Below are 48,645 nucleotides of genomic sequence, written 5' to 3'. Positions count from 1 at the left end.
GTCTTACGGGGCGCGGCGGGCCGGTGCGGGGCGCGAGGGGGAACGGGCCGGTGCCGGATGCTGCCCGGCAGGCCGGGCCGCACTGGTGCGGATGTCGTGCACGGCCTGCCGGTAGGTGGCCTCGTCGAAGACGTCGGGCGTGCAGTTGACCTCGTAACCGGCCACGAGCAGCGCGGGGATGGCGCGGGTCACCAGGCGCTTCTGCTCGTCGGCATTGAGGTGTTCGGGCACGGTGTGCCAGATGTAGAGCGGCCCGCCCGGGGGGTATTCGTGGCGTTCCAGGCCGAGCTGTTCCAGCAGGTCGTGGAGCTGTGCGGGGGCGCCGGTCGGGGTGTCGGCGTGGATGGTCGTCGTCAGGGCCTTGCTGTAGATCTCGACGTCCGTGCCGTACTCGTCGGCCAAATTGGCCATGGGCCTCTCTTCGGGGTCAACGGTGTTGGGGGCCTTGGCGATGGTGTGACGTACTCCAGCACCCAGATGTCGGGCTCCGCTGCTTCATCGAGCCCTGGTGCCCGGCGTGCGGGTGCCGGCCGGGGTCGGCGGCATGGAAGCTGGGGTGGAGGTGGGTGCGGTCCGGCCTGCGGGGTGCTGGAGTGCGGTGCCGATGCCGAGCCGGTCGAGCTGCGGGCCGATCTCGCGCAGGGCGCGCGCTTGCGCCTTGGTGTCGTCGCCGTTGAGTCGGTAGATGCCGCTCTGCGGGTCCTGGATGAAGCCGTTGGCGACGAGGATGGCGCCGGCGCGGTCGTCGACGGGGGCGGTGGCGACGCTGCCGTCTGGCTGCCAGGTCAGGACGACCCGGTCCGGCTGGGAGGGCTGGATGCCGCCCAGGGCGTTGTGCCGGGCCTGGGCGAGGGCGCTGTCGTAGCGGGCGAGCAGGTCGCCGGCGACCTGCTCGGCGCTCAGGAACGGGTCGTCCGCCAGAGCGATGCCGTTGGGCTCGGGGACGGCGCGGTACGCCTCGTCGGGCAGGGCGCGGGGGGCGACGGCGGCGATGAGGAATCCGTCGCGCTCGTCATGCCGGTGAAGGACGACGAGCTGGGCGCCGTCCGGGCGGCTCAGGACGGCGGCCTGCTGGAGCGGGTGCTCGGCGAGGGAGGCGGCGACCAGGTCCAGATCCCAGATGCGGTCGGAGAGTTCGGCGAGATCGTCCTTGGCGTCGGCCGGCAGGTGGGAGCTGGACCAGCTGTCGGGGAGTTCGCCAGCGAGGACGTCGGCGTACGAGGCAAGGCGCTCGGAGGTGTCGTGGTCGTGCATGGTGTCCTTGGGCGAGGTGGGAGTCAGCGACGCAGTCCGGCGGCCACCGGGGGCGGCGGAGCCGGGAGCGTGCGCGGCGGGGGCGGGCAGGCGCACACGGCGGAGCGCTCGCGTTCGGTGGCGGGGACCTCCCCGCTGCAGGTGCTGCGGCTGGGGTGGGGTGCGTGCCGGTCGGCGAGCGTGTTGCGGGTGTCGGCGAGGTCGGTGCGGATGACGCGAAGGTGCTCGTCGGCGAGGTAGAGCAACCGCCGTGCGATGTAAGGGTCGGCCGCCTGGCCGAGCCCGTCGTGGAAGTCGGCGGTGGCGGTGAGCACTTCGTCCAGCGCGGCGAGGATGCCGTCGTGGGCGGCAGTCAGCTCGATCAGGGCGTCGGCCGCCTCATCCGTGGTGGTGGCCTCGCGGATCCGCTCGGCGATATGGGCGACGGAGGAGCCCAGCGGCAGGTAACTGGCCGGGCGGGAGCCAGTGTCGAAGTCCTCTTCGCAGTCGACGTGATACCCGGCGACCCGGAGGCGGGCGACTGCGTCGGTAGCGAGACGGGACTCGTCTTCCTCGGTGAGGCCGGTGGGGGCGCGGTGGTAGGTCTCGTGGACGCGGACGACAGCGATGAAACCCGCGCGCTGCAGACACCTCAGGCACTGAAGGTGTCAAGCTGCGGCCGCCAGGGCTGTGGGGAAGGCGGTGCCCTCTTCGAACAGCGTGTGGTGTTGGAGGCAGTGGTAGAGCTGTCCGAGCATGCGGTTGAAGAGGTTGCGCTGAGCGGAGGCGTGCCAGTCGCCGTGGTCGTCGCGGCGGCGCCGGTAGTGTGCTTTGGCGCCGGGTGATGCGGTAATTGCGGAGAAGGCCCAGAGATAGCCGGCATGGTTGAGCCGGTCGTTCTTCACCCAGCGTCGAGTGATGGACGACTTCTTGCCGGAGGCTCTGGTGATGGGCGAGGCGCCGGCGTATGCCTTGAGTCCGCGGGCGTCGACGAACCGTTGGCGGTCGTCTCCGATCTCGGCGAGCACCCGGGCGCCGAGTTGGACGCCGAGACCGGGGAAGCTGAGGATCACGTCAGCGTCCGGGTGCTGAGGGAACGCCTCTTCCACTGCCTTGGCCAGGTCGTCGGCGGCGGTGCAGGCGGCCTGAAGCTGAACGAGGAGAGCGAGCATCTGCTGGCCGAAGGCGTCTTCGACCAGCGGCGGCTGGTGGGCCCAGTCGGCGCGGAAGACCTCGCGGAAGCGGTCGGCTTCGGCTTCGATGCCGCGCTTGCGGCCGGCGCGTTTGAGCGCGGCCTGCAGCTGGCTTCGGGTCAGCCGGGCGGCGCGGGTTGGGGTTGGGGCCAGCTTGAGGATCGCGTGGGCCTCTGACCGGCACAGACCGTTCTTGAACGGTTCGAAGGCGGCCAGGGCGGCAGGGAAGTATTCGCGGAGCAGGGACCGGAGCTGGTTGGCGATGGTCTGCCGGTTCCACGTCGCGTCCTGCTGGGCTCGTGCGAGGACGGTGACGGCGCGGGCCAAGTCGCTGTCGTTCGGCAGTGGTCGGTGGGCGTGCATGTCCGTGCGCAGGATGTTCGCCAGTACGAGGGCATCGCCGGGGTCGGACTTCTTGCGCGAGACCGAGTGCCGGTCGCGGTAGCGGGCGGCGGCCATCGGGTTGATCGCGAATACCTGGCGTTTCCCGGTCCGCAGCACCGCCACCAGCAGGCCGCGGGAGGTCTCGATCGCGACCGGGATCGGGCTCTCCTCGCTGTCGCCGTACTCGGCAAGCATGTCCAGAAGGATGCGGTAGCCGGCGGCGTCGTCGGTGATGTGACGCTTGGCGAGTAGCTCGCCGCTGTCGTCGACCAGGGCGACGTCGTGTGTCCTTTCCGCCCAGTCGATGCCGCAGTAGATCAAGATTTCCTCCCCTGGTTGATACTCTTCTTGCTGGTCACGAGCTCGCGCGGAACCACGCAGCGACCTAATCCCGGGACTCGACTCGGTAGTCGGTCCGCCACCTCAGTAGCTGTTCGTGGCACCAGCTCACTGCACGGGCCTCGGTCTAGCCGGGAGCTGGGACGCTCGGGAATCTCAAGAGGTCACCGTGCGGCGGGCTCGCATCACCAACACCAACGAGTGATCAACGTGAGGGTGTTGACGCCCGCAGGCGCCGGACGGCGCCGGTCTGCAACGGGGCATCGCGGTGCCAGGACGCTGTTGGGCGTCCGCCCGACGCCCACGGGCGTCAACACTCACCGCTCTCCGCGCGGTGGGGCGGGCCGGTACTGAACGTCGTCGCTCTATCCTTGGGCGTCGGAGCCGGGGAACCAAAAGGCGTCCGTTCGGCACTCGCCCACCCACCACTCGAACGGCCCCTCGGCCCACTCGACCTGCCGAACCATCCGTAATCCCGGATTAGGACGCTGTGCGCCTCGGAGTCCCCGCCGCGGGCGAGGAGTTCCTCGGAGTGCGGATCGCGGCGGATGTCCAGGAAGCGGTCGGTACGGGGCAACGAGACGTTTCTCCTACGGCGATCGGTGGGCGGTGCGCCGGGCGGCGGGCGGTACAGCGGCGACCCGCGTCTGGACCAGGCGCGCGGCGGTGCTGTCCAGGTCCTCCTGGATGGCGTGGAGGCGGCGGGCAATCAGCTCCAGGCGGTGCGCCGCATCGGTGCTGGCGGCTCCCGGTTGACGGGCGATCCGGTGCGCGGTGTGCTCGACGAGTCCGCGGACCGTGGCCAGCGGACCGACCTGCTCGTCGGCCAGCTGCGTAAGGACGCTCGCGAGCTGGGCCGACGCCGTGGGCGCCGGGCGGATGGCGGGGCGCGCCGTGGGGCCGGTGCGTACGGGGATCAGGTGGAGGTCCTGCTCGATGTGGCGCGCTTCGTCCGCCAGGCGCCGCAGGATGTCCGCGGGCGGAGCGTGCCACGCGCCGTCGAGGTGGATCAGGTTGGCGATCAAATCGATGCGTCCGGACTGGGCCTGAACGGCAATCCACCGGCACCCGTGCTCCTTGCCGGGAATCTCGATACCGGCGGCCCGCGCGAGCCGGTGGGCGGCTTCGGCCCACTCAGGGCCGGTCAGATCCCGGTCGTCCGGGTGAAGCCGGACGTCGAGGTGGAGGATCGCCCGCCGGTCATCATCCGGGCTGGCGGCGAACGGATGCTCCAGATAGGGGTCTTCGAGGTGCTCGGCCCACTGGAGGGACGTCCAGATCTTCTGCCCGTCGTCCAGGGTGAAGTAATCCAGGCCCGGCCAGTGGGCGACAACCGTGTACTCCGTCAGGCCCTCGTTCGGCGAGACCGGCCGCCCCAGCGCCTCGGCGAGCGAGTCGTGCGCGGTGTGGGTCCGCTCATGGAGGCGGGGAATCACCGGCCGCCCCGGATGTCGGCGATGTGCACGAGCTGGTTGAGGGCGGTGGTGGTGTACCAACCGCAGTCGATCAGCTCGTTGCGACCGGCGTGCCGCGGCAGGAGTGCGTCCTCCATGGCGCGCAGGTAGATCAGGCAGTCCGGGCAGCGGCGCGAGAGGTGCACGAGGTAGCGGGGATGGCCGGTGACGTAGGACTGGGCTCCGCCGGTCGCATCCCGCAGCCGCCATCCGTCCTCGTCGGTCGGGGTGTGCCAGGACGGGGCGACGACGCGCATCGCGTCTCCCCACAGTTCACCGCCGGCCACCCCCTTGAGGACGACGACAGTGTCACCGGCCTGGAAGTGCTGGTGCGTGATGTCCCGGTCGGGGGTGAGCGGGTCGGGTGTCGGCGCGAAGGCCGAAGTGGGCGGGGGCTGGGACATGCGGTTCGGTTCCTTCCACGCAATCGGTGGCGGGGTGGGAGGAACAATGGTCCGGAGGAACGCCGGTTTGGCTAACCGGCGTTTCCCGGCTATGTTCCGCCGCGATCAGCGGAACGGGTTCTCCGTCCCGCGGTCCGCCTCGGTGGCTGCGTCGAGGAGTTCGAGCAGGTCAGTGCCCTCTGCGTCGCGCTGGTCGATCCACCACCCGGCGCGGGTGATGGCGCGGGCCTTCTCTTCCAGCTCCGCCCAGTCCGCCTCGTCCCAGGCCCCCTCCACGACCAGCGCGGTGTGCGCGGCCGTCACCAGCTGGTGGCGGGAGCGCTCGCCCCAGTCCAGGGCCTTGGCCGGGCCTTCCAACTGCGGCATGTCGAACTGCTTCGCCCACGCGACGGCCGCCTCCTGTTCGGCGGCGCGCTTGGCCGCGAGCCACTCCTCCTTGGACTCGGTATCGGCGTCGCGTGCCGCCTTCCAGCAGTCGGTGCAGTCCCGGCCTGCGAGCCATCGGGCGAATCCGGCCCGCTTGTCGGCAGGACGGTTGGACAGGTCATGAACCACCTGGTGGGAGCAGGCGTGCTCTACGGTCCACTGCGTACGGACGGCCATAAATGGATCTCCTCAAAAGGGTTGGAAAGTAGGGGGGCGCCCTGATCAGGGCGTCTTGTGCCGGCATCGGAGCGGGCGGCGATGCCGGCCGCGCTGCATGTGTCCGGTGGGGTCGAGACGTCGGCGCGCGGCGAGAAGGACGGTGAGAGCGAAGGCCGCGCCGGCGGCGGGGAGCGCAGCGCTGGCGAGAGGCTGCTCGGCGAGGCGTCCGGCGAGGGCGGTGCCGGCGGACTGCCCGGCGCCGATCGCGAGGATCAGCCACGCGTACGCCTCGCTGGTGCGGCCCGCCGGAGTGAGGGCGTCGGTGGTGACGTAGGCGCAGGCGACGACGATGGTTAGGAACGCACCGGGCACGGTGACCGCGGCGATGGCCGCATACGGGCCCGGAAGGGCAAGGAGCGGGAGCCACCCGGCCAGGAACGCGGCTGTGGCGATGATCAGGCGCCTGGTGGTGGTGCCCGACCAGGTGCGGCTTCCGTAGATGAGGCCGCCGAGGAAGCTGCCGGTGGAGAACGCGGCAGGGATGATGCCCGAGAGCATGTCCTGGTGGTGGTGCTCGGCCATGGCGATGGACCACACGTTCATGGCTCCGATCGCGAACCCGATGCCGGTGAGGGAGACGAACAGCAGCAACACGGCGGGAGAGGCCAACTGCTGTGAATGGGCAGCGTCCTGGCCCTCGAACCGTTCGGGCCGCCAGCGCCGCGATGGCGGCGCGAGGGCGACCGCGGCGGTGCCGGCCAGGCCGAGGGCGGCGGTGACGGCGAGCGCGACGGCGGGGTTGTACGCGCAGGCGAGCGCGGCCACGAGCAGGGGGCCGACGATGTACAGAAGGCCCTGCGTGCCGGTGTCGAGCGCGAGCGCGGCGTGCCGCAGCCGGGGGTCGGGCAGCACGCTCGGCCACAGCGCCCGCAGCCCGGCCTCCAGCGGAGGCGTGGTCAGACCGCCGGCGACGACGATGGCCGTGGCGAGGCCCGGTCCGCCGTACGGTCCGGACAGTGGCAGGGCCACCAGGAGGGCCGAGTTGAGTAGGGCGGCCGGAAGGTGCACCGCGCTCTGGCCGTGGCGGTCCATGAGGCGTCCCTTGACCGGCTGGGCCAGCGCGGACGACAGCCCGTACAGGGCGCTGAGCAGCCCGCCGAAGGCGATACTGCTGCCGCTCGCGGTGGCCCATAGCAGGATGGCGACGGGCGCCATGCCATTGGGGAGTCGGCCGGTGAGGGTGCCGCCGAGGAGGCGGGCGACGTACGGGCTGCCCAGCACCGCGCCGTAGGTGATGCGCGGTGCCGGGGCCGGGGGTGCGGTCAGGGACAACGGGTGCTTTCTCGGTGATTAGCGGTGGCGGGCGGGCGTGCTGGCGCGGGGCGGCGGTGTGGGTGGTGTGGTGTCCACGGCAGGGCGCTGGCGGACGCGCAGCACGGGGGTGCGGTGCGGCGGCAGGACGGCGACGGTCGCGCCAAGGTCCTCGGCCGCTTCTTCGACTTCGCGGGTGAGGAACTCGATCTGCCGGCCGAACGCCGAGAGGCGGGCGGCGATCTGGCGGCCCTGCACGGTCTCCAGCGCGCTGGCGAACTGGCTGCTCGTTTCCAGGAGTTCTTGGAGACGGACCATCGGCCCTGCGTCGTATCCGCGCTGGGTTGCACTGAGGAGCGCGTTGGACGCGTCACCGGCGTGCTGGGCCTCGACGACGTCGCGGGTGAGTTCCTGCAGCGAGATCTCGGGGGCGGGCTCGGGCCGGTTGAACCCTGAGACATCGGCGCGCAGCACGCCGGGCGGGACCGGGGCGGGTAGTGACTGCCCTGCCTCGTATTCGTGGGCGTAGTGCCCGATCACCTGCCAGCCCGGTGCGTCTGGGGCTCCTCGCAGCGCGACCAGCGTCGAGTCGTCGTCTTCGACCAGGTGGGCGAGCATGATCGGCTGCCCGTCGGCGGCGTACCACGACTCGGTCAGCTCCAGCTCGCCTCGCCTCTGCGCAGCCTGAGCTCGCTCAGTCCACATCCGCTGTTCCTCTTCGGTCAGCGGAGCCTTGTGGTGCTGGCCATCGCTCTGGTCGGCGAGGTTGCTGGCGATGAAGCTGTGATCCGCCCATGCGGTGAGGTGCGGCCACAGGGCCGAGTGCTGCGCGCGTTCGGCCTGGGAGCCGGGGGCGGCCGGCCGGTCGAGGGCCCGGCCCATCTCGGTGGCGGAGGCGGCCAGGCCGTCCAGCACGGCCCGCCACCCGGCCAGGTGCCGGGCAGGCGGCAGCTCGTCGAGCGCACGGCGGGCGGCGTCGAGCAGAGCGTCGGCGTGCGGGGCGAGGTGCGTGGTGTACGCCTCCACCGCAGCCTTGTCGCGCTGGGCTCGAGCCGTTGCCGCGGCGCTTGCGTGGACGATGCGGCCGTAGCGGTCGCGTGTCATGTCGAGCGCGGTCTCGGTCTCGCGGTCGATGACCGCCATCCGCAGCCGGAAATCGCGTGCAGCGTTGGGGAGTTCGGGTGCCACCGGCAGAGGGCCGTCGGGGTCCGGGTTGCTTGCGGGCGTCATCGGGACCGCCCGCCACCCGAGGCCGTCAGGTGGACGGTCGGTGCGTAGGCGGGCTTCGGTGGGATCGGCCGGGCCGACGGCAGGGAGGTGGTGGGCGGTGTGGCGCGACGCTGAGTCGTTCGGCCGGCGGCGGCCTCGGCGAGACGGCTGCGGCGCTCCCGGAGTCCGTTCGCCCGGACCGGGCGTGGTGGGCTGGCGGAAATGGCCGGGTCGAGGCGAATGTCGGCCTGCACAGTGAAGCCCTGGCGGCGAAGATCATGGACGGCCTGACGGGTCCGGCGGGGACCGTCCCGCTCGGGCTCGCTGAGCCGGTACAGCCCGGGTTGATCGGGGACGGGCTCGAACTGCTCGCGCTCCAGGTACCAGTGGGCGAGGTGCGCGGGCAGGGAGGAGGTGAAGGACGCGACGAAGCCGTGTTCCTCGTGGTCGCCGAAGGCGAAGTGGGTGCCGGGTTGCAAGGGGGCGAGGTTCTCCTCACGTTGTCGGGGTGGAGCGGTTAGTGGCTGCGGTGCATGGGACGGGCTGCGGTAAGGGGGCATGCTGGCGCGGAGATGGGGAGGGCGGGGCGGCGGTGGGGTGCGCTCACGCGGGCCTGGCGAAGGAAGATCTCGCCGTCGGTGAGCCAGGTCTCGATAGCCGGCCACGCGCGGGCGTTGCGTTCCTGCGACGGCATAGGACCGCCGTGGACCACCTCGTGGAGCAGGGTCTCGTTATCGGTGATGGCGTCGGCCAGGCGGGAGAGCGTCGCGGCGTCGTCGGGCCACGGGCTGCTGGCGGGACGGCACCGGTCGATCAGCGTCGGGGCGTGGTCGACGACGGTGAGGAAGCGGCGCCAGGAGTGGTCGAGGAATTCCTCGGTCGCGGCGCCGAGGGCGGCGGCGCTCAGCGGGGTGGCGTCGCTGTAGCGGCCGGAGGCGACCATGGCCTGCCAGGTGTCGTGTTCGGAGCGGATGCCCCCGAGTACGGCGGCGATGGCCGAGGTCCGGCGGGCGTGGACGGCCTGCTCGTAGGAGGGGAGGTACCGGTCGGCGACGGCCTGGGCCGCCCGTCCGGCGAACGGCGGCAGGACGATGCTGCGCGGTGCGTGCGGATCGCCGTAGCCCTCTTCGAGCCCTTCGGGGGCGAAGGCACCGACTAGATAGTCGAGTTGGCGGCCGGGGCGTTCGACGAACAGCAGCGTGGTGCCGTTCACCGTGTCGGTGAGCGTGGCGGCGTAGGGGATCCGCTCGCTCTGGAGGGCGCGGCCGAGTTCGCCGCTGTCCCAGATCCAGGGCACGAGGTCTTCCTGCCAGGCGGGGTGGGAATAGATCTCGACCGACGTGTTCCACTGGCCGGGCAGTTGGCGCGCGAGGTCGCGGGCGGCGTCGCCGATGAAGCGCCGGCTGCTTGTGTGCACGCTGGTGCGGTGCCGTTTCGCGCACTTGACCAGGTCGACCACGGTGGTCTGGTTGCCGTCCGCGGGCAGGTGGTAGACGCCGTCGTCGTCCCGCCGAAAGCCGCTCTCCGCGAGGGCGGTGTGCGCCCACGGGTACTGCTCGCCCGAGGCGATGGCGACGATGCCCGAATCCCGGGTGTGCGACAGGATGATCTGCGCCTCAGCCATGGACCAGGTCCCCGCCGCTGCGCAGGACGGCGCGCAGGCTGCGGCCGTACTGCCAGGCATGCTCCCGGGCCGCCGCCTCCAGCTGGTCGTATCCGACCTGGGCTGTCATCTGCCCGCCCCACTTGCGGTATCTGTACACGGGGACCGGCAGCAGGATTCCGGGCGCGAGAGTGGTCACGCCGAGGGCCGCGCAGTAGTCCTCGCCCTGGACGAGGCCGCCCATCGGTGCGGCGCGTACGAGGTCGGTGCGGGCGAGGATCGTGGTCGGCCCGATGGGGATGGTGTCCGCCGGGGACTTCCAGTAGGTCCACACGTCGCCGGCCTCGTGGCGGCCGGGCGGGGTGGGGCAGCGCCACAAGGTGGTCGAGCCGTCGGTTTTCCGGCCTGAGCTGCGCCCGTTCGCGATGTTCGCCGAGCCAGTGACCGCGAGCATCGCGTCTTCGTTTTCCGACTGCGGTCGTGATGTTCGCCATGTTGGTGGGCTGGTCGGTGCGGAGGAACTGCGGTGCAGATGCTGTCGGTTGGAGGACCGAGGGTCCAGCGGGTGCGGTACGGCGATGGCCGTGAGGCGTACACGATCTTCGACTCGGTTCGGGGCGTGCACACCCGCGCGGACAAGTACCTGGCTGACTACGCCTTCCAGGGCTCGGATCGGACGTACGCGTACCTTCTCGTCGATCACCTCAGGTGGCTGGAGCACGAAGGGCTGACGTCGGAGGACGTTGCGTTCGCCGATCTTGAGCGCTACATGGGCGCGATCGGGGCGAAGATCCAAAGACCGCATGGACGCCCGTGGCGCGTGGGCAAGCGTCCGTACGGCAACGATGCGCTGCGGAGTGCGGCGGCCTGCTTGAAGGGCTTCTACCTGAAGCAGGCGGAGTCCGAGGTGAATACGGAGCTGGCCGAGGCGCTGAAGCTCCAGCGGATGCCGACTCAGAGCGATCGGGACCGATCGCTCCTGGGGCACCTTCAGCGGAGCATGCAGGCGAACCCGCTTGCGCCGTCGCCGGTGCGTCGCCGGCACAAGAAGATGCTGCCGGACGGCGCTCGCGCGGTGGTGCTCGACGCGGTCAACTCGCTGAGGGACAAGGTGGTGGTCGAGTGGTTGAGCGATGGCGGCTTCCGAATCGGTGAGTTGTGTGGCCTGCATCTGTGTGACCTGCACCTTCGAGAGGAGGCTGCTTGTGGGGAGTGCCGCGGGCCCCACGCGCACGTGTGTCATCGAGAGGGGCTCGTCAACGGCGCTCGAGCCAAGACGAAGTGGGAGTGGGAGTTTCGTGATGGCGTGATCCGCGGAGGGCTGGTCAAGCGCGTCAGCCCGGCCATGATCCATGCGTACTTCGACTACCTGACGCAGGAGTATCCGCGCACCGCCGACCACGGGATGCTCCTCGTCCAACAGCACGGCCCTGGGCGCGGTCTGCCGTGGGCCCCGGAGGGCGTCCGTAAGATGCTCAAGCGGGCTGGCCGCCGAGCGGGACTCGGACTGATCAAGCCGCACATGTTCCGGCACACGTGGGCCAGCGCCGTCCTCGACGCTGCGGACGGCAACCTCGCCGTTGTCCGAGACGCTGGCGGATGGGCCTCGACGGAGGTCGTCGATGAGATCTACGCCCATGTCGACGTGAACGATCCGGTTTTTCACGCAGCGCTCCTGACCACGTGGGGTGAGCTGCAGTGAGCGAACCGACACGCACACCGCTGCAGGTCCTGACCAACACCTCGACCCGCGAGCGGAGTGACCGGCTGGACGTGCTGACGGCCCTGCTCCAGGCCCCGGGAATCGAGCCGCTCTACCGACAGGCCGTACTGCGCTGGCCCGGCGACCATCCGGTCTACGGCTGGTACTGCCGCGTCAACGCATGCCGCAACGTCCGTACCAACACAGTCGACTTGTGCTACTCCCACCGGGAGGAGTGGCGCCGGGTGAGACGGGAGCCAGGCGCCACCCGGCGGGAGTTCCTGCGAACGGCGAGCCCTCGTGAGCTCGATCCCCGCTTCGTGGATCCGCCGACCTGCCGGTTCTGTCCAGAGCGCCCGTCCCGGCACCTGGTGCTGCGGCTGTGCCTCACGCACTTTGGCCGATGGCAAAAGGTGATCAACAGGCGGAAGAACCTCACCTACGACCAGTGGGTGGCGCTGCAGACGGAAGCGCTGGCCGGGTACGGGGAGTGCCTGGTCGCCGCATGCGCAGGCTTGGCCGATGGCCCTCTCGGGATGTGCTATGTCCATCTCTTGCGCTACCGCAGCGAGGGACGGCCGGGTGGCGCTCGCCGAGCAGGGTCTCCCGGCCCCGGAGTTCCGGTGAACGAGGTGACGCACACCGACGTCGCTGCCTTCCGTCGCTGGTGTCGCGCCGCGCGCCCGCTGTCGCGCACCGGCACCGTCAACCTTCTTGGCCTGCCGCCGTTGGCCCGGGCGGAGTTCCAATGGGGACTGCTCACCCACGCGCAGAAAACGCATCGCACCCTTTGGCCGCTCTGGCACATCCAGGCCGTGGTGAACCTGGCCCGTGACCGCGGTGTCGTCTCGATCTTGGACCTGCTCTCGTCCGATTCGACGGAGCTCACCGACTACGCGCGGAGCATCCTGCGGGAGATCGCCGACGAACTGCGCATCGTCTACGTCACCCCGCAGGAGTCCAAGGAGGCCGGCTTCCTGGAGACCGAGCACTTCGGCGTCCGCTACAAGCGGCGGTCCAGCCATTTCGACCTCACCGACGTGCCGCAACGCTGGCTTCGGGACCTGTTCTGGGAGCGCTGTGCTCGCCGACTGCGCTCGCCCCAGGCGCCGCGCAGTCCACAGCACATCGACGCCGGGCGCCGGGCGTGTGTCGAGCTCGGCGTCTATCTCACCGTGATTGCCCCGGGCGGCGGCCATGACCCGGCCGTGCTGACCGAGGACCACATGCGACGCTTCGTCGCCGACCAGAACAAGCGAGCCCGGGAGGGGCTGCCGTCGCTGGCGGTCCGCCGCGACGGGCGCCCGATGAAGGTCACCGGGGGCACCCGACGGCAGGTATTTAGTCACGCCCGCGCTCTGCTGCGAGAAGCGCTGGAGACAGGGGAGGCGGAACGGATCGGTCTGCCCCGCGAGTTCATCGTCGAGCTGCCCGCCGCGTTGCGCACGGAGCGGACACGCAATCCGTTTCCGGACCCGGTGGCCAGGGCTCTGGCCGACGAGGCCAACCTGAAACTGCTCGCCGACCGGTTCGACGCCGGAGACATGGGGCACCGCGACATCTGGGAGACGCTCGTCTTCACCGGCCGCCGTGCGTCCGAGGTCACCGAACTGCGGTTGGAGTGCACCGCGATCCTCCGCGGCGCTGCCTTTCTCTGGCACGACCAGACAGTGCGACACGAAAGTCGCATGCGAATAGTGAGAATCGCTGAAGGAGGTCGATTTATGTCGACGGCGTAGTATCCGGTCCAGTGCGCAAGGACCGTCCCCGCCTCGGCGTGCGTCATGGGTAACCGTGGGGTGCGAAGCCCGAGGTAAAGCCCAAGGGGCCCCGTTCCATCCGGGGAAAACAGGCTGGGGAAGACCGGACGGGTTAACGCAAGTGAATCCTCGAAGACACCCCGTCACGTGCACTCTCGCCGATGGGTCGCAGAAGCGGGAGATAGGGGCCGCCGCTGAAAGGTGGCCGGTGCCGACCGGAGGAGTTTGACCGGTCGGGAGCGCACCACCGCCCCCGGGGTTTAGAGGAAGCCCTCCCCGGTCGCTGCTATCGCATGCGGAACGTGAAAACCCCGTCAGGGTCCGGCAGAAGCTCAACGCCGGTAGGCCAACCGTAAGGAAGGCGGAATACCCAGGCGGGTGCAGGAGGACCCGAGAAGCGAATGCCGGTGGCCGAAAGGAAACAGGAAAACGGGACCATGTGCTGGCTCCTCCGCCGGCGGCCCCGCATAACTGACCGGATAGGGGCAGATGCCCCGACTCGAAAGAGTGCAGACGCGGGTCTGGTGAGCCTGCGAGGACGATGTGGCGGAGACGCTCTAACCGAGGGACAAGTTGGACGCCATCAAGGTGAACGGACCTGAGGACGGCTCGTTTGACTGGGACTCAGTGAACTGGGGCCGAGCCGAACAGCACGTACAGCGATTGAGGCAACGAATCTTCGCGGCATCGCAGGCTGGGGACCACGCAAGGGTCCGCAACTTGCAGAAGTTGTTGCTCCGCTCCCGTAGTAACGCTCTGGTGAGCACGCGACGGGTGGCGGAAGTCAACGCTGGCCGAAAGACGGCCGGGGTCGACGGCAGGGTGGTGCTACTTCCCCAGGAAAAGGCGGTTCTAGCCGACTGGGTCCAAGGTGGCGCTGCCGCGTGGTCGCCCCGACCTGTCAGACGGGTATATGTGCCCAAAAGCAACGGGCGCCGCCGACCGCTAGGCATTCCTGTGATCGCCGACAGGGCGCTTCAAGCCCTGGCGCTGAATGCACTGGAGCCTGAGTGGGAAGCCCGGTTCGAGCCGAAGTCATACGGCTTTCGGCCCGGCCGAGGCTGCCATGACGCAATTGTCGCCATTCACACCACGTCATGCCGCAAGGCATCTAAACGGTTGTGGGTGCTCGACGCGGACTTGGAGGCGGCATTCGACCGGCTGAGTCACGATCTGATCCTTTCCGCGCTGGGGACATTTCCCGCTCGCGGGTTGGTCAGCCAGTGGCTTAAGGCGGGCGTGATGGAAGATGGTTGCCTTACCTCAACAGAGAAAGGAGCGCCCCAAGGAGGGGTGATCAGTCCGTTGCTAATGAATGTGGCATTGCACGGAATGGAGCAGGCTGCCGGGGTCTCATACAAGCGGGGTAGAAATTCCCCACTTGCGAATCCCGACGGTCCAATCCTGGTCAGATACGCTGACGATCTTCTTGCCCTGTGCCACTCGCGGGAACAGGCCGAGCAGGTCAAACAGCGACTCGCCGTGTGGCTGGAGCCCCGGGGATTGGCCTTCAACGAGGCCAAGACGCAGATCACGCACCTGGATCAGGGCGTGGACTTCCTGGGCTTCAACATCCGGCGTTTTCGCGGCAAGCTCCTGACCAAGCCGAGCAAAGATGCACTGCGGCGGATCCGGAAACGGCTCTCCGAGGAGGTCACAGCCCTGCGCGGGGCCAATGCCGACGCGGTGATCGGGAAACTCAACCCAATCATCAAAGGATGGGCCGCCTACTACCGGATCGGGGTGTCCTCGGAGGCATACTCCCAACTGGACGCCCATGTATGGAGACTGGTCTACAAATGGGCCAAATTCTCCCACCCGAACAAGTCGAAGAGCTGGATCACCAAACGGTACTTCGGCAAGTTCAACTCGTCCAGGAATGACATGTGGGTGTTCGGAAGCCGGGAAAGCGGCTACTACCTCCGCAAGTTCTCCTGGACGAAGATCGTCCGACACCGGATGGTGGCAGGCGCGGCATCTCCAGATGACCCCGCCCTGACCACCTACTGGGCCGAGCGGCGGCGCCGCTCCAGGTCCCCGCTGGATACGGCCGTACGGCACCTGCTTTATCGCCAACGCGGCCGATGCCCGCTATGCCTGGGGCTGTTGCTGCACGCCGACCGTGAGCCACAAAGCCCGCATGAGTGGGAACAATGGCTGACGGCCACGAGAACAGCGATCCGTAAGTACGCGATTGCCTCTCTCGCGGGGCCCGGAAGAGCGGACGAGCACGCCGCACACCATCTCGTACACACACACTGCCGTCGCCGACTCGGTAACGGCAAGAACCCGGCGCTTCTGCCCAGCCGCGAGCCTTGGGGGCTTGCTTGAGCCGGTTGCTCGGAAATCGGGCACGGCCGGTTCTTAGGGGGCCGGAGCACAGTAATGTGCTCCGGCTACCCGACAAGGTGGGAAACTTCGACGAAGCGATCCGGATCCCGCAGCACCTCTACGATCGTCTGGAACGGCGAAAGCAGCTCACCCTCGATCGATTCGAAGACCGCTACGGCCGTACTCCCCGGCCGAGAGAGCGCAAGACCCTCGCGCTCTTCCCCTCGCCGCAGAAGAACCCCGACGGCACCGTCGCGATCACCTACAGCATCTTCGGCGACGCCTTCCGCGACTGGCTGGAGGTCCTCGACATCGGCGCCTGGGTGCCTCACCAGGCCCGGCACACACTGGCCACCAACCTGCTCAAGAACGGTGCCGGCCTGCACCACATCAAGCAGTACCTCGGCCACGTCTCCATCCGCATGGCCGAGCACTACGCGAAGGTCGCATCCTCCGAGGTCGACGAAGCACTGGAGCGCGTTTGGGTCAGCGGACCCGGCGCCGACGCGCCCGGCACCCTGCTGACCTCCCCCAGCCAGCAGTTGACGCGAGAAGAAGCGCAGGCCATGGCCCTCGACCTCGCCCGCAGCAGCACACCAGCCGAGGGCGGCTTCTGCACCTACCAGCCCGTTGTCCGCGGGGACCGCTGCCCCTGGAACCTGGACTGCCACAACTGCGACAAGTTCGTCATGTCCGGAGCCGATCTCCTCTACTGGCGGCGCAAAGCCGAGCAGTGGGCCTCCCTGGCCGAGCGCGCTCCCGATGACCGAACGGCGGACTACCTGCACTCCGTCTTCGAACCCACAGCACGTGCCATCAAGGGGCTGGAGAAGGCTCTGGCCGGCCTCGGCCTGCTGGATGCGGCGCTCGCCATGGATCTCCGCCGGCCCCAGGACTACTACGACCGCCAGTGGACGCTCGCCTTCCGCGCCCGCGACCTTGCCGAACTCGACAGCAACGCCCCCGACTTCCACGAGGAATCCGTGTGACAACCTCATTGCCTCGCACCGCCCAGGCTTTTGAAGCCCGTCGGCAGAAGACTGCCGCCAGCCTGGTCCGGATCCGGACCACGGTTGACAAGCTCGCGGCCAGCGGGGGCACGATCACCGTGGCCGCCGTCGCCCGCCAGGCCGACGTCTCCCGAACCTTCCTCTACGAACACCCAGAAGCCCGCCAGCTGGTTACCGACGCTGCAGCACGTGCTCGCGGCCTTCGGGCCGGCGCCGACGAAGCCCAGCGCCAAGCAGTCGAGGCGTCCTGGCGCGAGCGCGCGCTGAACACCGAGGACGCCCTCAAAGCCGCGCATGCTGAGATCACCAACCAGCGCGAACGCATCGCCGAGCTCCTGGGCCAGGTCGCCGAGCTGCAGCAGGACTGGACGGACGCCGACGTCGTGCGCATCACCACCGCCAATGTCGCACTGCGCCGTGAAGTCACCGCGCTGGCGAACGACAACGAACGCCTCAACAAGCGCCTCACAGCCGCCCGAGACAACGCTCGCTTCGCCGACCGGCGCATCGCTGCACTGGAAGCCAGCATCGCCGAGCAGCTCACAGCGCCGCCCGCCGACAATCGACGACGGTGCGGAACTCCCCATGATGCGCCCAGCGTTGGTGGCCCGAGCGGGGTATGACAGGCACCTCACGCTGCCGTGACGCATGAGCATGCTCGCCTCCGCAACGGCTCCAGGTGTTGATCGTGGCACCAGGCGAACTGCCGTGCCTGGGGCTCCATGGCCGTGGCCCAGCACGCCGAACTGCGCCGGTTGCACAGGCAGCTCGAAGACGGCCCCGTACGGCGGCTTCCGGCCCCGGCTGACGCGCCGTTCGGATCCTGCAGCTGACCGGCCCGCCGCTACGGTGCCGGGGGCGCGTTGTCTAGCGGTCGGGCGGAGGTTCCAGCCGCTGGTGCCCTGGTCGTCGTGGCGGACCTTGTGTCGGGGGAGGTCTCCGAGGCGGGCCGAACGCCTACCTTCTCCATCCCGCTAGGGATCGCACGTTCGCCATGTCCCCGGCTGGAGTGAGGGCGAGGGAGCGCAGACGCTACTGGAGATCGCGGCGTGCTTGCCCAGGTTGCGCGTCGCCGCCGCACGCGGCGCCTGGTCAAGAACTATTTCGACACGGGCCACCCCTCCGCCAGTCCCTGAACCGCCCCGGCTGCTGCTGCCCGGACCTGCTTACTGCGGTCCTGGGTGAGGTTGAGGAGAGCGTCGCGGACGGCGTCCTGGCCGCCCCACCCGTGCGCCAGTCCCCGTGCGGCTGCTGCCCGGACGTGCTCGCTGTCGTCCTGGGTGAGGTTGAGGAGAGCGTCGCGGACGGCGTCCTGGCCGCCCCACCCTTCCGCCAGTCCCTGTGCGGCTGCTGCCCGGACGTGCTCGCTGCGGTCCTGGGTGAGGTTGAGGAGAGCGTCGCGGACGGCGTCCTGGCCGCCCCATCTCTCCGCCAGTCCCTGTGCGGCTGCTGCCCGGACCTGCTTACTGCGGTCCTGGGTGAGGTTGAGGAGAGCGTCGCGGACGGCGTCCCATCTCTCCGTCAGTCCCCGTGCGACTGCTGCCCGGTCCTGCGCGCTGTCGTCCTGTCTGAGACGGAGGAGAGCAGCACCGATGGCGTCCTGGCCGCCCCACGTCTCCGCGAGTGCTTGTGCGGCTGCTGCCCGGACGTGCTTGCTGCGGTCCAGGGTGAGGTTGAGGAGAGCATCGCGGATGTCGGCGCCGCCCCACCACACCAGGGCCAGTCCCCGTGCGGCTGCTGTCCGGACCTGCTCGCTGTGGTCCTGAGTGAAGCGGAGGAAGGCATGGGCAGTGTTGCCACGCCATTCCCATGTCAGTCCCTGTGCGGTTGCTGCCCGGACCTGCTCGCTGAGGGCGTGGACGAGGCGGGGGAGAGCATTGCGGACGGCATCGTCGCCGCCCCACCTCACCACCAGTCCCTGTGCGGCTGCTCCCTGGACGTGCTTACTGCGGTCCTGGGTGAGGTTGAGGAGAGCGTCGCGGACGGCGTCCTGGCCGCCCCACCCGTGCGCCAGTCCCCGTGCGGCTGCTGCCCGGACGTGCTCGCTGTCGTCCTGGCTGAGGTTGAGGAGAGCGTCGTGGACGGCGTCCTGGCCGCCCCACCCGTCCGCGAGTCCCTGTGCGGCTGCTGCCCGGATCTCCTCGTTGTCGTCGTGGGTGAGGTGGAAGAGAGCATCGTAAGTGTCGGGGTGGCGGGGCCAGCTGCGCAGGAGGGTGTTGAGGGCGGCGTGGCGGTTGGCAGCATCGGTGAGACGGATGGCCGCCAGCAGGATGGCGAGTTCATTGTCCGGCTGGAGAGGGCCAGGGGGCGCGAGCTTGCCCTGCAACTCGCGGGCTGTGTGCTCTTGTTGAGCATTGAGGGCATGGGCCTTTTGCAGGGCGGCCTCTACGTCGTCGAGGGCAGGCTGGGCGAGCAGGTCTTGTGGAAGTAGCGGCTTCGAGGGGAGCGCGAAGTCGTTGGGGCCGTGTGTGAGGTCGGCGGCGTCAAAGTGAGACAGGCGGTTCACATCAGCGCGGGCCTGCTCCCAGAGTGATTCGAGCGTGCGGATGCGGGCGACTGCGCGGTCAGCTTCATCCTGGGCAGTGCGTTTGTGGGCGAGTGCTCGGCCGGTTTCATCGCGGAGCCCGGCGAGGTCGCCCGCGTTAGCGTGATCATGGTGGGCGCGGGCCCGGAGGACGTCGCGGCTGGAGATGATCTCCCGCAGAGCACTGATGATGTGCCACAGGGTCGCCACGAGGAACTGCGTGTCTCGCAAGGCGTAGCGCAAGCGCGTTTCCGTGTGGCGGGCGCGTTCGAGTTCCACTTCTGTACGCAGGGCAGCCACGGTCTCTTCGCGTGGACCCTGGGGCGCGTTAGACGGGAGAACAGGTGTACGTACGGGCGCAACCTTGGCAGTGGCCTCGATGGCCTGGAGCAACTCGTGCGCTTCTCTACAGCGTCTCTGGAACTCCTCCTGAGTCAGGCCGGCGGCGCGGCTGGTGATCCTCAGGAACTGGAGCGTGAACGGCCAAGGAGGCTTGGGGGCTGCCTGGGCTTTGAACAGCCGGTCGATGTGCGACTTGGAGAATGACATTGAGCTGATGGGATGCTCCGGTCTGCCATTCGGGGTGTGTCCCGCAGCTTCCCTTTCCTCCTCCTTCCTCTTCTCGGCTGCCTGGGCGAATCGATCAGAGATCTTCCGGGCGTCCAGGCCAGCCTCCCTGGCTTGGCGCTGAAGAAACCTTGCGAACTCGAGCGGCGGATCGCCTCCAGAGCCGTCCCTGCTGTGCGTGATTCGCATCCCCCTCGGCCCTCCGTTCACGGGTCCGCGTCCCTGACTCGCTCATCCTGTCCCGGGGACGGCGCAAGTATCTCGGCCTGGACCCTCGGCGGGGCCTGTGAAGGGCGCTGCTGTGTGTCCCAGAGTCCCTCACGGTCCCTCGAAACTTGGGGACTGAGTTCTGACGACCCATTGTCCCCTCACCGCCCCGTGCTTCGAAGCGAAGCCAGGCGATTCGTGAAGGAGACCGTGTCCGTGCGCACCGTGCCCAACCACCCCGTAGCCACGCCCGCCGAGGTGCCGGCCCAACTCGGACTGTGGAAAGCAGCAGAAGACCTCCTGCTGGCTGCCGCACCCGAGTTCATCGGCGCACTGGCAGCTGCTCTCGTCATCGCCGCCACCACCCGCACCCTGCGGCGTCTGCGCCGCCGTCCCACACCCCCGGACTCCGGCTCCCACCAGTGAGGGGCAGCAGAGGAAGCGCTCGGGCCCCAGCGACCGTGCTGACGTTCGATGTCGCGAGTGACTCGCTCGATCATGGTGACGTGGTGGTCGCTGACCGACCGGGAGCCCCTCTCCGGTACCTCCACCGAGGCCCTGGCGAAGTGCTCGGTCGTCCTGGCCGAGTAGCGCGCTCCGGCCCGAACGCGGTTTGTGCGGCGATGACACGGATAGCCTGCTGTGGGGACGATCGGGGGATGCCGTGACATCATGGAAAAGGCGTGCGACTCAGGTTTCCTGCGTCGTGATTGTGCTGCTGGCCGTCGCACACGTGATTGCGCGTGCCGTGTCGGGCGACTTCCTCAAGGAGACGACCGATCTGCTGGCTCTCGGCGTCGGCGCCGCCAGCGTCCTGCTAGGAGTGCTCGCCTTCCGCACGGCAGAGCGGCAAGACGAACTGGCTGACCGGAACACTCCAGTGATCCTCGCCAACCTTGCCCAGCGCGTTGCCGAGCGGGAAAAACCGAGGCGGAGCCTTCTGACTACAGGCGGTGGTGCGGAACCACCAGTCATCGACTTGGCGTTTCGGCGCACGAGCCCCGATCCCGTCGCCGGAGATGCTGCGCGGCCGCCAGATGGGGGTACTCAACACCGTATCGCCGAGTTCTGGGATGTGGTCCCCTCACGAGTACTTGTGATCTCGGGCGAGGCAGGCATGGGCAAGACAACGCTGGCTCACTCCCTCGTGCAGTCCTTACTCAATCGGCACAGCGGCATCTCCTCTGTTCCCGTGGTGGTGTCCGCCGCCTCGTGGAACATGGAAGCGGACGGCGGCTTCGCGGGATGGCTCGTACGGCTCCTTGTCCGCCAGTACGGATTGCGCAGAGCGGAAGCGGAGCATGTCGTTGCCGGAGGCCACGTGATACCGGTCGTCGACGGCATGGACGAGATCGCCTCTGCTGACACGCCGGACGGCCGGCAGCGGCTGTTCCGGGCGGTCAGGGGTCTGAATGCCTACCGCAGGAGCCGCCTTGGCGGAGCTCCCTTGATCGTCACGTGCCGTTCGGGGCACCTGCGGATGCTGGACCAGGAACGCATCACACTCGCTGAGGCCGTGCAAATTGCCGTACAGCCAGTGGCGATGCCGCAGGTACGCGCCTATTTGGCCAAGGCTGACAACGACGCGACCCTTGCACGTTGGCAGCCCGTCCTGACTGCTGCGGAGGGTCGGCCAGAAGGCCCCGTTGCTCGCACGCTCGCCAATCCGTGGCGGCTGCACATGATCGCTACTGTCTACACGGAGCGTCACACTCGGGGGGGTTATTACCTGGAACGTGACCAGGGGTTGCGGGGCCGACTTGAATACCTGAGTGCGCTCGCCGAAGAGGTGGCTATCAGCAGCTACCTGACCCGGCATTACATCGATGCTCGGATCCGTGCCGCTCCTGGCGGTCTGGGCTGGGCTCACGACCTCGACCGTGTACGTCGTTGGCTGGCTGAGTTGGCAACCTGGACAGTGGTCGGCCGGGACGTGCTGGCCTTCTCCGGTCCCGTTCGGTCAGGCCCAGGCTGGAGATACCTGGGTGAACGTGTTCCCGGACGTCACGAGTGGCTCGTGCCCTATCTCGGCACCGACCTCGTCCTGCGCGACTTGTCGCAGCGCGCCCACATGCGGGTGCAGCACTGTGCGAAGCTGATGGCCGCCGTGGCTTACGGGCTTCCGCTGGTCCTCCTGGTCCATGTCTTGTACGAGCCGCTGCTCCGCCGTGCTGACTGGCCGGGCAACGTCTGGCCCTGGCTCGCCATCGCGGTCACTGCAGCGTGCATAGCCGCAGTTAGCACGTTCGAAGAGCCGCAGCGCGGCCGACTTGGGCTAGAACGCCGCCCGCTGCCCACTCCGGCGCACCGCCTCCTCAGTTGGGGTGCGACCGTGGCCGCAGGAGCGCTGGGCCTGGCCGTGGGCCTGCTCGTCGCACTGAACCAGCCGGGGAAGCTACCTGACGGGACGCCCGTCAAGCCGTTGAGCCCCGTCGATGCGGTCCTGATCGTAGTCTTGTTCGTGCTCCTCTTCGGGGCCTTCTCCCTGTGGGGGTGGGTTCGGTTCCGGACCGGGGACCAGATGCCTTGGATTCCGCCGTCCTGGATGCCCGGACGACGCCTGTTCGTGTCACCAGATGCCGCCTTCGCCGGGCGGAGGCCGTCGAAGGGCCCTCGCTATGAACTGCGCGCAGAACTCATTACTGGTCTTGTGTTGGGCCTCCTCTTCCCGGTTCTCGTTGCTTCGTGTTGGCTCGTGCTTGTCGTCGATCCAGGGCCGCCCCCGACGATCCCCCGCGACTTGGTGCCCCCCGCGTGGTACTGGTTGACCTGGTGGCTGGCAGGGTTCGTCGCCTGTTCGGGCGAGCTAACCCGATACGCGGCGTTCGTGATCTGCGCAGATGTGCCCCGGCGACTGCCCTGGCGCCTAGCTGCTTTCACACACTGGATCTACAAGGCCGGTCTGATGCGTGTTTCCGGAGACGCCTATCAGTTCCGCCACCGCGAACTTCAGGAGTGGCTCTACTGGCATTCTCTGGGAGACGTGTCCCCTTTGCTCACACCGCCCCATCGGCCCGGGTCGCGCTCACCACGGCAGGGCTCCAGTTCAGGCTGAGGGACAACAATCGTCGTTAGACATCCAACGCTGCACGGAGGCCCCTGCACAGCCGGAATCTGTCCCGCTGCCAACCAGGGGTGCGAGGAACAGTTCTCCGCGAATCCTGCGGCAACGGCTCGCAGACTTATGACCAGCCACATGTCTCATGAGACACGCTGAGCGCGAAGAAGCCTCCCAAGCGACGTCCTGCCCGCACAGGCTCGCGTGGAGTTCCAGAAGGTACGCCCGCCGATCCGCGCGCAACCGGGTCGGGGTGATGACCGCGACTTCAGCGGCGTTGGAACTGGGCACGGAGAACTTCACCTTCCAGGGGCAGCAGCTTGCTGGGCGCACCGACGACAGCACCCGATCGAGTGGAACGACACCGAAACGAGGGCGTCATCGCGAACATGTCCGCTACGTTGAGAGCCAGGTCAGTGGCCATAGAGTGGCACTCCCGGCCGGAAAATGTCCGGGTACTGGTCCTCGCTCCAGCCCGCACACCAGCCGACCCCGGTCGATTCCAGGGTGTTCAGCCGTACGGACATGGCGTCGTCGGTGAACTCGTCATCGTCGTCCGCCCAGTTCGTATACCGGGTTCGAACGTGGGCGAGGGCCAGATTCCTGGCGCAGGCGGCGCCGACCGGGCGGGGCAGAGCAAGGGTGCGGACGCGGGGGTCCTGCGCGAGCGGGGCAGGCAGACGATCAGGTGAAGCACCGTCGAGCGCGATTATGGCCTCCCAACCCACGGACTGCCGGGTGAGGCTGGCGTGCATGGCGGTCAGGTAGTCGAGCCGGTCTTCGCGCAGGCGGCTGGCGATGACGACGGTGATCAGGGGCGTGGTGTGCGGGGGCAGGGAAGGCTCCGGGAAGACGAGGGGAAACTAGCGGCGCGTGGCGGGGCGCGGGGCGCCGGCCTTCGCCGGGGATGCGGCGGGAGCGCTCGGGGGCAGCGTGCTGCGCGATGCCCGGATGGCCGGCGCGGGGTCGAGGGAGGACCACGCTGCCGGGTGGTCGTTGAAGGCGGTGCGCGGGTCGATGGCCCAGTCGACAAGCGGGCCGATGTCCTCATGCAGGAGGCTGATCACCTCGATGCCCTGCTGGTGCAGGACGTAGCCCCACTGGATGTCCTGCGCGTCGGCGGTCTCGTCGGTGACTGTCATACGTACCGGCGGGGAGCCGTCCGGGGTGATCAAGTGGTCGAGCCTGCGGCTGGGCCAGTGCTCGCCGCCGGTCAGCTCGGCCACGAGCGTGGGCGGTGCGCCGTCGAGGAGGTCGGTGCCCAGCTCGTCCCAGCCGACGGCGACGTCGTCGATGAGGTGACGGGACATGGTCTCCACGTCGCGCCCGAACTTGTGCTGGTAGGCGGCCAGGAGCAGGGGCAGGTGGTGGCTGGGCACGCCGTCGAGCTGGACGTGGATGCCGCTGTACCCCGTGCCGGTGGGGCGGGCGATGAAGGAACGTGTGGACAGGGACTTCTCCGCATCGGGTAAGGGGCTGGGGACGTTCGACGGCCATCAAGGTGGTGTGTGCCGCGTGGGAGGGGACGCGTCTAAGCGCGGTCCGACCAGGAGGCGACCGGGGGGCCGGAGGCGTCGGTGCGGGCGCAGGTGTAGCCGATCAGTCGGGACGGCTCGGCCTTCGCGGGGACGGTGGCGGCGTCGTTGCATACGAACGTGTACGTGATGGAGGTGCGGGGCACGTCGTGGAGCCACGCTCGGTCGTCCTTGCCGGGGTTGATCTGCAGGCCGGAGTGCGCGACGGCGTCGGTCTGGGTGTGCGTGTGGGAGAAGAGGATCAACGCGCCGCCGTCGGTGGTCTTGAGGGCGTAGGCGTCCTTGTAGCGGTTGGCGGCGCCGGCGAAGACGGTGGTGCCCTGGTTCCCGTAGCGGGTGCCGGTCTTGTCGTGGACCTCGATCTGCTGCTTGCTCGCCTTGGTCGGCGCGAAGACCTTCGTCCCGCTGTTCGCGCCTCCGGTGGCGAAGTTGTCGAGCACGCCTGTGCGCAGCAGGTCGGCGCCGGCTGCCAGCTGCTTGTTGCCGTCGGCGGCGACGGCCGTCGCGTACCCGTCCCGGTCGAGGGCGATGTCGGGCAGTTTCTGGCCGTCGAGGTCGACGACGGACACCAGCTCCCAGCGCTTGTGCTGGGGCTGTTCGGCGAACACGCCCAGACGCGAGGGGGCCTTGCCCTTCTGGTCCGAGAGCGCGGCGGCGAACCAGCGGTCCTGCCCGGCGACCAGGCGCGGGATGTACAGCTTGGCGTTCGCGGAGTCGTAGGACCACGGCTTGTACGGCTTGCGGTCCGCCGCGGGAAGCCCTTCGGTCTCGGTGTAGTCCGAGACGGACATCGCGTACAGCGGGCCGTCCTCGACCGTGTCGAGCAGGCGCCGGTTACGGTCGGCGTTGGCCTCGTTGTTGATCTTCGAGTAGTGGGTGATGACGTCGCGGGCCTGGGCGGCGCTGAGGGCGGCCGTCGGCTTCGGGGCGGTGCTGGCGCCGGGAGCCGGCTTGGCGTCGGAGGTGCCGTGGTCGGTGGTGCAGCCGGTGAGTGCCAGGGTGAGGCAGGCTGCGCTGGCGAACAGTGGCAGGGTGCGTCGGGCGATGCGGATGGAGGCTCCAAGGATCTGCAGGCGGGGAGTGGGTCAGCGCGTACGGCCGGCCGAGGGTGTGGCCTTCGGTGACGCTGGCGGAAGGGCGGCGCTGGTGGTGGGCGCCGAGTGGCGCAGGTTCACGCCGATGCCCTTGGCTGTGAGCTGTTGAACCACGCTGTGGACGCGCAGGGCGCGACCGCTGTCCCCGTAGGCGGTGGGCAGGAGGAACGCTGCTTGGTGCGGGTGGTACTGGAATCCGTGGGCGTACAGCGTCATGCGGGCATCGACCGGCACGCTCTCGTACGGCGAGCCGAGGGCTCCGTCGCTGTACAGGGTCAGGGTGAGGACCTGGTCGACCTGTGGCGGGCCGGGCCGGTGCGGGGGGTCGGGCTGGGCCGCCGCGTTGTCGAGGACCTCTTGCAGGGCCTGTTCGTAGTGGGGCAGCACCCGTCGGGTGACTTGTGCCGCCGCCCGCGCGGGGTCCTTGGGAACGGCGATGCCGTTGGGTTCCTCGACTGCGGCGAAGTGGTGGGGCTTGATGTGCGGGCCGTCGGGGGCGAGCGGGGCGACGACGAACTGGTGCGGGTAGCGGGGCCGGTCGGTGACGTACAGCCGCTGGTCGGCGGGCCCGTGGAGCACGGCGTCGTGGGTGAGGACGTACTGGCTGACGATGTAGTCGACGTGGCCGGTGTCCCAGAGTTTGTCGGTGCGGGGGAACTGGTCCGCGTACTGCGCGTGGCGCTGGTACTCGCTGGTCCAGGTGCCGGGCAGACGGGCGGCCAGACCGGTAGCGAAGGCGGACAGGTCGGTGCGGGGTGAGGTCATGTGTTCCTGGAAGGAGGCGGTGGTCCGGCGTCAGCGCGTGTGCCGCGGCTGTGCCGCCGGGAGGGCTCGCGGGGGAAGGGACGGCGGACGCCCGGGGGTGGACGTGAGCCGCGGGGCTGGCATGAGCGGGGTCAGTGCCCGCATCCGGTCCTCTGCCACGTGCAGCACCTCGCCGAGGTTGCGGATCTCGGCGGCGGCGTCGGCGAGGTCGTAGGACAAGTCGAAGCCGTCGTCCTCCTCGGCTTCCTTGGCCTTCTCCCCGGCCGCTTCGAAGAACTCCCCGAGCTGTGCCAGCAGGCCGTCGCTGGGCTCCAGGATCTGGTGCAGGAAGGCGGCGGCCTCCGCATGCGACTCGGCTCCGTTGAGCCGGTCAGTCAGAGCGCGGAGCGCGTCGCCGTAGACGTAGACGGAGGCGCGGCCGGCGGAGTCGGGGACGTCCGGGACTTCGGGCGCGTGGAGCGTCGGCGTAGCTGGGAGCGCGCTCCGGTCTCCGGCCGATGCGACGGGGTTCGGCAGCAGCCCGAGCTGGGCAAGGCGATGGCCGATCGTCTCGATCAGGGTTTGGACGTTGCCGCCGTGGCGAGCCTCGGGCCGTTGGGGGGCGCCAGGGTCGGCGGACGGAGCCGAGTCGTAGACGACCTCGAACAGCGCTTGGTCGTCTGGGTGTTCACGGGTCGCGATCCAGCCGTCCGGATGTCCCAGTGGGCGGTCGGAGGGGGGCTCCTGCGGCGGACTGATGATCAAGTAGCTGTCGTCGGGGAGCGATACGCGCACGATGTACGCGCTGAGGCCGAACTCGATGTCGCACTCCAGCCCACGCTGCCGCAGTGGCGTGGTGATGTGCGCGTGGCGGCGCCACAGCTCCTGCCACCACGGGGTGGCCACATTGCGATGGTCGGGAAGCGGCGCGAGCGGGCCCGTGCGGTCGCCGGCACGGGTGTTTTCGTCGTCAGCGCCCACGGCTCCTCCTGCGGGAGACGGGCGTGCGGTGCGGAGGTGGTGTCCGGTGGGCGGGGCTGGGCTCCGGGGCCGGGCTGAAGTCGAATTCGTACTCGTCGTAGGAGGCGATCAGGTCGTGTTCCATCTGGGCTTCGCGTTCGGCGACCTGCGCCATGAGGCCATCGTGCTCGGCCTGGCACTGCTGGTACTCGGCCCAGTCGGCGTCGCTGAAATGAGCGGGGCGGTTCAGGGGACTCCTTGAGGTGGTGATGCCGGTTCTTCGCGGCGGGCTAGCGGTGGCGACCGCTCGGCCTGGGAGGTGGAAGCGCAGGGCTTTCCCGAGGGGTGAGCGTCGAGAGGAATCGGTGGAAGCCGAGGTGGTCGTCGAGTTCCTTGGTCGCGTCGCGGAGAGATTCCGACGTGCGCCGCAGGAACGCTCGCGCCGAGGCGTGATCGATGACCATGCGGTTCTTGAGGTAGTGCCGGTCGGTCGGGTTGGAGGACCGTGGCAGGGACAGGGCGCCCTCCGCGGTCTCGGTGAAGTGCGGTGCTGCGTGACTCGACATGGTGGCCGCCGTGGCGAGATGGGCGAGGACGGCACTGCCGGCGAGGGTCGTGCTGTGCGGGCTCCGGGCGAAGTCAGCAGTCAGCCGGAGGACGTCGCGGGAGAGGTCCTGCGCGTCGGCGGCATGCTGGAGCAGCTCGGTGTAGGAGGGGGCGGCCGGGACGTGCCCGCTCTCGTCCAGCAGCTCCCACTGCTGGGCGGCATCGAGTAGTTTGTCCTTCGTCGCGTTGAGCGCGCCGATGAGGTGGACAGTGTCGTCGCGCGGTATCAGTTCGCGTTGGATGTCGGGTTTCACGGGCCTCTTGCTTTTTCAGTGCATGCGGGCGTCGGTGTCGAAGAGCGCCAGTTCGTGGCTGTGCAGGAGGTGCTGCACGATGAAAGATCGTCCGGCGACTTTCCACAGGCCACGCCCTCGGTTGAGGTGCGCGATGGCGTCCATCTCCACGGAGGTCAGGCCGAGCAGGGAGGCCGCGGCTTGGAGTTGGTCGGTCTCCTGGCGATAGATGATTCGGGTGCTGCAGTCGGCGAGGAGGCCCTCGGCCAGAGCGCGGCCCTGTGATCCGGCGTCGCCGGCGGTGAGCAAGTCGCTGAGCCGGTGGATCACCATCAGGTTGGCGATGCCGAGACCGCGGGAGAGCTTCCACTGGGCTTGCATGCGCTGCAGTAGGCCGACGTGCCGCATCAACCGCCACGCCTCGTCGTACACGATCCAGCGCCGGCCGCCGGACGGATCGGAGAGGGCGGATTCCATCCAGGCGGAGGCGCAGGTCATCGTCAGGACGAGGGCGGTGTCGTCGCCGGAGCCGCCGAGCCGGGAGAGGTCGATGGTGAGCATCGGCGCGGTCGGGTCGAAGGCGACGGTGGAGGGGGCGTCGAACATGCCGGCCAGGTCACCGTGGACGAGGCGGCGCATCGCGTGGGCCAGGTCGCGTGCGGCGTCGCCGAGCTGGCCCGACATCATCCCGGCGGCCTCGTCGAGCGCACTCGGGCTGTTGAGGGTGGCAGCGACCTCGCCGAGCAGCGGGGTGCGGCCGGTGTCGACGGCGCGGGTGACGACGGCGTCCAGGGCGACGTCCAGGGCGGTGTGCTCCATGGGCATCAGGTCCCGGCCCAGGACTGTCCGGGCCAGGGAGCCGAGCAGGAGCAGGCGCCGTTTGCGGATCTCGCCGACCCAGTCGGCCTCGGAGACGCCCTCCGGGCGCGGGGCCGCGTCCAGGGGGTTCAGCCGTCCGGGCAGTCCGGGGCCGAGAGCGACGGAACGCCCGCCGAGGGCTTCCGCCACCGGCGTCCACTCGCCCTTCGGGTCACACGGCACGTAGACGCGGTATCCGAAGGCCACCGAACGCAGCGCGAAGCTCTTGGCGAGCGCGCTCTTGCCCTGGCCGATCACCCCGGCGAGCAAGAGGTTCGGGTTGGTGAATCCCTCGACCTTGCCGTACAGGGCGAACGGATCGAAGACGAAGGACGCTTCCGCGTGGACGTCGCGCCCGATGTAGATGCCCTCGGCGCCGAGTCCGCCTTCGGCCAGGAAGGGGTATGCGCCGGCGGCGACGGCCGTCGTCATGCGGTGGGCGGGCAGCTTCAGCCGGTTGTTACGCGCGGAGGCGGGTCCGGGACGTCCGCTCGGTGGGTAGAGCGCGGTGGGCATCTCGTGCTCGGCGGATGTGCTCTCGGGCTGGTGGGCGCTGGCTTCCGCGCGGGCTTTTGCGGTGGCCTCGGCGAGCTGGCGACGGGCGGCCTTGCGGCTGGCGCGGTCGGTGCCGTGGGGGGTGAAGAGCGGGCTGGCGGACGCGCGGCGTGCGCGACGGGCGGGCCGGTGGCTCATCGGTGGCCCTCGTTTCTGCGGGTGGTGCTCATCGCACGCAGGCCGTGGTGTGCGGGCGGAGGTCGGTGGGGGTGGTCTTGCGGCGGATGACGTGTCCGGCGGCGAGGTGGCGCTGACAGATCGTGAGCACGGGCGGTCCCTCGGGCAACCGCTCTGGATGGCATGCGCTCGACTCGGCTTCTGCTGCTGTGTTGTTGGGTAGCAGGTGGAAGGCGGAGTGGACCTCGCTGGTGGCCTGCCAGAGGCGGGTGTGCGCGGTGGCGAGGTGGCGGCCGGCGGCGGGGTGCGGAGGCCGAGTGCTTTCGGCGAGCCAGTCCAAGAGCTGGTGCAGGGCGGTGAGGTGGGTGTGCAGCACGTCAAGGTGCAGCCGGTCCGCCGGCCGGGGCGGGTTCGCGGCCGACGGCGATTGGGCCCGGGTGTGGTGGCGGACTCCGGCGCTCGCGGCGCGGAGGTAGGGGTGCCCGTCGTCCGGACGCGTGGGAGAGGTCAAAGGTGGTGGTCCTTCCTGCCGGGAGGCAGGGGTGGTGACGGATGGTCGAAGAGCAGCGGGCGCCACGGTGCTGACCGGCGGGGACGGGCCCGGCTCACAGGGCGGTCCGGGCGAGCGGGAGCGCGGTGAGGGCGAAGGCGTCTGGCTGCTGGTAGTTGAGCCGTCGGAGATCGACGCCGGAAGTGACGGCGTGGGTCTCGATCTGTGCGCAGGCGGCATCCAGGAGGGCGTCGGTTTCGGCGGTGACGGTGACCAGGCCGGTGAGGGCCACGTCCGCGTGCCCGGCGATGAGCTGGCGCTCACGCTGCTTGACGTCGGCGTACTCGACGGAGTCTTCCTCGCTGTCGACCTGCCCCCGGCGCGCCCGTTCATTGGCGTCGGCGATGATCGCCGCTTTCTTCCTCTGGACGTCCCGCAGCGCGGACTCGAGCCCCTGCGGCACGTATATAAGGGAGAGGCTGCGCCGCACTCCGGCCGTGAACATGATCCCGTGCAGGAACCCGGCTCCCATTTCGGTGCGCGGCCAGTTCTCCACCCAGTACGTCGCGTGCCGTGCGCTGTCGGTGGCGAGGCGGTCGTACTCCTCGAACTGGACGACGGGCCCGGCGGCTGCGGGGTCGGCCTCGGCGCGGCCGGTCACGGACCACTGCTGGAGGGCCGCGAGGGCCTTGGGGTCGTAGGCGGTGCGGATGACAGCGGCGATCTCCCGCGAGGTCAGCCACCCGGTGACCTGGAGTCCGGTGTTGCGGGCGGCCTGGGCGATGGAGGCGGTGGTCTGCTCCATGACGGTGAACGCCCCGGTCAAGCCTCCGCCGGCCTGGCTGATCAGGCGCCGGGCGGCTTTGAGGTCGAGGGAGATGGCGAGGTAGGTCTCGTGCGGGGCTGCGGCGGGGCCGGCCGAGGAGACCAGTTCGGAGTAGATCTGTCCGGCGACGGGGGTCTGGGGCTGCCCGTTCTGGGTCCAGTGGCGGGTGAGGGTGTCGCCGCTGTCGGGGACGGTGCGCTCCAGCACCTGCACGGTGGCGATATGACCGGTACGGGCGATGCCTGCGAGCGCGCGTCCCCAACTGCTCACGTTGTGGTTCTGGGTGGCGGGGTCGAGGAGGGCGAAGGCGCGGCTGCTGACGCGGGCGATGGCGGTCAGGGTCTGCTGGTGCGGGTCGTGGACGGCCGCAGCCTCGTTGGCGGAGTCGCCGGGGGTGACCACCTTGAGGGAGGCGGTGGTGCCGGGCAGGTGGAGGACGCCGTCCTGCCGGGGCCGGGTGACGGGCCGGGCGAGCCAGAGGGTCTGGCCTGTACGGCGGCGGTGTGCGTAGCGGGTGACGATCGGTGCCCAGTCGATGAGGGAGCGGCCGTGCCGGCGGATCGCGACGAGGGCACCGGAAGCTGCCCACAGCGGGGCCAGGGCGACGGCGCCGAGCAGTCCGGTGGAGACCACCGTCATCAGCAGCACCGCCAACGTGCAAGAAACAAGAATGAGTTGGGGCAGGGAGAGGCCGAGGAGGATGCCGCGGCGGGACCGGTGCGGGAACTTCACCGTGACCGGGGCGACGGAGAGATCAGTCAAGGGGCGGGTCCTGGAGGCGCGGGTGGAACCCGGGGGCGGGAGGTGGCGTGCACGTCCCGCCCCCGGTAGGCGGGCAGGGGATCAGAGGCCGGTCGGAGGCGGCGGCGGTGAGGCCGACCCGCTCGACGTGGCGTTCTGTGAGCCGGAGGACGGGGGTGCGCCCTGCGGCGGCGGAGTCGTGGTCGGCGGAGCGGACTGCCATCCGCCGCCCTGGCCGGACGCGGCATTCGCGCCGGATCCTCCCGGCCCCGGGCTGCCGCCCACCTGGCTGCTGGTGTCGTCGGACACGCTCGTCGGCGCGGGCTGGACGGCCTTCTCCAGACCGGACTTGACGGCATCGCCACCGGGCGAGACGCCCGTTCCGCCGCTTTGTGAACCTTCATTGCCCTCTCCGCCGCCGCCGGTCGGGTTGGCGGCAACGTCGCCGGGGAAGCCGCCCCCGCTGGCGTCGGGGCCCTGCGGTGCGGCGCCTGCTCCGGCGGCAGCGCCACCGGTTCCGGCGGTGGCTGCAGCTGCGGCGGCCTTGCGGGCGGCCTTCTCGGCATGCGCCTTGGCGATCTGCGCTCCGGCGCCGCCGGCGCGGTGGATGGACTCGCCATCGGTGCCGTCGGCTGCCCAGTGGACGAACTTGAAGACGGCGTACGGGCAAAGCAATACCAAGACCATGATCACGATGCCGGACATGACGTCGGCCAGAGCGGCGATGCCGTCCTTGGCCTCGGTTTTGCCCATGGCGGCGATACCGAGCACGAAGATCACGGTCATCAGCAGCTTGGAGACCACGAGGGTGGCGGTGGCTTCGATCCAGCCCTTGCGCCAGCGCCGGGCGACCTCCCAGCCGCCGCCGGCGGATGCGAAGACGGCGAGCGTGACCATGACGAGGATGCCGACCTTGCGGACCATCATCACGCACCAGTAGAGGAAGGCGCCGATGGCTGCGCCGAGGCCGGCGACGACTGGCACGAGCCAGCCCAAGCCGGACAGGCCGCCGATCTGGTTGACCTTCACGATGCGGCGCACGGCCGACTCGATGTTCAGGTGTGCGGTCTTGAACAGGCCGTCGCTGACGGCGTCGACCACTTCGACGGCGACCGTGGTGAAGGCGATGGCACAGAAGGCGAACAGGACGCCGCTCATGGTGCCGGTGAACGCCTGTGTCAGCGCTTGTCCGTCGCGCCGGATGGCTGCCCGGACCAACTGGGCGCAGAACGTCGCGACCAGCAGGACCAGGCCCAGTGGCAGCAACATCTGGTAGTTGTCGACGAACCATCCGGCGTTCAGGTCCACCTTCGTGGTGGTGTTGACGGCCTCGGCGGCCAAATCGGCTGCCGCGGCTGCCAGTTCACCGGCGGACTTCGCCATCCAGTCACCGATGGCCTTGCCGGGGTCCGAGGCGAAATCCACCGCGTCGCCGACGGCGCACAGCTTGTCTGCCAAGGGGAAATCACAGAAACCCACGAGGAGTTACTCCTCCCTTTCTTGTCTCAGGCGCGGGTCACTGCGTGACGCTCGGTGCGATGGCGGCCAGGGTGCAGTCGTGGTTCGGGCGGCACTGCACGGCGAGAGTTACGGCCCGTTCCTCGGCTCCGCCGCCGCCGTTCTTCCAGCTGAGCGTCTGCTTGCCGTTGACGGTGACGACGTAGATGTACGCCTCGGTGATCGCGGACGGGTCGTCGGCCAGGGCCGCCTTGAACGCGGAGGGGTAGTGGCCCTCGGTGACGCTGGCGGTGGCGTGCTGGTCCTGGTCGGCCATCCGTGACCACAGCAGCGGATCGGGGACCTGGCCGGAGACCGAGGCCCAGTCGGCGTACTTGGTCTCGGTGGTCATCCAGGCACGCATGCCGGCCAGTTGCTGGTCGCGGTTGGTGTCGCGGGTGTCGTAGGACCACAGCATCTGGGCCGCCGCCTTGGCGTAGGCGACCGGTTCGGCGATCTGCGGAGGCTTGGACACCGACCCGGATCCGGAGGAAGGCTTCGGGGCGGCCTCGGAGGAGGACGGGCTGCCAGTCGGGGCGGGCGCGGCGGTGTCCGGGGCCTGGTGGCCGTTGCCGCCGCCGGTCAGCAGAGCGACGATCCCGGCGATGGCGAGCAGGACGGCGACGGCGGAGGCGACGATCGCGATGCGCCGGTTGGCTGACCAGCCCGTTCCGTACGAGGACAGCGAAAAGGAGGGGAATCGGTTCCGCATCAATGGACCTGAGACCCCAGGCCGGAGAAGAACGCGACGATACCGTTCGCGGCACCCAGACCGAGGGCGGCGCCGGCGGCTACGACCGCGCCCTTCTTTCCGTTGGCCTCGGCCTGGTGGCCACCGGTGTGGTGGCCCCAGGCCCATACGCCGAGCGAGACGGCGAGGGCGCCGACGACGGCGATGATCCCGAACATGTTGATGCTGTTGACGACGTTCTTCAGCACGCTCAGGCCGGGCAGGCCACCGCCCTTGGGCGAGATTCCTGGGTCGTAGGCGAGCTGGATGACGCGGTCTGCGAGAGGGACAGACATAGGTGTGGCGGGGCTCCTTGCATACGCGGGCCAGGCGAGGGCCGGCGGGAAAGGGGAAGCGGAGGGGGAGGTGCACTCGGGGCGCGGAAGGGGCCGCGGCGGCGGCCCGCCTGGAGCGGTGCCGGGCTGTAGGTTCCGATCTGGTTTGTCAGCCGACGCTGCGGTGACCTGCGACCTTGCGTGGTTGTCTCGATGATCTGGCGGTGGGTTTGTCCAGCCGGGCTGTCGGTTTCTTCGGGCTGGATGCGGGGCTCGGGCGGATCTGCCCGAGGACGCAGGACTCGTGGGGTGGCTTCGACAACGTGAGGTGACCCAGTTCGGCGGCGGGATCCGGACCCACTTGGCGATCTTTCGGGCATGATCTGCAATGGCGTTCGCCCTGATCTAATTCGCGCGGCATGCTGATCCGACGCGCCGGGCTCGATGTGCGGGCCTGGCAACCGGGGCGGGGAGGATCGCGTTGATCGTCTGGGTGAACGGTGCGTTCGGCAGCGGGAAGAGCACGCTGGTAGACGAGCTGCGTCCGCGATGGCCTGAGGCCCTGGTCTATGACCCGGAGATGGTCGGCTATGTGCTGCGGGAGATCGTGGAGGTGCCGACCGGCGACTTCCAGGACCTTCGGCTGTGGCGGCGGCAGGTCGCCAACCTGGCCGTAGGGCTGGTTGAGGAGTACCGCCGTCCGGTTCTGGTCCCCATGACCTTGGTCAACCCCGGCTATGTCGGTGAGATCTTCGGCGCGTTGACGGATGCGGGCATCGACGTCCACCACTTCTTCCTCAAGGTTTCCCGAGAGGTTCTGGAGCGGAGGATCGACGGCCGGAGCTTCACCCCGGACAACCCTGAGCAGGACGAGAAGGTTCGACGCTGGTGCAAGGACAAGATCGCGCCGTGCATGGCCGCGACTGACACCCTGCCCAGCGACACCGTGTTTCTGGACGGCGAGCTGACCCCGCAGGAGTTGGCCGACGTGGTGCTGGCTCGTGTCGGCGCGGCTGCGAACCGGTAGGACTGGTTCGTGGGTGAACTTGTTGAGCGGGTTGACGAGCGTGACGAGGTGCTGGCTGTGGTGGAGAGGGGGGAGGCGATTCGTCAGCGGTGGCTGCATCGCATATCGACGATCGTGTGCCGCGACCGTGCGGGGCGGTTCTTTGTCCACCGCCGTCCGGACGATGACACTCGTTTCCCGGGGCAGATCAACTGGATGCTCGGAGGCGCGGTGGACGTGGCCGAGTCGTATGAGGATGCTGCTGCACGGGAGTTGGCGGAAGAACTTGGTGTTCATGCCCGTCCTCGTTTCCTGTTCAAGTTCTTGTGTGAGGGCGTGATCAGCCCGTATTGGCTCGGTCTGCATGAGGTCGTCGTCACGGAACCGGTCCGGCCCGACTCTTCGGAGGTCGCTTGGCATGACTGGTTGACTGAGTCCGAACTGACGGACCTGGTCCGGCATCGGGAGTTCGTTCCGGATGCTCGTGAGGCGTTCGACCGATATCGCGCCCTGCCGGCGCGGCCGGGAGCGATGTGAGCTGTGGTGCGCGTTGCTGGAGTTCGTGCTCCGCGGCGCGGCGTCCCGCGGCGGTGAGCGTGTAGTAGGTGCGGCGTCGTCCCGCGCCGCGTCCTGGAGTTGCCCGGCTGAGCCAGCTGGCGTCGTCTTCGGGCCTGCTGCTGAGCCAGCCGGCTCTTTCGAGCTGGCGGAGGCGGTCCGAGACGCTGCCTTGGTTGAGACCAGTCCTTGCGCTGACCTGGGATCCGAAGAATTCTGCAGGCGCGCGGTCGACGAGATCGTGGAGGAGTGTGAGCGTCTCGGCTCGGATCCGGATGCGTGGGACCGGGATGTTGTCGTAGGGCTTGAGGGGGCCGGGAGGTCGGCGGGTGACGAGGCTCTCCATCGCCCGGGCGAGCGTGTCTTCGTCGGGCATGGCGACGAACTGGTCGCTGTTGAGGGCGTTGCGCACAAGTTCCTGTACCCGTTCGTGCGCGAGGTCGTGTAGCAGCGATTGGCCGCGTGGGCTGGGGCGCTGGGGCTTGTTGAATGCGGATCGGTGGAAGAGAGCGGTGCCGAGGTCGTGCTCGAGTCGCTGGAACTGGGTCACGAGGGCGCTGCGTTCGGCCTTGAGGTAGCTCGCCGCCGTTTCCAGGGACGGGAAGGCCATGGCGATCTGGAAGCGGTGCAGTCGCAGCCAGCCGTGCAGCGTGCCTTCGACGGCCGCGCGGACATCATGGGTGATGGAGGGGTCGAGCTTGGAGGTCATGACGGTCCGGCTGTGAACGCCTTGGGGACGTAGGGCAATGCCGTGGTGCTGGAGTCGGCGGCGGATCGTCTCGTCCTGGGTGCCGACCTCCCGGGCGATGTCGTAGGTGGAGCGCTTGCGGGTGAGGTATTGCTCGCGGAGCCAGTCCTCGTCGATGGGGTGGGGGCGCCGGGAGTAGTAGATCGTCAGCCCGACCGTGCGGGCCTGTTCGACGACGATGTGCCGGGGCAGGCCGGTCTCCTGCGCGATCTGGGTGAGCGTCTTTTCCTGCTGGGTGTATTCGCCCTCCAGGAACTCGGGTGTGAGGATCGTGCGGGCTTGCTCGCGCAGCCGCCAGGCAGCCAGCGGTGAGTGCCGGCTCGTCCATTCCTGCGGCTCGGCGCCGATGCGCTCAAGCGCGAAGCGGACGTGCGTGATGGTCATGCCCAGGTGCTGGGCGGCCTCCCCGGGGGTGCGCTGTTCGGCGAACACAAGGCGCTTGAGGGTGTCCAGATCGATGTCGGTGAGCGGTGGGCCGGGCAGTGACAGACCGGTAGCGCATTGGTCGGGCGGTTCCCAGGTGAGGGGTTCGGTGATGCCCAGCCCTTCGAGGAGGGAACGGGCGTGTTCGTGCAGAGCATGGCGTTGGTCGAGGGTGAGGGCGGGAAGGAAGGCGAGGTAGCGGCTGCGGTCGCGGGCCGACTGCCAGGCCAGGGGGTGCGCGGGGTCGGCCAGGTCCGATCCGGTCAGCAGCTGGTGCAGGTAGCGCTGGGCCTGGACGAACCGAGGGGTCTGAGCGGCCCGGTGGAGACAGTCGCCGGGCTGCGTGCCGGTGGCGAAGCACAGCTGCTTCCAGGTGTCGTAGCTGATGGGCTGATCGGGGACGAGATCCCGGCGGCGCTGGTAGTCGATGGCGCCGCCATGATCGTCCAGATGATTGGCGAGCCGGCAGAGCGCGATCAGCACGTCGGGATGGGCGCGGGTGATCCGCCGCAGCACCAAGCCCATGGTGTCCGACAGATATGGGTGGAGCCGGCCGGTGACCTCACCCGGGGTGCGCTGCGGTTCGCCGGGCAGCAGAACCAGTGCGCTGGCCATGGCCCGGAAGTAGTCCTCGTCCGTGCCGACGTGCGGCATGAGCCGGACTGTCCAGGTGGGCCAGAGCAGTTGGGGAACATGCCGGATGCGGCCGGTCGACACGGTGGAGTCGGCGGCGGGGTAACCGGCGCGGGGCGTGGCCGATCGCAGGCGCAGCCGGTCCAAGGCGCGCATGTCCGGGTCGGCGGCCTGCAGGAACCGCCGGTGAGCAACAGCGGACAGGCGTGGCCATTGATGGAAGTCCATCCCCTGCGGCAGGGGAGAGCCCGTGGGGTGCTCGCGCTGTCGCAGCCGGCGGATGACGTCGATGGCTTCGGCGTCCGTGCCCGCGAGGACGGGCTGCGCGGTGGCGGCGATGACGCCGCGGACCGCCGGGGACAGCGCCTGGAGCCGGGTCTGGCGGGTCGGGCGCGGCTGCCGGGCCCAGCCCTCGGTCACCACGGCGCCGAGATCGTCGAGATCCGTGGTGCGGATCGTGCGGTGCAGCCAGGTGGTGCAGGCGTTCAAGTCGGAGAACACCGTGTGGGCCTGGGCGGGATCGTCCCGGCTGAGCAGGTCGTCGATCCAGCCCTGGGCCTGGAGCAACGCATGCCCAGCCGGGAGGGACAGCAAGGATGTGGTGCTCAGGTCGGTGCCGCAGATCGATTCGCCGCGGGGCGTGCGCAGGCAACTGGCCGGCGGGTGGAGGTGGCTTCGGCGGGGCAGGCGGCGCCGCGGGGCGCTCTGGCAACGGGGGCAGACATCGTGCAGCAGCACCTGGTGCGTGGTGCAGACGAACACCCAGGGCAGCCACCAGCGCAGCAGCCAGCGGCCCTCGCGCTCGGCCAGGCACTGCGGGCAGTAGCGGCAGCGGGGCTGACGCTGCGGGCCCCAGGGCATGGCGGCGCTGAACACCATCGCATCAAGGCGACCGGCAGGCAGGCCGGTGACCTCCTCCAGGCGCCGCAGGACGTGCGGCTGAAGGCTGGTGACCAGCAGACGGGTGGTGAACACCCGCGGCAGCTGCAGGATGTCCAACATGGCTGGCAGCGGCAGGCCACTGCGGCGGCCCAGAGACTCCAGCCAGCTGTCCAGACCTTCCCCGGACAGCGGAGCGACGCGCAAGGGCAGCACACGTGTCTCGCTCATGCCGTGTCCCCCAGTGCGGAGGGCATGGTGCCGTGGGCCAGGGCGGCGGCCATCCGCTGGCGGGCCTGCTCGGATGCCTCATCCAGCCGGACGCCGTCGAGAACCGTGCGGTTGAGGGTCTCGGCGCCGGTGCGGATCGCGCGGTAGCAACCGCGCAGGACCAGGGTGAAGTACGACCCAACGTGCCCGCTGGTGCGTTCGAAAAGGTAGTCCGCCAGTCGCACCAGCATGCCCGGCCGATGATCGGCCAGGACCAGACGGGACTCGGTGGCCTTCAACAGGCTCCGCCAGTGCTTGCGGCCCTGGTCGGTCTCCAGGCGGAACGGGTCGACCCCGAGCCGGGTCCAGCGGCGGGCGGTCTGGGCCAGCACGGTGTTCTTCCCGGTCAGCCCGTCGGCGAAGAACCGCCGCTCTGCCAGCCCGACCCCGACATAGATGAAGGTCACCGGGAGCTCGTTGGCCAGCCACTTCAGATGGTTGGACACGGCCAGCCCGTCGCGGCGGTCCAGGTCGATGAAGTGGATGTCGTCAATGATCCCGAGCTGGGTCTCGCAGGACAGCACGCAGTCCAGAGCGTGGCTGGCCAGGGCTGCGGCGTTGGCCCGGTCGGTGGCCGGGTGCCCGTAGAATTCGCAGATCATCCGGTTCAGAGTGCGCAGGGTGGTGTTGGAGGTCAGGCCGACCCGGAAGACCGGGATGCGTTCGTGTCCGCCGTCGGTCACCGGGGACAGGCGGCGCATCTGCTGCCGGTCGAAGGTGCGGCCGTAGATGTTGGCGATGGTGGTCTTGCCGAGTCCGGGCAGGGCGTCGATGACGGCCGCGGACCGGATGCGGTCGCCGTCCTGCCGGTTGCTGGCCACGATCTGGTCCAACTCCTCATGAATCGTGGACAGTTGCGGGGTGTTGACGATGCCGAAGTTGGCGTGCCAGTCGTGGCGGGCGTCGTTGTAGTCCTCCGCCGCGGTCTCACTGAGGGCGGAGATCTGAGCGCGGGTGAGCCTGTCGGGCCGCTGCCGGGCGGGGGCGTCGGCGAAGCGACGCCAGCCTTCCTTGCGGGACAGGCTGAACAGGTTCGGCTGCTTCACTCGATCACCTCGAAGGCGTCGGCGTAGAAGTCGTTGCCGTCCGGGACGTCGAAGATCTCGTCTTCCTCGTCGCCGTCACCGACCAGCAATTCAGGCACCAGTTGCAGCCCGGGCGGGGTGAGAGGGCCGTTCTGCTCGGGCAGCACCGGCAGGACCAGGGCACTGCGTTCAGCCGACAGCCGCACCGCCATGCGGCGCTCGCGCCGGTCGGTGACCATGCCGGCATCCCAGCGAGCCAGCAGATCCGCAAGGGCCTGCGAGGCGTCGATGTGCCGTCCCTTGCGGGCGGCGAGCCGCCGGGCGTAGGCGGCGGCCTCTCCGCTGAACGGCATGTTCAGTGCGGGAGCGTGCTCCCACTGAAGCGGGTGCCAGGAGCCGTCGTCCGGGTCCTGGAAGTAGACGAAGCGGACATCGTCGGGATTGACGTGGATCGGCCACTGCTTGCCGAAGATGCCCCCGTAAGGGCTGGGCGCGTTGCGGTAGCCGTCCAGCACCGGCCCGTTGTAACGCAGCCCGTCGACCTCGACGCCGTAGTGCTGGATCGTGCGGGGCTTGACGGCCAGGAACTCAAAGGCCAGCCCCGGCGCCGCGGGCATGCGCAGTCGTCCCGCCCGCCCCAGGCCGATGCGCAGCATCTCCAGCGGCGACAGCGACAGCTTCGGCCACTGCGGGATGACCAGCCCGTCATGCTCGCGCCGGTGATAGACCTCGCTGATCCACTCGCGGATGATCTCCTCGACCTCGTGGATGTAGAAGAACGCGGCCTCCTCGACCGTCTCGCCGCGGCTGTGGACGTCGGGCCCCTTGTAGGCAGGCAGGTGCTGGATCAGCCCCTCCCGCAGGGTGCGGAAGAAGCGTTCGACGGTCGGCTTGTCCGTGGGCTTCTTCGGCTGGGCCGGCTGGATGGACATGCCCAGCCGGGTGCAGACGCCGATGACGTGGGCCGACATGAACGCCCGCCCGTGATCGATGACGAGGGTCTCGGGCGGACACAGTCCACCGCCTGGCCGCAGCCCCTCCTCGGTGAAGACCACCTCGTCCCAGAGGCCGTGGTAGGGCGCCAGCCCTGTCCGGGCCGCCTGCTCCAGCGGCGGGCAGGACGCCTCGAACAGCACCCCGGCGACGTCGACCGCCTTCGTCGAACAAGCCGTCACCCGCAGGCCGACGATGCAGCGGGAGAACAAGTCCTGGGCAACGGTGAGCTGGAGGGGAACCCAGCGACAGGTCACCGGTTCCATGGCGTAGATGTCCAGGTCCTGGGTGTCCAGGACCACGTACTCGCCCGGTCGGGTTGCCCGCAGCCGACCGTAGGTGCCCTGCGGCCGGGCGGCGATCGAACGGCGAGCCTTCGCGCTGCCTGACACCGCGTTCGTGCCCTTGGCCAGCGTGGCGAGCCGGCCGTAAGCCGTGCTCCGGGCCGGAACCGGGACTGTGCCCTCGCCGTACTCGGCGACAAGGCGTTCCGCCGCCCGCCGCAGCAGAGCCGAACGGGTCGGGGTCGAGGCGTCCACCGACTCCGCCATCACCCGCCGGACCGCTTCCTCCCACCGAGGGTCGACCCGTGAACCGTTGCCCTTCACCACCCGTGCGTCGATAAGACCGGCCTCACCGCTCTCGCGGTAGGCATTCATCCACCGCCACAACGTGCGCGGCGAAACACCCAGCTCGGCGGCCTTCGCCGAGGCACGGTCCTTCAGCGGCAGGTCGGGGTCGAACCCCGGCCGCGGCTCGGACGCCAGGGCGCTGTCCGCATGCCCGGCCCGAAAACCGCTCAGGACCTCTCGGACATGGTCAGCACGCTCCCGCAGCGCTGTGCGCTGGGCAGCCGAAAGGCTCGCCATCAGCACCCCGACACCGTCCGCGGCACTCGGCCGCGAGGTCTCGCCGGGGCGTGCTCCGGCCGCCAGTCGGCCGAGCGGGACCGCGCTGAACTCACCCGTGCGCTCGTTGCGTGCCGTCACCCGAAGCCCGTCGAGCTCCACGACCTCGATGACCTCGCCGTCGAAGAACAGACGTGCCCCCGCAAAGACCTCCACCGCTTGCCCGTTCATGCCGCCGCCCGGATGCTGGTCGCGCCGCCGAGCGGGGCCCGGAGCTCGGCGAGGAGATCACCGGACCACAGCAGATGCAGCACGACCGGCCGGACGGCCTCGGCCGGATACTGCGGGGCCAGAGCCGCCTCGATGCCGCCGATCGTCGACTGGCGGCGAGCCGTCTCCAGCACCTGGGGAACCAGGGAAGCCTCCAGCAGGCGGCGGCGCCGGTAGCAGGCGAGGAAGCGCACGTTCTCCACCACCGTCGGCTCCGCCCCCGACCAGGTCTCATAGACCCAGCCGCGGCTCGAACACAGCCGGCGTGTCCAGTCGAACTGCGCGATCACCTTGGAATCCTTCATGCGTGAGGGGGCTTTGACGTCCACGACGGTCACCAGGCCGTCGGCATGGACAAGGAACAGATCGGGGACGTGACGGCGAAGGCGGTCACCGTCCGGCCCGATCAGCTGGAACGGCTGAGCCGCGATGTTCACGACGTCCCGGTCGAAGTCGGCCAGCAGAATCCGGGCCAGCTCCAGCCGGCTCTCGTAGGCAACCAACCGGCCCGTCGTCGCCGCGTGGTACCAGCCCGAGTAGTGCTTGCGGCCCCGGTACCACCGGAACTCACGGACCGGCTGCCCGGCCGCCACTTCCTCCACGGACAACCGGTCCAAGCTCACCTCGACCAGCTGATCACCAGCCCGCCGGTACAGGGCCCGAACCGTCCGACCTTCTGTCGTGCCCGATTCGCCCAATTCCACCGCCATGGCCACCCCTTCGTGTCCGATGTCATCGACACCAAGACACTGGCCACCACCACGAGTAACGGGGATGAGAAGCCGGGAAAACCAACGGAAGACCGGACTCGCGCGGTAGAGCGCTGCAAACGCCCCTGGCCTGGCAGGGACCGAGCAGAGCGTGTCGACTGACAAGTTGACGACAAATCACTTGGACAGTGACATCTCTAATCGGAACCTACACGGGCGGGAGGCGGCGTCAGAGGACGCGGCGGGCGGCGAGAATCGTCCAGTCCTTGATCGGGGTGATCCGGACTGGCTTGGTGGTGCGCGGCGCCTCGATGACGAGGCCCTCGCCCATGTACATGCCGACGTGCTCAGGCCGTGCGGCGCTGCCGCGGCTGAAGATCAGGTCACCGGGCTGCAGTTGGGCGGGCGATACCGCCTTACCCTCGTTGACCTGCGTGTACGTGGTGCGGGTGAGCGTGACGCCGACATGCGCGTACGCCTGCTGCATCAGCGAGCTGCAGTCGCAGCGACCCATGGGGTCGGGGCCGTGCGAGTTCGTGCAGGAGCCGCCCCACTGGTAGAGCGTGCCGAGCTGGTGCATCGCCCACTCGATGGCCTTGCGCGCCTTCGGATCGGCGTCCTTGGGGATCGCGTAGCCCTTCGGGACGCTTCCCTCGGGGATGCGGCCGAAGCCGGAGCCGTCCTGGCCCGGCGCGCAGCCGGTCGTACTGGTCGACGGCTTCTTGTCCTGGTCCGCGTCCTTGCCGTCCGCGTCGTTGCCGCCGCCCGGGAAGGTCTTGGCGATGGCGTCCTGCAGTGCGGTGGCCAGGTTCTCCCACTGCGCGTACGCGTCCGGCAGGCCGGACTTCTGCACGGCTTGGGCGGCCTGGGTGACGGTCATCTGCTGCCAGCCGCTCACCTTGAGCAAGTGCTTGTAGAACTGCTCGGAGGCGTAGACCGGGTCGCGGATCTGCTGGGCGCTGCCCCAGCCCTGCGAGGGACGCTGCTGGAACAGGCCGAGGGAATCCCTGTCGCCGTAGTTGAGGTTGCGCAGCCGGCTCTCCTGCATCGCCGTGGCGAGCGCGACGATCTGTCCCTTCTTGGGGACGTCGAGCGAGAGGCCGGCGGCCACGATCGTCTGGGCGTTGGGGACCTGCTCGGCGGGCAGATCAAGGCCCTTGATGTGGACGTTCTTGCCGGACGCCCCGTCGAGGATCTTGGTGACCTGCTCGGCGACCTTGTCCGTGTCGATGTCGGTCAGGCAGCTGCTGAAGGAGCCGCTGCTCTGCACGGCGTCGGCGGAGGAGGCCATCATCATGCCGGTGCCGGCGATCAGGATCGGAGAAAGGAAGACGACGCCGATGCCGGCGGCGAGCGCCTTCAACCGGAGCGGATCGCTCGCCGGTCAGCGGTTTCGGGCATGGGTGGGTAGCGAGATGTCATGGGCGTGTCCTTCGGGGTGCGGTGTCCGGCGTGCCGCGTGCGCGAGGCGTGATGGAAGGGCGCGGCGGCCGGGGTGGGCGATCGGGACGGGCCGGCGCGGGCGAGTTGCCGCTCGCTCCGCGTGGCCGGGCCGTGAGCTAGGTGTGCCGGGGCAAGGGGGTACCTCCGTGAGATGTGGCGGAAAGGTAGCCAGCGGCGGTGTGCGCCGGGCGGTTCAAAAACAGTAGGCGCGGATCGGCGGTTGACCAAAAAATGGGCGTGAGGTACCGGAATCCGGCACCTCAGCAACGCACTTCTTGGTCGTCGGCGGATTCGCCTCTACAGTTTTTGGACTCCCTTCGCCCTCCTCGGTCTGCGGCCCTGGGCTTCTGCATGCCCACTTCCGGCCCGCGAGGACTCCTGTGCGAGACGGGTAGTTCCCTCCGCGACTCCGCACCCGATTAGGGGTTCCTCTTTGCCTTTCTCCCTGCACCAGGGCGACGCCCTCAGTGTTCTCGCCGGCCTTCCGGACGGCTGCGTCGACTCTGTCATTACCGATCCGCCGTACAACTCCGGCGGTCGGACCGCGAAGGAGCGCACGACCCGCTCCGCGAAGCAGAAGTACACCTCTGCCGATTCCAAGAACGACCTCGCCGACTTCACCGGCGAGAACATGGACCAGAGGTCCTACTCGTTCTGGCTGACGCAGATAATGACCGAAGCCCACCGCCTCACGAAGACCGGCGGGACCGCGCTGCTGTTCACTGACTGGCGCCAACTGCCCACCACGACGGACGCGATCCAGGCGGCCGGATGGCTTTGGCGCGGTGTGCTGGCCTGGCACAAGCCGCAGGCCAGGCCGCAGAAGGGCCGGTTCACCCAGAACTGTGAATTCATTGTCTGGGCCAGCAAGGGGGCGATCGACGGCTCCCGGAACCCGGTCTATCTGCCCGGCTTGTACTCGGCCTCGCAGCCCTCGGGGGCGAAGCGTCAGCACATCACGCAGAAGCCCGTCGAGGTGATGCGTGAGCTGGTCAAGATCAGCCCCGAGGGCGGCACGGTGCTCGACTTCTGTGCCGGCTCCGGCTCCACGGGGGTGGCAGCTCTGCTGGAAGGCAGGGATTTCATCGGCGTGGAGAAGACCGAGCACTACGCGTCGATCGCGGCCGACTGGCTCACCGAAACGATCCGCGCGACCCTCACGCAAGACGACGTGATTCTCACCGTCTGAGCCGCGAGCGTGCTTCCGGTCAAGGCGACCGGCGCCCCAGTCGGCAATCCGACGAAGCGGAGTTGTAACTCGCTGGCGCTCCGCGCATCGCCGATTTCGCCCTCTCTCATTCCGCGTCTCGTTGGAGGCCCAACTTTTTCATGCCCGAATCCATAAAACCGTCTGACGATGGGGAGTTGGAGCCGGTACGCATTCCCGATCCGCAGCTGGAGGGAATCGAGGCGAGCGTTCGACGGCTCATGGAGCAGTCGGCGCAACAGGCGCAGCAACTCGACCACCTCGCGTCCGCCCCGGAGCCGAACGGATCGCCGTTCGCCGCATTCGGCATGCCGGGGCTCGGCGGGCCGCCTGCCGCTGCTCCGCCGGAGCCCCGCCCGATCCTGGAACTCGACGGGGAGGAAAGGGAGGACGAACTCGACGCCTTGTCGGACTGGGTCGATGACTTCTTCCTCCCGGTGTACGGGTCGGAAGTCACCACCGCGGCGCCTTGGTGCCTGCAGTGGCAGGAGCACGACGATGTCGTGGCCTGGCTCCACGCCCTGTGGCTTGCGTACCAGCAGCACAAGGACCCCGAAGCCGGATTGAGCGGCCTGTTCGTGTGGCACCGGGACTTCCTCACCCACGCCGTTGCGGCGATCCGCGCACCGGGCGGGCCGCTGTCGGCCTGCATGACCTCTCCCGACCGGCCCGCGCACCGCCTTCTGCCCGGACCGCCGCCGTCCGTGCGCACGGAGACGGCGGCCACGGCGGAAGCCGCCGGGACACCCGAGCCGGACGAGCCGACGTCATGACCGCGGGACAGGGACAGCCCGCCTTCGGACTGAGCTTCGACCCCCGCGCGCTGACCGATCTCCTCCAAGCCCCCAGCGATATCCGCGACCTCACCCTCGCCTACCTGCAGGAAGTCGTGAACGCGCAGCGCTTCGGGCTACGCCTCGACGGTGACCTGGAGGGCTACCGCAAGCTGTTCGTGGACTCGCGCAAGGACTGGCGCGTCGTCTACGGCGTCCGCATGGCGCCCGCGGAGTCCGCGCACCAGAAGGAGATCCACGTCGTCGCGGTCCGGCCGCGTGCGGGCAACGACGTCTACGACGAGGTTGGCCGCCGCCTGGGGATGACCCGCCGGCCGCTGAGCGCCCGCACCCACGCGGCCCGCTCCCGTTCCCCGCAGCTGACCACCCGCACTCCCGCGCCCCGGCCCGGTCCACCGCCCACCGCGCTGCCGGGTCTGCCCCGTCCCGCACAGAACCCCGCGCACCATCACATCCGCTGAACGCACGGAGCGTCGCCTATGCCCCCTGAACCCGCGCCGACACCAGCTAGGCGTGCGGTCTCCCCGCTCGACCATCGCATCGAAGCCGTCACCGGCCACGACATCGACACCCTGTGGGCCTACCGCGACCGTGGTGTCCTCGACGAGCCACATGCCCACCTGGTCGACCGGCACCGCGAGTTGGCCAAGTCCCAGACCGGCGTCGCCTTCTACCTTCGCCTCCTCAATCGCCTTTCCAGCGGCGAGTTCGACGCCGATGACGCCCTGTTCACGCGTATCGACCGCACCGTGGACCAGCTGGAGGAGGCCACCGACGCGCGGGATGCCGCTGCCCGGAAGGTGTTCGCCGCCCTGGAACCCATCGAGGCCGCGGCGGCCTCCGCGCCCGACACAATGCCGCTCTCGACGGACGACCAGGCGGCGCTGCTCGCCATCGCCGGCGGCGCCAAGCTCTACGAGCACCTGCTGACTGGCCGGATGTCGGTCACAGCCGCCTCCGGCACCCGCATCCCTCACGCCAAGCTGCAGCGGCTGGAGGGCGCGGGCCTGGTCGTCCGGGATGCCGGCCACCCCGTGCACGCCGGCCAGCCGGTCTCCCTCACCGACGCCGGACGCGCCGCACTGTTTGCCGCCCGACGGACGCCCACGACCCAGGCGCCGAAGGTCCCGGCCCGCCCCGGCACATCGCCATCCACCCCGGCGCAGCGGCGCTGAACCCCACCGAAAGGCCCTTGTTGTCTCCCACCGAACCGGCGCCGGCTCGGAAGTCCATCCCCCAAGTCGACTTCGAGCTCGACGACTTCGATGCCGACGAGGAGAAGTACCTCGACTTCTACCGCCAGGTCGCCGTCCGCGAGGACATGCTCGTCCCCCTCGCCGAACACCACACCCCCAACGGCGCACACAGCTACTACGTCCTCTTCGACCGCACCGCCACCTACGGCCACCCGGGCATGCCGCAATACGTCGCCGTGCACCTGAAGCGGGACCGGGAGAAGGAAACGTTCGACTTCGAGCAGGCCCTGCTGCCGCTGCCCGCGATGGCGCAGTCCTGGCTCATCCACCGCGGCTGCCCGCACGACGCCATCGGCCTCGACCCCGAGCTGGGGCCACCGCCGGCGGACGAGGCGACTCGTGCACTGGAGCGACGCCTCGCGGGCGACGGCGACCACTACGCCATGGGCTACTCCTACACCGCCGACGACCCGGACGACATGGTCACCGTCGTGGCACTGCGCGCCCTGGACGAGCGAGCCCCCAGCCCGTTCCGCGTCGTGGTCGAGGAGGTCGACACCGACGCCTGGACGCACACCCTGCGCGAGGGCGGCTTCGACACGGTGGGCGAGGCCCTGCAGTGGTGCGATGACCGGCTTACCGGCGAGGCCGGCCCTCTCCCACCGGTCCGCCCGGCAGCCGCAGCAAGCCGCCCGACCGGTGTGGCGAAGGCCCCTGCTCCGCGCCCGCCCGGCCGCTCGCGCTGAGCGCCAAGGCCGATGCGGGCAGCGAAACATAGCCGACGATCGCCGGTTAGCCAAACCGGCGATTCTCCGGACTCTTAATACAGCCGCCGGGACAACTCCCGCGGCGCCATTCCACACAATCCCTATGCCTTCACGGAGGTTTCTTTCGCATGCGCTCCACCCGAATTGCCATATCCGCAGCGATGCTCGGCGCACTCACGCTGCCGGTACTGTCCGCCACCACCGCCAACGCGGCCCCCGCCGCCGTAACCGCGGCCCCCGCGAGCGGCTGCTACGACCTGCCGCCGCTGCCGTACGAGGTGCACGCCAAGGCCGTCACCATCCGGTCCAAGGCCAGCTCGAAGTCCACCGCGCTCGGCGTGCTTTACAAGAGCCACAAGTTCACCGTGCACAAGAAGAGCGGCAACTGGCTCTACATCACGGACAAGACGACCGGAGTCAAGGGCTGGGTGTCCGGCACGTACGTCTACCGCGACGTCCGCATGTGCCTGGACTGACAGGAATTCAGCACACACCCGTAAGCGGCTGAGCTGCCGGGTACGGCCGCCCCTCACATTCCCCCAGGCATCGGCCTTTCCAGAACAGGAGTCTCCCTTTTGTCCGACGGCATATCCGATGACGCTGAGGATGTCGTGGGCGTGCTCACCGAACGGATCGAAGCGCGCTTCGCCATGGACATGGACCAGTTGAAGGCCGCGGTCGGCGCCGCGCCGACCGCGAACCCTGACGCCACCGACGTCGTCAAGTGGCACGGCCTTCTCGTC

43 protein-coding genes and 3 pseudogenes are annotated in these 48,645 nt (G+C 69.2%); 15 read left to right on the top strand and 31 right to left on the bottom strand.

The annotated features are described in order from the left end of the window. Positions 1-3: 3 nt before the first annotated feature. The 12 genes and pseudogenes from ACWGI8_RS03495 to ACWGI8_RS03440 all read right to left on the bottom strand — a co-directional run. Positions 4-411, bottom strand: a complete 408-nt coding sequence (locus ACWGI8_RS03495) for a hypothetical protein (protein WP_453658270.1) — start codon at positions 409-411, stop codon at positions 4-6. Positions 412-495: 84 nt separating this feature from the next. Continuing rightward, a complete protein-coding gene (locus tag ACWGI8_RS03490; protein WP_453658268.1) occupies positions 496-1,254 on the bottom strand; it encodes a hypothetical protein in 759 nt (252 codons plus the stop codon). Between the two features lie 23 nt (positions 1,255-1,277). Further along, the gene (locus tag ACWGI8_RS03485) at positions 1,278-1,568 is read right to left on the bottom strand and encodes a hypothetical protein (RefSeq protein ID WP_453658266.1); all 291 of its coding nucleotides are present in this window, start codon (positions 1,566-1,568) and stop codon (positions 1,278-1,280) included. Positions 1,569-1,901: 333 nt separating this feature from the next. Further along, positions 1,902-3,131 (bottom strand): IS110 family transposase, encoded by a 1,230-nt coding sequence (locus ACWGI8_RS03480; protein ID WP_453658264.1) that lies wholly within the window; start codon positions 3,129-3,131, stop codon positions 1,902-1,904. A 608-nt stretch (positions 3,132-3,739) separates the two neighbouring features. Further along, entirely contained in the window at positions 3,740-4,585 is an 846-nt protein-coding gene (locus ACWGI8_RS03475; RefSeq protein ID WP_453658262.1) for a relaxase/mobilization nuclease, read from the bottom strand. Next, entirely contained in the window at positions 4,582-5,007 is a 426-nt protein-coding gene (locus ACWGI8_RS03470; RefSeq protein WP_453658260.1) for a hypothetical protein, read from the bottom strand. Before ACWGI8_RS03470 ends, ACWGI8_RS03475 begins: the two co-directional genes overlap by 4 nt. Before the next feature lie 105 nt (positions 5,008-5,112). Further along, the gene (locus tag ACWGI8_RS03465) at positions 5,113-5,610 is read right to left on the bottom strand and encodes a hypothetical protein (protein ID WP_453658258.1); all 498 of its coding nucleotides are present in this window, start codon (positions 5,608-5,610) and stop codon (positions 5,113-5,115) included. Positions 5,611-5,655: 45 nt separating this feature from the next. After that, complete coding sequence (locus ACWGI8_RS03460) at positions 5,656-6,924, bottom strand: MFS transporter (protein WP_453658256.1); 1,269 nt, start codon at positions 6,922-6,924, stop codon at positions 5,656-5,658. Between the two features lie 18 nt (positions 6,925-6,942). After that, positions 6,943-8,133 carry a hypothetical protein gene (locus tag ACWGI8_RS03455; RefSeq protein ID WP_453658254.1) on the bottom strand — a complete coding sequence of 397 codons (1,191 nt, stop codon included), beginning with the start codon at positions 8,131-8,133 and terminating at the stop codon, positions 6,943-6,945. Beyond that, complete coding sequence (locus tag ACWGI8_RS03450; RefSeq protein ID WP_399080260.1) at positions 8,130-8,591, bottom strand: hypothetical protein; 462 nt, start codon at positions 8,589-8,591, stop codon at positions 8,130-8,132. Before ACWGI8_RS03450 ends, ACWGI8_RS03455 begins: the two co-directional genes overlap by 4 nt. A gap of 38 nt (positions 8,592-8,629) precedes the next feature. Next, positions 8,630-9,736, bottom strand: a complete 1,107-nt coding sequence (locus ACWGI8_RS03445; protein ID WP_453658252.1) for a hypothetical protein — start codon at positions 9,734-9,736, stop codon at positions 8,630-8,632. After that, a pseudogene (locus ACWGI8_RS03440) lies at positions 9,729-10,112 on the bottom strand (glycosyltransferase); the annotation flags it as partial. The gene ACWGI8_RS03445 and the pseudogene ACWGI8_RS03440, both read right to left, overlap by 8 nt. Before the next feature lie 222 nt (positions 10,113-10,334). Here ACWGI8_RS03440 and ACWGI8_RS03435 point away from each other — a divergent pair. The 5 genes from ACWGI8_RS03435 (at position 10,335) to ACWGI8_RS03415 (ending at position 17,141) form a co-directional block, all read left to right on the top strand. Continuing rightward, on the top strand, positions 10,335-11,417 hold the full coding sequence (locus tag ACWGI8_RS03435) for a tyrosine-type recombinase/integrase (RefSeq protein ID WP_453658250.1): 1,083 nt from the start codon (positions 10,335-10,337) through the stop codon (positions 11,415-11,417). Further along, positions 11,414-13,156, top strand: coding sequence for a hypothetical protein (locus ACWGI8_RS03430; RefSeq protein ID WP_453658248.1), 1,743 nt, complete (start codon positions 11,414-11,416; stop codon positions 13,154-13,156). Before ACWGI8_RS03435 ends, ACWGI8_RS03430 begins: the two co-directional genes overlap by 4 nt. 609 nt (positions 13,157-13,765) lie before the next feature. Continuing rightward, positions 13,766-15,508, top strand: coding sequence for a group II intron reverse transcriptase/maturase (gene ltrA, locus ACWGI8_RS03425; protein ID WP_453658276.1), 1,743 nt, complete (start codon positions 13,766-13,768; stop codon positions 15,506-15,508). Positions 15,509-15,564: 56 nt separating this feature from the next. After that, positions 15,565-16,497: a tyrosine-type recombinase/integrase gene (locus ACWGI8_RS03420; RefSeq protein WP_453658246.1), complete on the top strand. Its 933-nt coding sequence runs from the start codon at positions 15,565-15,567 to the stop codon at positions 16,495-16,497. Further along, entirely contained in the window at positions 16,494-17,141 is a 648-nt protein-coding gene (locus ACWGI8_RS03415) for a DUF6262 family protein (RefSeq protein ID WP_453658244.1), read from the top strand. The genes ACWGI8_RS03420 and ACWGI8_RS03415 overlap by 4 nt, the downstream gene beginning before the upstream one ends. 476 nt (positions 17,142-17,617) lie before the next feature. Here the strand turns inward: ACWGI8_RS03415 and ACWGI8_RS03410 are convergent, their stop codons facing one another. Further along, positions 17,618-19,798 carry a HEAT repeat domain-containing protein gene (locus ACWGI8_RS03410; RefSeq protein WP_453658242.1) on the bottom strand — a complete coding sequence of 727 codons (2,181 nt, stop codon included), beginning with the start codon at positions 19,796-19,798 and terminating at the stop codon, positions 17,618-17,620. Between the two features lie 234 nt (positions 19,799-20,032). Between ACWGI8_RS03410 and ACWGI8_RS03405 the strand changes: the two genes are divergently transcribed. Both ACWGI8_RS03405 and ACWGI8_RS03400 read left to right on the top strand, forming a co-directional pair. Further along, complete coding sequence (locus ACWGI8_RS03405) at positions 20,033-20,242, top strand: hypothetical protein (protein WP_453658240.1); 210 nt, start codon at positions 20,033-20,035, stop codon at positions 20,240-20,242. A 280-nt stretch (positions 20,243-20,522) separates the two neighbouring features. Beyond that, on the top strand, positions 20,523-22,871 hold the full coding sequence (locus ACWGI8_RS03400; protein WP_453658238.1) for an NACHT domain-containing protein: 2,349 nt from the start codon (positions 20,523-20,525) through the stop codon (positions 22,869-22,871). Between the two features lie 452 nt (positions 22,872-23,323). On the opposite strand, the pseudogene ACWGI8_RS03395 reads toward ACWGI8_RS03400, so the two are convergent. From ACWGI8_RS03395 to ACWGI8_RS03335, 13 genes and pseudogenes are all read right to left on the bottom strand, one after another. Then, positions 23,324-23,689: pseudogene (locus ACWGI8_RS03395) on the bottom strand (glycosyltransferase family 2 protein); the annotation flags it as partial. 48 nt (positions 23,690-23,737) lie between these two features. Then, on the bottom strand, positions 23,738-24,253 hold the full coding sequence (locus ACWGI8_RS03390; protein ID WP_453658236.1) for a hypothetical protein: 516 nt from the start codon (positions 24,251-24,253) through the stop codon (positions 23,738-23,740). A 152-nt stretch (positions 24,254-24,405) separates the two neighbouring features. Then, on the bottom strand, positions 24,406-25,200 hold the full coding sequence (locus ACWGI8_RS03385; protein WP_327370600.1) for a hypothetical protein: 795 nt from the start codon (positions 25,198-25,200) through the stop codon (positions 24,406-24,408). 294 nt (positions 25,201-25,494) lie between these two features. Then, positions 25,495-26,268, bottom strand: coding sequence for a hypothetical protein (locus ACWGI8_RS03380; protein ID WP_453658234.1), 774 nt, complete (start codon positions 26,266-26,268; stop codon positions 25,495-25,497). A gap of 30 nt (positions 26,269-26,298) precedes the next feature. After that, positions 26,299-27,228, bottom strand: a complete 930-nt coding sequence (locus ACWGI8_RS03375) for a hypothetical protein (RefSeq protein ID WP_453658232.1) — start codon at positions 27,226-27,228, stop codon at positions 26,299-26,301. Then, on the bottom strand, positions 27,218-27,382 hold the full coding sequence (locus ACWGI8_RS03370) for a hypothetical protein (RefSeq protein WP_453658230.1): 165 nt from the start codon (positions 27,380-27,382) through the stop codon (positions 27,218-27,220). The genes ACWGI8_RS03375 and ACWGI8_RS03370 overlap by 11 nt, the downstream gene beginning before the upstream one ends. Positions 27,383-27,497: 115 nt before the next feature. Next, complete coding sequence (locus tag ACWGI8_RS03365; protein WP_453658228.1) at positions 27,498-28,067, bottom strand: hypothetical protein; 570 nt, start codon at positions 28,065-28,067, stop codon at positions 27,498-27,500. 15 nt (positions 28,068-28,082) lie between these two features. After that, positions 28,083-29,597: a VirB4 family type IV secretion system protein gene (locus ACWGI8_RS03360; protein WP_453658226.1), complete on the bottom strand. Its 1,515-nt coding sequence runs from the start codon at positions 29,595-29,597 to the stop codon at positions 28,083-28,085. 28 nt (positions 29,598-29,625) lie between these two features. Continuing rightward, on the bottom strand, positions 29,626-30,087 hold the full coding sequence (locus ACWGI8_RS03355) for a DUF6238 family protein (RefSeq protein WP_453658224.1): 462 nt from the start codon (positions 30,085-30,087) through the stop codon (positions 29,626-29,628). 94 nt (positions 30,088-30,181) lie between these two features. Then, complete coding sequence (locus ACWGI8_RS03350; RefSeq protein WP_453658222.1) at positions 30,182-31,654, bottom strand: SCO6880 family protein; 1,473 nt, start codon at positions 31,652-31,654, stop codon at positions 30,182-30,184. A gap of 81 nt (positions 31,655-31,735) precedes the next feature. After that, on the bottom strand, positions 31,736-33,112 hold the full coding sequence (locus ACWGI8_RS03345; RefSeq protein ID WP_453658220.1) for an SCO6881 family protein: 1,377 nt from the start codon (positions 33,110-33,112) through the stop codon (positions 31,736-31,738). Between the two features lie 37 nt (positions 33,113-33,149). After that, the gene (locus tag ACWGI8_RS03340) at positions 33,150-33,842 is read right to left on the bottom strand and encodes a hypothetical protein (RefSeq protein WP_453658218.1); all 693 of its coding nucleotides are present in this window, start codon (positions 33,840-33,842) and stop codon (positions 33,150-33,152) included. Continuing rightward, the gene (locus tag ACWGI8_RS03335; protein ID WP_011031268.1) at positions 33,842-34,156 is read right to left on the bottom strand and encodes a DUF6112 family protein; all 315 of its coding nucleotides are present in this window, start codon (positions 34,154-34,156) and stop codon (positions 33,842-33,844) included. The genes ACWGI8_RS03340 and ACWGI8_RS03335 overlap by 1 nt, the downstream gene beginning before the upstream one ends. 460 nt (positions 34,157-34,616) lie before the next feature. On the opposite strand from ACWGI8_RS03335, the gene ACWGI8_RS03330 reads away from it, so the two are divergent. Further along, positions 34,617-35,162, top strand: a complete 546-nt coding sequence (locus ACWGI8_RS03330; RefSeq protein WP_453658215.1) for an AAA family ATPase — start codon at positions 34,617-34,619, stop codon at positions 35,160-35,162. A 9-nt stretch (positions 35,163-35,171) separates the two neighbouring features. After that, a complete protein-coding gene (locus tag ACWGI8_RS03325; RefSeq protein WP_453658213.1) occupies positions 35,172-35,678 on the top strand; it encodes an NUDIX hydrolase in 507 nt (168 codons plus the stop codon). Between the two features lie 2,563 nt (positions 35,679-38,241). On the opposite strand, the pseudogene ACWGI8_RS03320 reads toward ACWGI8_RS03325, so the two are convergent. From ACWGI8_RS03320 to ACWGI8_RS03300, 5 genes and pseudogenes are all read right to left on the bottom strand, one after another. Continuing rightward, positions 38,242-38,610, bottom strand: a pseudogene (locus tag ACWGI8_RS03320) (TniQ family protein); the annotation flags it as partial. Next, positions 38,607-39,695 carry an AAA family ATPase gene (locus ACWGI8_RS03315; RefSeq protein ID WP_453658211.1) on the bottom strand — a complete coding sequence of 363 codons (1,089 nt, stop codon included), beginning with the start codon at positions 39,693-39,695 and terminating at the stop codon, positions 38,607-38,609. The gene ACWGI8_RS03315 and the pseudogene ACWGI8_RS03320, both read right to left, overlap by 4 nt. After that, a complete protein-coding gene (locus ACWGI8_RS03310; protein ID WP_453658209.1) occupies positions 39,692-41,746 on the bottom strand; it encodes a helix-turn-helix domain-containing protein in 2,055 nt (684 codons plus the stop codon). The genes ACWGI8_RS03315 and ACWGI8_RS03310 overlap by 4 nt, the downstream gene beginning before the upstream one ends. Further along, on the bottom strand, positions 41,743-42,495 hold the full coding sequence (locus ACWGI8_RS03305) for a TnsA-like heteromeric transposase endonuclease subunit (RefSeq protein ID WP_453658207.1): 753 nt from the start codon (positions 42,493-42,495) through the stop codon (positions 41,743-41,745). Before ACWGI8_RS03305 ends, ACWGI8_RS03310 begins: the two co-directional genes overlap by 4 nt. Positions 42,496-42,724: 229 nt before the next feature. Continuing rightward, on the bottom strand, positions 42,725-43,858 hold the full coding sequence (locus tag ACWGI8_RS03300) for a C40 family peptidase (RefSeq protein WP_453658205.1): 1,134 nt from the start codon (positions 43,856-43,858) through the stop codon (positions 42,725-42,727). A gap of 513 nt (positions 43,859-44,371) precedes the next feature. Here ACWGI8_RS03300 and ACWGI8_RS03295 point away from each other — a divergent pair. The 6 genes from ACWGI8_RS03295 (at position 44,372) to ACWGI8_RS03270 (ending at position 48,378) form a co-directional block, all read left to right on the top strand. Then, the gene (locus tag ACWGI8_RS03295) at positions 44,372-45,127 is read left to right on the top strand and encodes a DNA-methyltransferase (protein ID WP_453658203.1); all 756 of its coding nucleotides are present in this window, start codon (positions 44,372-44,374) and stop codon (positions 45,125-45,127) included. Between the two features lie 239 nt (positions 45,128-45,366). Next, the gene (locus tag ACWGI8_RS03290; RefSeq protein WP_453658274.1) at positions 45,367-45,918 is read left to right on the top strand and encodes a DUF4913 domain-containing protein; all 552 of its coding nucleotides are present in this window, start codon (positions 45,367-45,369) and stop codon (positions 45,916-45,918) included. After that, on the top strand, positions 45,915-46,400 hold the full coding sequence (locus tag ACWGI8_RS03285; RefSeq protein WP_453658201.1) for a hypothetical protein: 486 nt from the start codon (positions 45,915-45,917) through the stop codon (positions 46,398-46,400). Before ACWGI8_RS03290 ends, ACWGI8_RS03285 begins: the two co-directional genes overlap by 4 nt. Positions 46,401-46,418: 18 nt before the next feature. Next, positions 46,419-47,114: a hypothetical protein gene (locus ACWGI8_RS03280; RefSeq protein WP_453658199.1), complete on the top strand. Its 696-nt coding sequence runs from the start codon at positions 46,419-46,421 to the stop codon at positions 47,112-47,114. 17 nt (positions 47,115-47,131) lie between these two features. After that, positions 47,132-47,881: a hypothetical protein gene (locus ACWGI8_RS03275; RefSeq protein ID WP_453658197.1), complete on the top strand. Its 750-nt coding sequence runs from the start codon at positions 47,132-47,134 to the stop codon at positions 47,879-47,881. A 182-nt stretch (positions 47,882-48,063) separates the two neighbouring features. Continuing rightward, positions 48,064-48,378 carry an SH3 domain-containing protein gene (locus ACWGI8_RS03270; protein ID WP_453658272.1) on the top strand — a complete coding sequence of 105 codons (315 nt, stop codon included), beginning with the start codon at positions 48,064-48,066 and terminating at the stop codon, positions 48,376-48,378. Positions 48,379-48,645 lie beyond the last annotated feature (267 nt).

The sequence above is a fragment of the Streptomyces sp. NPDC054841 genome, assembly GCF_053611045.1.
This window is presented reverse-complemented; position numbering and strand designations above follow the sequence as displayed.

What these genes read in the sequence shown, in the direction of transcription:
- ACWGI8_RS03410 (WP_453658242.1), bottom strand. Translation starts at nt 19,798, where the DNA reads ATGCGAATCACGCACAGCAGGGACGGCTCTGGAGGCGATCCGCCGCTC.
- ACWGI8_RS03385 (WP_327370600.1), bottom strand. Translation starts at nt 25,200, where the DNA reads ATGTCCGTCTCGGACTACACCGAGACCGAAGGGCTTCCCGCGGCGGAC.
- ACWGI8_RS03270 (WP_453658272.1), top strand. Translation starts at nt 48,064, where the DNA reads ATGCTCGGCGCACTCACGCTGCCGGTACTGTCCGCCACCACCGCCAAC.
- ACWGI8_RS03285 (WP_453658201.1), top strand. Translation starts at nt 45,915, where the DNA reads ATGACCGCGGGACAGGGACAGCCCGCCTTCGGACTGAGCTTCGACCCC.
- ACWGI8_RS03465 (WP_453658258.1), bottom strand. Translation starts at nt 5,610, where the DNA reads ATGGCCGTCCGTACGCAGTGGACCGTAGAGCACGCCTGCTCCCACCAG.
- ACWGI8_RS03360 (WP_453658226.1), bottom strand. Translation starts at nt 29,597, where the DNA reads ATGAGCCACCGGCCCGCCCGTCGCGCACGCCGCGCGTCCGCCAGCCCG.
- ACWGI8_RS03370 (WP_453658230.1), bottom strand. Translation starts at nt 27,382, where the DNA reads ATGGCGCAGGTCGCCGAACGCGAAGCCCAGATGGAACACGACCTGATC.
- ACWGI8_RS03290 (WP_453658274.1), top strand. Translation starts at nt 45,367, where the DNA reads ATGGAGCAGTCGGCGCAACAGGCGCAGCAACTCGACCACCTCGCGTCC.
- ACWGI8_RS03455 (WP_453658254.1), bottom strand. Translation starts at nt 8,133, where the DNA reads ATGACGCCCGCAAGCAACCCGGACCCCGACGGCCCTCTGCCGGTGGCA.
- ACWGI8_RS03380 (WP_453658234.1), bottom strand. Translation starts at nt 26,268, where the DNA reads ATGACCTCACCCCGCACCGACCTGTCCGCCTTCGCTACCGGTCTGGCC.
- ACWGI8_RS03340 (WP_453658218.1), bottom strand. Translation starts at nt 33,842, where the DNA reads ATGCGGAACCGATTCCCCTCCTTTTCGCTGTCCTCGTACGGAACGGGC.
- ACWGI8_RS03495 (WP_453658270.1), bottom strand. Translation starts at nt 411, where the DNA reads ATGGCCAATTTGGCCGACGAGTACGGCACGGACGTCGAGATCTACAGC.
- ACWGI8_RS03280 (WP_453658199.1), top strand. Translation starts at nt 46,419, where the DNA reads ATGCCCCCTGAACCCGCGCCGACACCAGCTAGGCGTGCGGTCTCCCCG.
- ACWGI8_RS03335 (WP_011031268.1), bottom strand. Translation starts at nt 34,156, where the DNA reads ATGTCTGTCCCTCTCGCAGACCGCGTCATCCAGCTCGCCTACGACCCA.
- ACWGI8_RS03490 (WP_453658268.1), bottom strand. Translation starts at nt 1,254, where the DNA reads ATGCACGACCACGACACCTCCGAGCGCCTTGCCTCGTACGCCGACGTC.
- ACWGI8_RS03310 (WP_453658209.1), bottom strand. Translation starts at nt 41,746, where the DNA reads ATGAACGGGCAAGCGGTGGAGGTCTTTGCGGGGGCACGTCTGTTCTTC.
- ACWGI8_RS03470 (WP_453658260.1), bottom strand. Translation starts at nt 5,007, where the DNA reads ATGTCCCAGCCCCCGCCCACTTCGGCCTTCGCGCCGACACCCGACCCG.
- ACWGI8_RS03445 (WP_453658252.1), bottom strand. Translation starts at nt 9,736, where the DNA reads ATGGCTGAGGCGCAGATCATCCTGTCGCACACCCGGGATTCGGGCATC.
- ACWGI8_RS03305 (WP_453658207.1), bottom strand. Translation starts at nt 42,495, where the DNA reads ATGGCGGTGGAATTGGGCGAATCGGGCACGACAGAAGGTCGGACGGTT.